52 protein-coding genes (2 of these 52 cut by a window edge) are annotated in these 56,136 nt (G+C 74.0%); 30 read left to right on the top strand and 22 right to left on the bottom strand.

The genetic code is table 11. The features are described 5' to 3' along the window. Positions 1-665, top strand: the 3' portion of a protein-coding gene (locus tag E4U92_RS33005) for a class I SAM-dependent methyltransferase (protein WP_137304112.1). 169 nt of this gene lie to the left of the window's left edge; only the last 665 of its 834 coding nucleotides appear in the window; its start codon lies beyond the left edge, outside the window; its stop codon occupies positions 663-665. Positions 666-739: 74 nt separating this feature from the next. Here E4U92_RS33005 and E4U92_RS33010 read toward each other — a convergent pair whose 3' ends face one another. After that, positions 740-2,791: a discoidin domain-containing protein gene (locus E4U92_RS33010; RefSeq protein WP_137304113.1), complete on the bottom strand. Its 2,052-nt coding sequence runs from the start codon at positions 2,789-2,791 to the stop codon at positions 740-742. Positions 2,792-2,928: 137 nt separating this feature from the next. After that, the gene (locus E4U92_RS33015) at positions 2,929-4,155 is read right to left on the bottom strand and encodes an aminotransferase class V-fold PLP-dependent enzyme (RefSeq protein WP_137304114.1); all 1,227 of its coding nucleotides are present in this window, start codon (positions 4,153-4,155) and stop codon (positions 2,929-2,931) included. 389 nt (positions 4,156-4,544) lie between these two features. Between E4U92_RS33015 and E4U92_RS33020 the strand changes: the two genes are divergently transcribed. From E4U92_RS33020 to E4U92_RS33035, 4 genes are all read left to right on the top strand, one after another. Further along, entirely contained in the window at positions 4,545-5,264 is a 720-nt protein-coding gene (locus tag E4U92_RS33020; RefSeq protein WP_137304115.1) for an FAD binding domain-containing protein, read from the top strand. A gap of 67 nt (positions 5,265-5,331) precedes the next feature. Then, positions 5,332-6,483 carry a YihY/virulence factor BrkB family protein gene (locus E4U92_RS33025; RefSeq protein ID WP_137304116.1) on the top strand — a complete coding sequence of 384 codons (1,152 nt, stop codon included), beginning with the start codon at positions 5,332-5,334 and terminating at the stop codon, positions 6,481-6,483. 184 nt (positions 6,484-6,667) lie between these two features. Continuing rightward, positions 6,668-8,095: a rifampin monooxygenase gene (gene rox / locus E4U92_RS33030; RefSeq protein ID WP_137304178.1), complete on the top strand. Its 1,428-nt coding sequence runs from the start codon at positions 6,668-6,670 to the stop codon at positions 8,093-8,095. A gap of 86 nt (positions 8,096-8,181) precedes the next feature. Further along, positions 8,182-9,117 carry a GNAT family N-acetyltransferase gene (locus E4U92_RS33035; protein ID WP_137304117.1) on the top strand — a complete coding sequence of 312 codons (936 nt, stop codon included), beginning with the start codon at positions 8,182-8,184 and terminating at the stop codon, positions 9,115-9,117. A gap of 178 nt (positions 9,118-9,295) precedes the next feature. Here E4U92_RS33035 and E4U92_RS33040 read toward each other — a convergent pair whose 3' ends face one another. Genes E4U92_RS33040 through E4U92_RS33065 form a run of 6 tightly spaced genes read right to left on the bottom strand, consistent with a single transcriptional unit; the run spans position 9,296 to position 15,064 of the window. Further along, the gene (locus E4U92_RS33040) at positions 9,296-9,721 is read right to left on the bottom strand and encodes a hypothetical protein (RefSeq protein WP_137304118.1); all 426 of its coding nucleotides are present in this window, start codon (positions 9,719-9,721) and stop codon (positions 9,296-9,298) included. Further along, positions 9,718-10,611: an STM4011 family radical SAM protein gene (locus tag E4U92_RS33045; RefSeq protein ID WP_137304119.1), complete on the bottom strand. Its 894-nt coding sequence runs from the start codon at positions 10,609-10,611 to the stop codon at positions 9,718-9,720. The genes E4U92_RS33040 and E4U92_RS33045 overlap by 4 nt, the downstream gene beginning before the upstream one ends. Before the next feature lie 8 nt (positions 10,612-10,619). Next, positions 10,620-12,014: an STM4012 family radical SAM protein gene (locus tag E4U92_RS33050; RefSeq protein WP_137304120.1), complete on the bottom strand. Its 1,395-nt coding sequence runs from the start codon at positions 12,012-12,014 to the stop codon at positions 10,620-10,622. Then, a complete protein-coding gene (locus tag E4U92_RS33055) occupies positions 12,011-12,826 on the bottom strand; it encodes an STM4013/SEN3800 family hydrolase (protein WP_137304179.1) in 816 nt (271 codons plus the stop codon). The genes E4U92_RS33050 and E4U92_RS33055 overlap by 4 nt, the downstream gene beginning before the upstream one ends. 55 nt (positions 12,827-12,881) lie before the next feature. Beyond that, positions 12,882-14,111 (bottom strand): STM4014 family protein, encoded by a 1,230-nt coding sequence (locus E4U92_RS33060; protein ID WP_137304121.1) that lies wholly within the window; start codon positions 14,109-14,111, stop codon positions 12,882-12,884. Beyond that, a complete protein-coding gene (locus E4U92_RS33065; RefSeq protein WP_137304122.1) occupies positions 14,108-15,064 on the bottom strand; it encodes an STM4015 family protein in 957 nt (318 codons plus the stop codon). The genes E4U92_RS33060 and E4U92_RS33065 overlap by 4 nt, the downstream gene beginning before the upstream one ends. A 167-nt stretch (positions 15,065-15,231) precedes the next feature. On the opposite strand from E4U92_RS33065, the gene E4U92_RS33070 reads away from it, so the two are divergent. The 3 genes from E4U92_RS33070 to E4U92_RS33080 all read left to right on the top strand — a co-directional run bounded on the left by E4U92_RS33070 (position 15,232) and on the right by E4U92_RS33080 (position 19,556). Continuing rightward, positions 15,232-15,558, top strand: a complete 327-nt coding sequence (locus tag E4U92_RS33070) for a hypothetical protein (RefSeq protein ID WP_137304123.1) — start codon at positions 15,232-15,234, stop codon at positions 15,556-15,558. Positions 15,559-15,584: 26 nt separating this feature from the next. Next, positions 15,585-16,721 carry a DUF6745 domain-containing protein gene (locus tag E4U92_RS33075; protein ID WP_229862897.1) on the top strand — a complete coding sequence of 379 codons (1,137 nt, stop codon included), beginning with the start codon at positions 15,585-15,587 and terminating at the stop codon, positions 16,719-16,721. Positions 16,722-16,997: 276 nt separating this feature from the next. Then, a complete protein-coding gene (locus tag E4U92_RS33080) occupies positions 16,998-19,556 on the top strand; it encodes a discoidin domain-containing protein (protein WP_373311589.1) in 2,559 nt (852 codons plus the stop codon). Positions 19,557-19,637: 81 nt separating this feature from the next. Here the strand turns inward: E4U92_RS33080 and E4U92_RS33085 are convergent, their stop codons facing one another. Continuing rightward, positions 19,638-23,012: a pyruvate carboxylase gene (locus E4U92_RS33085; RefSeq protein WP_137304124.1), complete on the bottom strand. Its 3,375-nt coding sequence runs from the start codon at positions 23,010-23,012 to the stop codon at positions 19,638-19,640. A 367-nt stretch (positions 23,013-23,379) separates the two neighbouring features. Here E4U92_RS33085 and E4U92_RS33090 point away from each other — a divergent pair, with 367 nt between their 5' ends. Next, positions 23,380-24,702 carry a lipase family protein gene (locus tag E4U92_RS33090; protein WP_137304125.1) on the top strand — a complete coding sequence of 441 codons (1,323 nt, stop codon included), beginning with the start codon at positions 23,380-23,382 and terminating at the stop codon, positions 24,700-24,702. Between the two features lie 73 nt (positions 24,703-24,775). On the opposite strand, the gene E4U92_RS33095 is transcribed toward E4U92_RS33090, so the two are convergent. Both E4U92_RS33095 and E4U92_RS33100 read right to left on the bottom strand, forming a co-directional pair. Continuing rightward, complete coding sequence (locus tag E4U92_RS33095; protein ID WP_137304182.1) at positions 24,776-25,552, bottom strand: chitosanase; 777 nt, start codon at positions 25,550-25,552, stop codon at positions 24,776-24,778. Positions 25,553-25,827: 275 nt separating this feature from the next. Continuing rightward, on the bottom strand, positions 25,828-26,100 hold the full coding sequence (locus E4U92_RS33100; protein WP_137304126.1) for a hypothetical protein: 273 nt from the start codon (positions 26,098-26,100) through the stop codon (positions 25,828-25,830). 208 nt (positions 26,101-26,308) lie between these two features. Here E4U92_RS33100 and E4U92_RS33105 point away from each other — a divergent pair, with 208 nt between their 5' ends. Together E4U92_RS33105 and E4U92_RS33110 are read left to right on the top strand one after the other, a co-directional pair. Continuing rightward, entirely contained in the window at positions 26,309-26,980 is a 672-nt protein-coding gene (locus E4U92_RS33105) for a hypothetical protein (RefSeq protein WP_137304127.1), read from the top strand. Between the two features lie 40 nt (positions 26,981-27,020). Next, positions 27,021-27,539, top strand: a complete 519-nt coding sequence (locus E4U92_RS33110) for a molybdenum cofactor biosysynthesis protein (protein ID WP_137304128.1) — start codon at positions 27,021-27,023, stop codon at positions 27,537-27,539. Positions 27,540-27,588: 49 nt separating this feature from the next. Here the strand turns inward: E4U92_RS33110 and E4U92_RS36110 are convergent, their stop codons facing one another. The 5 genes from E4U92_RS36110 to pgm all read right to left on the bottom strand — a co-directional run bounded on the left by E4U92_RS36110 (position 27,589) and on the right by pgm (position 31,351). Further along, on the bottom strand, positions 27,589-27,759 hold the full coding sequence (locus tag E4U92_RS36110) for a hypothetical protein (protein WP_168725248.1): 171 nt from the start codon (positions 27,757-27,759) through the stop codon (positions 27,589-27,591). Between the two features lie 108 nt (positions 27,760-27,867). Further along, positions 27,868-28,644 carry a metallophosphoesterase family protein gene (locus E4U92_RS33115; RefSeq protein WP_137304129.1) on the bottom strand — a complete coding sequence of 259 codons (777 nt, stop codon included), beginning with the start codon at positions 28,642-28,644 and terminating at the stop codon, positions 27,868-27,870. After that, the gene (locus E4U92_RS33120; RefSeq protein ID WP_137304130.1) at positions 28,641-28,907 is read right to left on the bottom strand and encodes a hypothetical protein; all 267 of its coding nucleotides are present in this window, start codon (positions 28,905-28,907) and stop codon (positions 28,641-28,643) included. The genes E4U92_RS33115 and E4U92_RS33120 overlap by 4 nt, the downstream gene beginning before the upstream one ends. Next, positions 28,904-29,596, bottom strand: coding sequence for a nucleotidyltransferase family protein (locus E4U92_RS33125; RefSeq protein WP_137304131.1), 693 nt, complete (start codon positions 29,594-29,596; stop codon positions 28,904-28,906). Before E4U92_RS33125 ends, E4U92_RS33120 begins: the two co-directional genes overlap by 4 nt. A gap of 114 nt (positions 29,597-29,710) precedes the next feature. Next, complete coding sequence (gene pgm, locus E4U92_RS33130; RefSeq protein ID WP_137304132.1) at positions 29,711-31,351, bottom strand: phosphoglucomutase (alpha-D-glucose-1,6-bisphosphate-dependent); 1,641 nt, start codon at positions 31,349-31,351, stop codon at positions 29,711-29,713. Positions 31,352-31,666: 315 nt separating this feature from the next. Here pgm and E4U92_RS33135 point away from each other — a divergent pair, with 315 nt between their 5' ends. The 3 genes from E4U92_RS33135 to E4U92_RS33145 all read left to right on the top strand — a co-directional run bounded on the left by E4U92_RS33135 (position 31,667) and on the right by E4U92_RS33145 (position 33,737). Further along, positions 31,667-31,867 carry a hypothetical protein gene (locus E4U92_RS33135; protein WP_137304133.1) on the top strand — a complete coding sequence of 67 codons (201 nt, stop codon included), beginning with the start codon at positions 31,667-31,669 and terminating at the stop codon, positions 31,865-31,867. A 154-nt stretch (positions 31,868-32,021) separates the two neighbouring features. Next, complete coding sequence (locus E4U92_RS33140) at positions 32,022-33,116, top strand: FUSC family protein (RefSeq protein WP_229862891.1); 1,095 nt, start codon at positions 32,022-32,024, stop codon at positions 33,114-33,116. A 147-nt stretch (positions 33,117-33,263) separates the two neighbouring features. Further along, positions 33,264-33,737 (top strand): hypothetical protein, encoded by a 474-nt coding sequence (locus E4U92_RS33145; protein WP_137304135.1) that lies wholly within the window; start codon positions 33,264-33,266, stop codon positions 33,735-33,737. A gap of 48 nt (positions 33,738-33,785) precedes the next feature. Here E4U92_RS33145 and E4U92_RS33150 read toward each other — a convergent pair whose 3' ends face one another. Then, a complete protein-coding gene (locus E4U92_RS33150; RefSeq protein WP_137304136.1) occupies positions 33,786-34,238 on the bottom strand; it encodes a flavodoxin family protein in 453 nt (150 codons plus the stop codon). Between the two features lie 407 nt (positions 34,239-34,645). On the opposite strand from E4U92_RS33150, the gene E4U92_RS33155 reads away from it, so the two are divergent. Further along, positions 34,646-35,140, top strand: a complete 495-nt coding sequence (locus E4U92_RS33155) for a hypothetical protein (protein ID WP_137304137.1) — start codon at positions 34,646-34,648, stop codon at positions 35,138-35,140. A 71-nt stretch (positions 35,141-35,211) separates the two neighbouring features. Here E4U92_RS33155 and E4U92_RS33160 read toward each other — a convergent pair whose 3' ends face one another. After that, positions 35,212-35,553 (bottom strand): SCO0607 family lipoprotein, encoded by a 342-nt coding sequence (locus E4U92_RS33160; RefSeq protein WP_168725249.1) that lies wholly within the window; start codon positions 35,551-35,553, stop codon positions 35,212-35,214. 483 nt (positions 35,554-36,036) lie between these two features. On the opposite strand from E4U92_RS33160, the gene E4U92_RS33165 reads away from it, so the two are divergent. The 11 genes from E4U92_RS33165 to E4U92_RS33215 all read left to right on the top strand — a co-directional run bounded on the left by E4U92_RS33165 (position 36,037) and on the right by E4U92_RS33215 (position 46,639). Continuing rightward, positions 36,037-37,605 carry an ATP-binding protein gene (locus E4U92_RS33165; RefSeq protein WP_229862888.1) on the top strand — a complete coding sequence of 523 codons (1,569 nt, stop codon included), beginning with the start codon at positions 36,037-36,039 and terminating at the stop codon, positions 37,603-37,605. Next, positions 37,602-38,024: a roadblock/LC7 domain-containing protein gene (locus tag E4U92_RS33170; RefSeq protein WP_137304138.1), complete on the top strand. Its 423-nt coding sequence runs from the start codon at positions 37,602-37,604 to the stop codon at positions 38,022-38,024. Before E4U92_RS33165 ends, E4U92_RS33170 begins: the two co-directional genes overlap by 4 nt. Then, positions 38,021-38,380 (top strand): DUF742 domain-containing protein, encoded by a 360-nt coding sequence (locus tag E4U92_RS33175; RefSeq protein ID WP_137304139.1) that lies wholly within the window; start codon positions 38,021-38,023, stop codon positions 38,378-38,380. Before E4U92_RS33170 ends, E4U92_RS33175 begins: the two co-directional genes overlap by 4 nt. Continuing rightward, a complete protein-coding gene (locus E4U92_RS33180; RefSeq protein WP_137304140.1) occupies positions 38,355-38,975 on the top strand; it encodes a GTP-binding protein in 621 nt (206 codons plus the stop codon). The genes E4U92_RS33175 and E4U92_RS33180 overlap by 26 nt, the downstream gene beginning before the upstream one ends. Further along, positions 38,972-40,210: a cytochrome P450 family protein gene (locus E4U92_RS33185; protein WP_137304141.1), complete on the top strand. Its 1,239-nt coding sequence runs from the start codon at positions 38,972-38,974 to the stop codon at positions 40,208-40,210. The genes E4U92_RS33180 and E4U92_RS33185 overlap by 4 nt, the downstream gene beginning before the upstream one ends. Then, the gene (locus E4U92_RS33190) at positions 40,207-41,424 is read left to right on the top strand and encodes a cytochrome P450 family protein (RefSeq protein ID WP_137304142.1); all 1,218 of its coding nucleotides are present in this window, start codon (positions 40,207-40,209) and stop codon (positions 41,422-41,424) included. Before E4U92_RS33185 ends, E4U92_RS33190 begins: the two co-directional genes overlap by 4 nt. A gap of 152 nt (positions 41,425-41,576) precedes the next feature. After that, complete coding sequence (locus E4U92_RS33195) at positions 41,577-42,314, top strand: esterase/lipase family protein (RefSeq protein WP_137304143.1); 738 nt, start codon at positions 41,577-41,579, stop codon at positions 42,312-42,314. Between the two features lie 175 nt (positions 42,315-42,489). After that, on the top strand, positions 42,490-43,683 hold the full coding sequence (locus E4U92_RS33200; RefSeq protein ID WP_229862887.1) for a carboxylate-amine ligase: 1,194 nt from the start codon (positions 42,490-42,492) through the stop codon (positions 43,681-43,683). A 92-nt stretch (positions 43,684-43,775) separates the two neighbouring features. After that, the gene (locus tag E4U92_RS33205; protein WP_168725250.1) at positions 43,776-44,396 is read left to right on the top strand and encodes an L-threonylcarbamoyladenylate synthase; all 621 of its coding nucleotides are present in this window, start codon (positions 43,776-43,778) and stop codon (positions 44,394-44,396) included. Positions 44,397-44,510: 114 nt separating this feature from the next. After that, positions 44,511-45,266, top strand: a complete 756-nt coding sequence (locus E4U92_RS33210) for a dienelactone hydrolase family protein (RefSeq protein WP_137304144.1) — start codon at positions 44,511-44,513, stop codon at positions 45,264-45,266. Positions 45,267-45,478: 212 nt separating this feature from the next. Then, positions 45,479-46,639, top strand: a complete 1,161-nt coding sequence (locus E4U92_RS33215) for a glycoside hydrolase family 64 protein (protein ID WP_229862883.1) — start codon at positions 45,479-45,481, stop codon at positions 46,637-46,639. A 75-nt stretch (positions 46,640-46,714) separates the two neighbouring features. Here E4U92_RS33215 and E4U92_RS33220 read toward each other — a convergent pair whose 3' ends face one another. Continuing rightward, complete coding sequence (locus E4U92_RS33220; RefSeq protein ID WP_137304146.1) at positions 46,715-49,117, bottom strand: M4 family metallopeptidase; 2,403 nt, start codon at positions 49,115-49,117, stop codon at positions 46,715-46,717. A 352-nt stretch (positions 49,118-49,469) separates the two neighbouring features. Between E4U92_RS33220 and E4U92_RS33225 the strand changes: the two genes are divergently transcribed. The 3 genes from E4U92_RS33225 to E4U92_RS33235 all read left to right on the top strand — a co-directional run bounded on the left by E4U92_RS33225 (position 49,470) and on the right by E4U92_RS33235 (position 53,051). Continuing rightward, entirely contained in the window at positions 49,470-50,975 is a 1,506-nt protein-coding gene (locus tag E4U92_RS33225) for a metallophosphoesterase family protein (protein WP_137304147.1), read from the top strand. Positions 50,976-51,128: 153 nt separating this feature from the next. Beyond that, positions 51,129-52,160 (top strand): LLM class flavin-dependent oxidoreductase, encoded by a 1,032-nt coding sequence (locus tag E4U92_RS33230; RefSeq protein ID WP_137304148.1) that lies wholly within the window; start codon positions 51,129-51,131, stop codon positions 52,158-52,160. 246 nt (positions 52,161-52,406) lie between these two features. Further along, positions 52,407-53,051, top strand: coding sequence for a GAP family protein (locus E4U92_RS33235; RefSeq protein ID WP_137304149.1), 645 nt, complete (start codon positions 52,407-52,409; stop codon positions 53,049-53,051). On the opposite strand, the gene E4U92_RS33240 is transcribed toward E4U92_RS33235, so the two are convergent. Continuing rightward, positions 53,044-54,381: a DUF1254 domain-containing protein gene (locus tag E4U92_RS33240; protein WP_137304150.1), complete on the bottom strand. Its 1,338-nt coding sequence runs from the start codon at positions 54,379-54,381 to the stop codon at positions 53,044-53,046. The genes E4U92_RS33235 and E4U92_RS33240 overlap by 8 nt on opposite strands. A gap of 260 nt (positions 54,382-54,641) precedes the next feature. On the opposite strand from E4U92_RS33240, the gene E4U92_RS33245 reads away from it, so the two are divergent. Beyond that, a complete protein-coding gene (locus tag E4U92_RS33245) occupies positions 54,642-55,472 on the top strand; it encodes an aldo/keto reductase (protein ID WP_137304151.1) in 831 nt (276 codons plus the stop codon). 33 nt (positions 55,473-55,505) lie between these two features. Here E4U92_RS33245 and E4U92_RS33250 read toward each other — a convergent pair whose 3' ends face one another. Further along, positions 55,506-55,973 carry a peroxiredoxin gene (locus E4U92_RS33250; RefSeq protein WP_137304152.1) on the bottom strand — a complete coding sequence of 156 codons (468 nt, stop codon included), beginning with the start codon at positions 55,971-55,973 and terminating at the stop codon, positions 55,506-55,508. After that, positions 55,970-56,136 carry the final stretch of a DoxX family protein gene (locus tag E4U92_RS33255; protein ID WP_137304153.1) on the bottom strand. Its footprint extends 214 nt past the window's final position, so 167 of the gene's 381 nt are visible here — the last part of the coding sequence; its start codon lies beyond the right edge, outside the window; the stop codon is at positions 55,970-55,972. Before E4U92_RS33255 ends, E4U92_RS33250 begins: the two co-directional genes overlap by 4 nt.

Genomic DNA, 56,136 nt, shown 5'->3' on the forward strand with positions numbered 1-56,136 from the left:
GTATCGGCACCCAGGCGATCGGCCTGGCGCTGTGCGGGCACCGGGTCACGGGCACCGACCTGAGCGTCCGCGCCGCGGCCCGGGCGGGCCGCGAGGCGGCGCGGCGTGGCCTGGCCCTGCCGACGGCCGCGGCCGACATGCGCCGCCTGCCGTTCCCCGACGGCAGCTTCGACGTGGTGGTCTGCGCCGACAACTCCTTGCCGCACCTGCTGACGGAACGGGACGTGCTGGCCGCCCTCGCGGAGATGCGCCGCGTGCTGCGCCCGTCGGGCCGACTGCTGGTCAGCACCCGCCCGTACGACGACCTCCTGCGGGCCCGTCCCGAGGCGACTCCCCCGCAGGTGCGCCCCTCCCCCGGTGCCGACGGGCGCACGGTCACCTTCCAGCTCTGGCACTGGCACGAGGACGGCGAGCACTACGACCTGGAGCACTTCCAGCTCCGTCCGGCGGACGGGGACTGGCGCGTCACCGTCCGCCGGGCCCCGTACTGGGCTCTCGCTGCGGACCGACTCGCCGCTCTGGCCGGCGAGGCCGGATTCGTACGGCTCCGGTGGCGGGCGCCGGAGGAGACCGGGTTCTTCCAACCGGTGCTGACGGCCGACGCCGGGCCGGACGGGGAGCGCGCCGGGCCGGGCCGGGAGACGGCCGGGCCGGGCGGCGGCTGAGGCCGTGGCGTCGGCCGCCGCCCGTGCCACCGGGTCGAACACCGCGTGCGTCGCCCGGTGGCCGGACGGGCCGTTCAGTCGCTGTGGACCGTCATCTCGTACAGCGAGTAACCCCAGTTCGTGCCGCGCTGCACCCCGTGGACGCGTACCCAGCGTGCCGGGGTGCCGGCGAAGGTGGCCGTGTCCAGGCCGCCGTCGCCGGTGGTGGTGGACCAGGCGGTCCGCCAGGTGGTGCCGTCCGTGGACAGCTCGATGCGGTACGACCTGGCGTACGCCCGCTCCCAGTCGAGGGTGACCCGGCCCACCCGGTGGGTGGTGCCGAGGTCGGCGGTCAGCCACTGGTCGTCGCTCCAGCCGGAGGCCCAGCGGGTGTCCCGGTCGCCGTCGACGGCCCGGCCCGGCGCGTAGCCGGTGAACGGGTTCCACTCGGTCGAACTCGCGGTCGCCGTCGCGCCGTCGGCGAGGTTCACGGCCGCCTGGTGCTGCTCCGTGGCCCCCCAGGTGCCCAGGTAGGACTCGGCGCCACGGAAGAGGTCGCCGACCACGTCCTGGCCGCCGACCTGGCGGATGTCCTCGATCCAGTCGGGGATGAGGCCGGCGTGGGCGCCGCCGTCGGTGTTGATGTCCCAGGTGCGTTCACCGGTGACCTGCCGGTCGAGGACCGAGCCTCCGTCGACGCTGCGGAAGGGGTACGTCACCGGGTGCGGGGCGTCCGCGCCGCGCGGCGCGGGGTGGGAGCCGACGCCGTTGAAGTCGGTGCCGTAGCCGTAGCCGACGCCGTACCGGTCGCGCAGCGCCTTGGTGCGGGCGGCCTCGGCGACGAAGCCCTCCGAGCCGTGCATGTACTGGGCGACGAAGCCGCCGAGCCGGTACACCCGCTCGGTCCAGTCCAGGTCCATCCAGCTGTGCGAGGAGAGCACGCCGGGGTAGCGCGCGGACTCGAAGATGTCGAGCGCGCGGCCGACGGCCTTGACGCTCATGTGGTCGATCTCCAGCATCATCTTGCGCTGCATCATGCCGCGCACCGCGTACTCGCCGAGGGCGGTGAGCCCGCGGGTGTTGCACTGCGCGTCACTGTCGTACCGCGGGACCGCGGTACCCGCCGGCAGGTCGGCCTCCGCGGCGGACGGCTGGGTGCCGATGGGGTTGTCGTGCTGCGGGCCGGTGCACTTCTCCGTCTTCCAGAAGGTGCCGGTCGACAGGAACTGCCCGACGTTGATGGCCGTTCCGAGGCCGCCCTCGTCGAAGCGGACGCCGCACAGCGCGTTGTCGAACTTGTGGCACAGGAACATGCTGCGCACGCCCAGCGCGTACAGCTCGTCCAGGCCCTTGTCGATGTCCGCCCTGCTGCACTGCGGAACGTCCAGCACCTGCTTGCAGCCGAACGGTTCGGACGTCTCCACGCCCAGGATCACCGCGAGTTTGCCCTGTTCGATCACCTGGCGGGCCTGCGCGGCGTCGGTGACGACGCGGAACCAGCCCTTGCCGGTGCCGCCGTACATCCGGTCGACGTACGCCTGCAGGTCGTACGTCAGCTTCGCCTGGAGCCGGATCGAGGTCATCTCGTCGCAGCTGCGGTCCTTGAAGAAGTAGACCGAGCAGATCACGCCGTTGGTCACGAGGTCGTTGACGAGGACGCGCTGGCCGCCGCGCCAGGCCCGCTCGACCCACGCGTAGTAGTTGGCCTGGTGGGTCATCGAGTCGTAGGCCGGCCAGTCCTTGAACGTCGGCCAGCCGACCGGGTCGTGCCGGCCGTCGCCGCCGTGGGTGATGTAGTCGAACACCGCGAGCGTGCCGTCGGGGTAGTGCTCCGGGCAGTCCTTCAGGGCGTCGGCGACGCCCGCCTCGGAGAACACCTTGCCGCAGATCAGCCGCCCGCCGAACGCCTCGTTGGAGAACAGGTGGTCGTGCGCGTCGACGAATCCCCGCACCCGGCCGTCCGGCGTGGTGCCCCGGAAGGGCTCACCGGTGACGCCGATCTGCGAGTCCGGGGCGGGGCGTGCGGTGGGCAGCCACCAGGCGTCGTCGGCTCCGGCGGCGGTGGCCGGTGCCGGGCCGAAGGTGACGGCGAGGACGAGGAGCAGCAGTGCGAAGACCACGGTGTGCGGGCGTCGGGCGTCTGTCACGGTCCACGTCCCTCGGTCGGCGGGTCGGCGCGGTCGACCCCCAGGATTGTCATGACCAGCGCAACGTTGCTGACGCAGGATCACCACTGGCCCGCTCCCCCGTCAAGAGCCGCGCCGCAGTTGGGTGTTACGAGGGGTTACAGCCCGGTCGGCGCCTCACGCGCCCAGCGCCGGACCACCGGCACGCACCGCTCGGCGAACCGCTCGTAGTCGTCCGGGGTGTTGTAGACGTGCGCGGACAGCCGCAGGTAGCCGACGCCCGCGAAGCTGGTGAACGCGGCCTCCGCGCCCAGCTCGGCGGTCGCCCGGTCGCGCAGCGCGTCGGCCTCGACGCGGGTGGCGGCCAGTCCCTCCGGGAGCCGGACGAGCCGCATGCCGGGCACGGGCATCCCGACGTCGACGGCCTCGGCGCCGGTTCCCTCGAAGGCCGCCGCCACCACCCGCGCGCCGTACTCGGCCAGTTCGTCCAAGTAGCGCCGGGCGGTGTCCCATCTCCAGGTGCGCTCCACGAAGTCCAGGGCCGCCGGCGCGGCGAGGCAGCCGGTGGCGTCCAGGGTGCCCTGGTGGTCGAAGCGGTCCGGGTAGGGCTCGGCCGCGCCCCAGGAGTCGATCAGCGGGTACAGCTCCTCGCGCAGCGGGCCGCGCGCGACGAGGGCCGCCGTGCCGCGCGGCGCGCAGCCCCACTTGTGCAGGTTGCCCACCCAGGCGTCGCAGACCAGCCCGTCCAACGGCGCGGCGAGCAGTCCGGGCGCGTGGGCCCCGTCGACCAGGAACGGCACGCCGAGCCGAGCCGCCTCCGCGCCCACCGCCTCGACCGGCAGGCGGCGCGCGGTCGCCGAGGTGATCTGGTCGAGCACGACGAGCGCGACCCCTTCGTCCACCTCTGCCAGCACCGCCTCCGCCGCCTGGCGGGCATCGGCGTCCAGAGGTACGTGGGCCGTGCGCACCCGGCCGCCCCACCGCCGGGCCAGCCGCTCCGCGCCCATCGTGACGGCGCCGTAGCCGTGGTCGGTGACCACCACGTCGCCGCCGGGGCGCGCGGCCAGGGCGGCGTGGACGACGCTCGCCCCGGCGCTGGCGTTGGGCACCAGGGCCAGGTCCCCGGCGTCGGTCCGCAGGAAGTCGGCGATCCGGGCCCGCGTGGCGGCGATCCGGCCGGGCAGGGCCGGGAACCACGCGACCGGGGCGCGCTCCATCTCGGCCCGCAGTTCGTTCTGGCGCTCCTGCGCCACCCGGGGCACGGCACCGAAGGAGCCGTGGTTCAGGTGCAGCATCCCGGGGTCGAGGGTCCACGCCCGGGCGGCCGGGGTGCCGTCGTCCAGCGACAACGGACGGGGGGCGGCGACGACGTCGGCCTGGCTCACGTCACTCCTCACGCGCCCGAGGGGAAACTGGCGGGCACCGGTGGAAGGGGGTCGCGGTCACGATACCCACGGTGGGTGGGGGTCGGGAGGCGCGGGGCGGGGGCGACAGCCGGTGCGGGTTCCGACGCGCGCGTGGAGCGACATGACCGGCAGCGGCGGAGCCGGGGGCTCACGTGACACGTGACCGGCGGCGGGGCCGGGGACGGCTCACTGCGCGGACGGGCGAGGGGTTCGGCGTGGGCCGCGCGACCCTGGGGGGGCGCACGGCGCCGGGGCGTGAACCCTGGATGCGCCCCGGTCCCGACCGGGACAATGCCGGTCACCGGTGATCACGGGGTCGCGGGGGCGCGCCGTGCCGCCGTAGGCCCCGGGAAGGCAGGTCTGCCGCTGTGTTGTTGCGTCTGCCCACGTCCCTGTCCGAAGCGCGGGAGTGCGTCGCCGAGGGAGCCGTCCCGATCGGCGGGGCCACCCTCGTGTGGGCCACCTTCCAGCGCGACGGCTTCCCCGAGCAGGCCGTGTCGCTGCGGCACCTGCCGGAGGCCACGGCGATCGAGCCCGACGCGCTGGGGTCGGCCGTACGACTGCACCAGATCGACGACCGGGTGCCCGAGGTGCTGCGCGCCGCGGCGGCCACCGTGGGCACGGGGGCCGTACGCCGGACGGCGACCGTCGGCGGGAACCTCGTCGGCAGCACCCTGCGCTGCCTGCTGCCCGCGGCCCTCGTCCTGGACGCCCGTGCCACCCTGCTGGAGCAGGCGGGCGTCTACGAGACCGACCTGGCCGAGGTGGTGGAGAAGCGTCAGCTCCTGCTGAGCATCCGCTGGCGCGTGCCCCTCGTCAGCGGGTACCACAAGGCGCCCGCAGCGGCGGGCGGGCCACCGCCCCTGGTGGTCGCGAGCGCGGTGCACGCCGAGGGCGGCGGACCGCACCTGCGCGTCGCCGTCCGCGACGGCTACGACGTGCTGCGCGCGACCGTGCCCTGCGGCACCGGCGCGGACGCGGTCCTCGACGCGCTGGAACACTCCGACCTCGCCGCCCTGCCCGCCGGCGCCCGGGACGCGGTCCGTGCCCACGTCAGCGACGTCCTGGCCCGCGTCGGCGACCGCTGAGGGGCAACGGACGCACCGTGGGCGGCCGGTGGGGAGTGGACCGCCGGACGCGGGTTACCCGCAGGGCATGGCTCGCTTCCCCAGGCTTGGACACAGAGACACGCACGAGACGCCCGATCCCACGGCCGGGCCCCGAGCTGCCGCGGAACGGGAGTCCCCGCAGCGCTCCCGGAACGAGGAGCAGCGCGACGGCGCCACCGACGACGAGCGCTACGGGCCCGACGAGGAGGTGGAGCAGGCCGCGCCGGACAGCCCCGCCGCCCTGCCCCGCCACTCCTGGGGCCGAGTCCTCAAGGGCACGCTGCGGGAGTTCAAGGACGACGAACTGACCGACCGCGCCGCCTCGTTGACCTACTACGGCGTGCTGTCGCTGTTCCCGGCGCTGCTGGTGCTCGTGTCGGTGCTCGGCATCACGGGCAAGTCGGCCACCGACAAGGTGCTGGACAACCTCCGCCAGCTCACGCCGGGTTCCGCCCGGGACATCGTCACCCGTGCCGTGGAGCAGTTGCAGGGCAACGCGGGGACCGGCTCCGTCATGGCGATCGTCGGCCTGGTGCTGGCGGTGTGGTCGGCGTCCGGCTACGTCGCCGCGTTCATCCGCTGCGCCAACGCCGTCTACGACATGCCCGAGGGACGGCCGGTGTGGAAGATCCTGCCGATCCGGGTGGCCCTGACGGTGGTCCTGATGGTGCTGGCGGTGGTCAGTGCGCTGATCGTGGTGTTCACGGGCGGCATCGCCCACCAGGCCGGCACCGCGCTCGGCATCGGCGACACGGCGCTCACCGTGTGGTCGATCGCCAAGTGGCCCGTGCTGGTCGTCCTGGTCACCGCCATGATCGCGATCCTGTACTGGGCGAGCCCGAACGCCAAGGTCAAGGGCTTCAAGTGGATCACCCCGGGCAGCTTCCTGGCGTTGCTGGTGTGGTTGATCGCCTCGGCCGGGTTCGCGTTCTACGTCGCCAACTTCGCCTCGTACAACAAGACCTACGGCACGATGGCCGGCGTCATCGTCTTCCTGGTCTGGCTGTGGATCAGCAATCTGGCGATCCTGCTGGGCCTGGAGTTCGACGCCGAGACCGCCCGTCAGCGGGCCGTCGCCGGGGGGTTCCCGCCCGACGCGGAGCCGTACACCGAGCCGCGGGACACGCGGACCTGGGACGAGCAGGACCGGCGGCGCCTGGACGAGACGCTCCCCGAGCAGCTGCGCCCGGCGGAGTGATCCGCGCACCGCACCCGGCGGTGCCGTCCGGCGGTCTGATCCGGCGGAAATGACAAAGGCAAGGAGTTCACGGACTCCTTGCCACTCTCAAGTTATAGCGCACAGGGGGGCTTGCGGCAAGGGCCCCGTCATGCCGCAGAATCACCGGCCTGAACCGGGAACTGCGGACATGGCGGGGTTTGTGATGATCGATGTGATGGTGGCCGGTGCCGGACCGACGGGACTGATGCTGGCCGCGGAGCTGCGCCTGCACGGTGTGCGGGTGCTGGTGCTGGAGAAGGAGGCGGAGCCGACCCCGGTGGTCCGCGCGCTGGGGCTGCACGTGCGCAGCATCGAGGTGATGGACCAGCGCGGGCTGCTCGACCGGTTCCTCGCGCACGGCAAGCAGTACCGGGTCGGCGGGTTCGTCGCCGGCATCGACAAGCCCTGGCCGGAGCGGCTGGACACCGCGCACGGGTACGTCCTGGGGATCCCGCAGACCGTCACCGACCGCCTGCTGGCCGAGCACGCCGTCGAGCTGGGCGCGGAGGTCCGGCGCGGGTGCGCGCTGGTCGGGCTGGAGCAGGACGACGAGGGCGTGACCGCCGAGCTGGCGGACGGCTCTCGGCTGCGGGCGCGGTACCTGGTCGGCTGCGACGGCGGGCGCAGCACGGTGCGCAAGCTGATCGGCGTGGACTTCCCCGGGGAGCCCACCCGGGTCGAGACGCTGCTGGGCGAGATGCAGGTGGGGGTGGACCAGGAGACGCTCACCCGCGTGATGACCGAGGTGCGCAAGACCCAGAAGCGCTTCGGCCTCGGGCACCTCGGGGACGGCTTCTACCGGGTCGTGGTGCCCGCCGCGGGGGTGGCCGAGGACCGTACGGTCCCGCCGACCCTGGAGGATTTCCAGCAGCAGTTGCGCGCGGTCGCCGGCACGGACTTCGGGGTGCACTCCCCACGCTGGCTGTCCCGCTTCGGGGACGCCACCCGGCAGGCCGAGCGCTACCGCGTGGGCCGGGTGCTGCTGGCCGGCGACGCCGCCCACATCCACCCGCCGACCGGCGGGCAGGGCCTCAATCTCGGCATCCAGGACGCGTTCAACCTCGGCTGGAAGCTGGCCGCCGAGGTGGCCGGGTGGGCGCCGGAGGGCCTGCTGGACACCTACCAGGACGAACGCCACCCGGTGGCCACCGCGGTGCTGGACCACAGCCGGGCGCAACTGCACCTGATGTCCACCGAGCCGGGTCCCCAGGCCGTGCGCCGGCTGGTGTCCGAGCTGATGGACTTCGAGGAGGTCAACCGCTACCTGATCGCGAAGATCGCGGCCCTCACCATCCGCTACGACTTCGGCGAGGGCCCCGACCTGCTCGGCCGGCGGCTGCGGGACGTCCAGCTCAAGCGGGGCCGCCTGTACGCGCAGATGCACAGCGGGCGCGGCCTGCTCCTCGACCAGACCGGCCGCCTGTCGGTGGACGGCTGGGCCGACCGCGTCGACCAGGTGACCGACGTCAGCGAGGAGTTGGACACCCCGGCGGTGCTCCTCCGCCCGGACGGCTACGTGGCGTGGCTGGGCGAGGACAAGGAGGGCCTGCGGGAGTCCCTGACGCGGTGGTTCGGCGCGCCGACCGGCTGAGCCCGGGCCCCCGGTCGGAGCCGAGCGGGCCCGGACACGGGGGAAATTGCGTTGCGGGCGAGGGGCGTGCGGCCGACCCTGGCCGCATGTCCTACGCCCTGCGCCCCGCCGTCCTCGACGACGCCCCGGCCGTGACCGAGCTGTTGAACGCCGTCGACGTGCTCGAGATCGGGCGGCCGGAGACGGACCTGCACACGGTCGAGGCCGACCTGAAGCATCCCGAGGTCGACCTGGCGCGGGACTCGTGGCTCGCCTTCGACAGGGAACGGCTCGTGGCCTACGGGCTGTTGTGGGACGAGTCGGGTGGCGAGCGCATCGACGTGGACCACTACGTGCTGCCCGGCCACCAGCGGGCCGGGGAACTCGTGCTGGACGCGCTCCACACGCGGGCCCGGGAGAGGGCGCGGGAGAACGGTGCGGGGCGGGCGGTGGTGCACCTGCACCTCAACGTCCGGCCCACGCTCGACGTCCGGCTGCTCCGGGAGCGGGGCTGGGACGTCGTACGGCGGTACCACGTGCTGCGGCGGTCGCTGGACCCCGCCGGGGACCGACCGGTGCCGCTGCCCCCGGGCGTGCGGGTACGGGCCTGCACCGCGCCGGACGACCGGGCGCGCGTGCACGCGCTGTACCAGGCCGCGTTCGCCGAGCACTTCGACTTCCAGCCGCGCGAACTGGCCTCCTGGCTGCACGACATCGACGCGGGCGGGCTCGACTGGTCCCTCGTGTGGATCGTCGCCACCGACGACCTGGGTGACGCGGGCTTCCTGATCGCCCGTGACGACCGTGCCGCGATGGGCTGGATCCGCAGCGTCGGCGTGCTGCGCGAGGCACGGGGGCGCGGCCTCGGAGGGCTGCTGCTGCGCCAGGCGTTCGCCGCGTTCGCCGCGCGGGGGCGGGACACCGTGGGGCTGGGCGTGGACACCGCCAATACCACCGGGGCACCGGCGCTCTACGCCCGCCACGGGATGTCCGTGCACTACGCGGTCGACACGTGGGAGGTCACCCTGCCCTGCCGATCGTGAGGAGGGCGAACAACGATCGGCCGAAGTCGACAAATGTTGACGAACCGTCAGCCGCCTGTCGGCTCCGCCGCGCCCTCCCCCGCCTCGGGGGCACCCCCGTGGGGGAAGGACGCGTCGGCGGGCCGGACGGGCGCGGGCGTCGGTGCGCTGCCCGCGCGCCAGGGTCGCTGACGGAACGTCAGATCCGGCCGTTGGTGAGGCGCGTGAGCGGCCCCTGCGGCTGGTGGCCGGAGCGGCGGCCCAGCGCGTACGACGCGGCGCTCAGCGCGGTGATGCCGGCGCCGACGCCCGCGGCGACCAGCTTGCGGTGGGCGATCACCGTCCAGGCCGTCTTGGCGGTCGCCGCCACGTGCCCGGAGGCGGTGACGACGGCCTTGCGGCCGGTGGCCACGGCGTCGGCGGCCGAGTGGGCGACACCGCTCGTGGCGTCCGCGGCACGCGTCGCGCCGCCCTTGGCCGTTGACGCCGCGTCACCGGCGGCGTCGGTGGTCTTCTTCGCCGTCTGGGCGGCCGGGGCGGTCGCCTTGCCCGCCGTGCGGCGGGCCTTGGACGCCGTCTGCCGGGTGGCGGACTGCTTGCTCGTGTCGTTGTTGGTTTCACTCATGGTAGTCGCATACCCCCGCGAGGCGCGGCAAACGTGGGTCCGTGGGCCGTCCGCGCGGGGATGCGTTCGAGGACGCCGCCCGCGAACTCGTCGTACAGCGGCAGGGTTTCGAGATGGACGTAGCCGATGTGGCAGTCGCACACGGCCAGGGGGCAGGGGCGCGGGCGCAGGGCCGCGCGGTAGGAGCCGTCGTAGAGGTTGCCCAGCTCGTCGCGCACGAAGTGGCAGCGGCGGACCGTGCCCTCGCCGTCCACGGAGACGACCGACTCGCCGGTGCGGCAGGGCAGTCCGGCGCTGGCGTGCGGGTGGCGGCTGTAGGGGAAGAGCGGGTCGAGGGCCGTCCACCGGTCGGCCTCGGCGTCGTCGTAGGTGTGGCCTTCGGCCGCGTTCACCCAGAGGTAGACGTGCGCGGGCAGGTCGGCGCGCAGGCGGCGGGCCGCGTCGAGGTGCTCGGGCAGGCCGACGATGCCCACGCTGTGGCGGATGCCCCGGTCCGCGAGGTCACGGCACTTGGCGACGAAGCGGTCGTAGGGGGTCTGGCCCGGGTGGTAGGTGCACCAGAGGGCCACGGTGTCGGGGTCGGCTTCCGCGAGCCAGTCGGTACGGCAGCTCAGGTTGGTCTGGATGGCGACGCGCCGCACGTGCGGCAGCCGTGACAGGTCGACCAGGGCGCGCCGGTACCAGGAGCGCACCAGGCCCTCGCCCCACGGGGTGAACAGGATCGACAGGCGGTCGCCGGTCTGAGCGGCCGCCCAATCGGTGAAGCGGTCCAGGCAGGCCCGGTCCGCGCGCAACTGCTCGGTGCTGTCGCGCCGCTTGGCGAACGGGCAGTACGGGCAGTCGTAGTCGCACGAGGCCAGCGGCCCGCGGTACAGGAGCGTCAGGTCCATGGGTGGCGCTACTTCCGTTCGTACGCGGCCATCGCGGCCCGTACCGCCGGTGAGAACAGCTCCGGGCCGATCGCGTCGGAGTGGGCGAGTCCCTCGGGGGTGAGCCGCAGCCGCGTGGGGCGCGGGCCACCGTCCGCCAGCCAGCCGCGCTCGGCGAACCGGTCCAGCTCGGGGCCGAAGTGGTCGGCGGGGTCGGCGCCGAAGCGGGCGCGGTAGTCGCCGGTGTCCAGGCCCTCGGCCTGCAGCAGGGACTGCAGCAGGTGGCGGCGGCGCGCCTCGTCCGGGGTCATCCGCCGGCCGTGCTCGGCGCGGGTGAAGTCGGCAGCCGGGCGGGACACGTAGTCGTCGATGATGCCGCGGATCTCGTGCATGCCGACGGCGTAGTCGAACGAGTAGTGCAGCCCGGCCGTGTACGAGCGGGCGCCACAGCCCAGGCCGATCATGCCGTCGGTCTGGCAGGCGTAGTCGTCCGCGCCCTGGGGCGGTGCGTCGGCGCGGCGGAACATGCGCATGGACTGCTGGGTGTAGCCGTGCGCGAGGAGGTGGTCGCGGCCGAGGCGGTACAGGTGCAGCCGCTGCGCGTCCCAGGCCGGGTCGGGTCCGCCGCGGCGGCGGTCGAGGCCGGTGAGGGGACGGACGTAGAGGGGGTAGAGGTACAGCTCCTCCGGGCGCCAGGCCAGGGCCGCGTCCAGTGAGTGCAGCCAGGTGGCGTCCGTCTGGCCGTCGATGCCGTAGATGAGGTCGATGTTCAGTACCGGTATGCGGGCCTCGCGGACGCGGGCGAGGGCCGCCTCGACGTCCGCCCGACGCTGGGGCCGTACGGCGGCGCGTGCCTCGGAGTCGACGAAGCTCTGCACGCCGAGGCTGAGCCGGGTGGCGCCGCGCTCGGCCAGGACGGCGAGGCGGTCGGCGGTGGCCGTGGCGGGCGAGGCCTCCACGGACAGCGGCACGGCCCGCAGGTCGGCGCCCATGCGGTGCTCGGCGATGTCGCACAGCCGGGTCAGCTCCGCGGCGGTCAGGAAGGTGGGCGTGCCCCCGCCGAAGGCGGCCGTCGCGAAGCGGACCCCTCGGCCGCCCGCGCCGTCCTGACCCTGCGCGCCGTCCTCCAGGGCGTCGCGGACGGCGCCCGCCTGGCGGTCCAGCGCGTCCAGGTAGGCGGTGGTCAGGCCGTCCGGGGCGCCGATCCGGGTGAAGAGGTTGCAGAAGCCGCAGCGGACCTCGCAGAACGGGACGTGCAGGTAGAGCGAGAGCGCGTCCTTGGGCTCGTCCGCCCACAGGGTGCGCAGCGCCGGGCGGTCGGACAGCGGGCGGTAGGCGGTCTTGTGCGGGTAGGCGTAGACGTAACTCTGGTAGGGGGACGCCGTGGTGGTCGTCGCCGGGGTCGGGGTCACCGTCGCGGTCATGGGGTGGTCGCCTCCCCGTCGAGGAAGAAGTGGGCGTACGGCACGGTCCAGACCGACGGATGGCCGAGGCGGTGGCCGGTGTAGCCGTCGTCGCCGTAGGCGGTGCCGTGGTCGGAGCAGACGATGGCGAAACAGCGGCGCCTGCTGCTCGCCGCGGCGAACAGGCGGCCGATGTGCCGGTCGACGTACTCCAGCGCGGCGGCGTGCGTGGCGCGGGTGTCGCCGGCCTCGCGGGTGGCGCCGGGCAGGTGGAACCAGTTGGGCTGGTGCAGCGCCGAGACGTTCACGAAGAGGAACAGGCGCCGGTCGGCGGGCAGTCGGCGCACGACGCGCTCGGCACAGGCCACCTGGGCCTCGAAGGAGGTGGGTGAGGCGACGCCGAACTCCGGTTCCCAGTGGGCCTCCTGGAACAGGCCCGGGAGCACCGAGCCGAGCGGGCCCTGCCGGTTGAAGAAGCCCACTCCCCCGACGCAGACCGTGTGGTAGCCGGCCTGGGCGAGACCGCGCACCAGGTCGGGGGTGTCGTACACGTACGTGCCGTGCGCCGTGGTCTCGCTGCCGGCGAAGCGGGCCGCGAACAGGCGCGGGTGCGGGCCGGGGGCCGCCGGGGTGGGCAGGAAGCCGGCGAAGATCGCCTGGTGGGAGGCGTAGGTGAAGCTGCCCGGGGCGTGCCGCTCCTCCCAGCGGCCGCCGGGGAGGTGACGGGCGAGGTTCGGCAGGCGGCCCGCGGCGGCCAGTTCGGCGGCGACGTCGTGGCGCAGGGTGTCGAGGGTGACGAGCAGCAGGTCGTGGCTGCCGACGATCCGGTTCATGTCCGGGTGCGGCGGCGGGGGCGGGACGCTCGGCGGGTGGTGCGGGGACGTCGGGTCAGGCGATCGCATGAGCGGATCCCGTTCTGGTGTCGTGCGGGTGCGGGTGGAGCGGGTGGTGCTTGCCGTGCGGGTCGCCCGGGTCGTCGACGTCCTGCGGGTCCGGCGAGCCGGGTGTACTCCTGGGGCCGTGACGGCGCAGGGCCGCGGCGACCTGGGCCGCGTACGTGTCCCGGCCCTCGGCGCCGCTGCCGGGGAGGCCTGTGAGGCGGGGCAGCAGGTCGCCGAAGGCGTTGACCTCGCCGACGGCGACGCGGCGCCAGCCGACGGCCGGCAGGAGGTCGACGCCGACGCACAGCGTGCGCGGGAAGCAGGCCGCGGCCCGCTCGCACACGGCGAGGACGTCCGTCCAGCGGGCGCCCGCCGACTCCACGGCGGCGCGGGCCTCGTCGAGGTCCCCGCGGCGCCCGCCGAGGTGGAGGTTGGTCAGCGGTGAGGCGCTGGTGCGCACCACCGCGTGCGTCGCCCGGCCGTCGACCACGACGACCCGCAGGTCCGCGGCGCGGCCCCGCTGGGACGCCTTGGGCAGCCAGCGCTCCAGGTGGAGGCCGTCCGGGGCCAGGGCGTCCACGACGGCCGCGATCTGCCGCTCGTCGGTGTAGCGGCGTATCCGCAGCGAGTTGAACAGCCGCCCGTCCGGGGCGAGTTCGACGGAGGTGGTGGCCCGGATGCGGCCGCCGCCCGCCGACTCCACGGCGAGCACCCCGGAGGCGGACGACCCGTGGGCGAGCTTCACGAACAGCCGTGCCATGCGGTGTTCGCGCATCAGCGCCCGTGCGTCGTCCCAGCCGCGCACCGGCGGGGCGCCGGGACCGGAGGTGGGCGAGGCGGGGACGGGCACCCCGGCGGCGGCCAGCACGGCGTGGCAGCGGCGCTTGTCGAAGAGGACCGCGAGGTCGTCCGGGTCGTCCAGGCGCAGGCCGCCGCGCAGCCCGCGCACGGCGGACGTGAAGGCGGTGTACCAGCGGGCCGAGCCCTCGACGCGGGTCGGGTCGTCGGTGCCGCGCAGCAGCCGGTCGACGTGGGCGTCCTCCCCCGGCGAGTCGAGGCGGACGATCTCGTCGGGCGCGAAGTCCGCGCCGCCGTCGCGCAGGACGTCCGCCCACGGGACGAGGCGGGGACCGGGCAGGCCGGCCGCGCGCACCGCGTCGGCGAAGAGCGTGACCCGGCGGTTGTCGGGGTTGCCCACCACCGCGAAGCGTGCCGCGGCCGGCCTGCCGGGGGTCATTCGCCCACGGCGACGTAGCGCCAGACCGTGCCGTCGCCGTCCTGGTCCTCCTCGGCGTCGCCGCGGTCCACGTACAGGTGGACCCCCGCCGGTTCGAGGGTCTGGCTCAGCCGCTCCAGCAGGGGCTCGCCGATGTAGTGGTGGTGCAGGTCGAGCGTCTTCAGGTGGGTGAGGGGCTGGCCGCCGAGCAGCGCGGCGGCACCCTCGTCGGTCAGGACGCCCATGGACAGGTCCAGCGTCTCCAGCCGGGCGACGACGGGCGCGGAGGCCACGGCGGCGGCGACGGCGTCCTGCATCTCGCTGTTGCGCAGGGCCAGGTGGCGCAGGCGGGGCAGGCGGGCGCCGGACAGGATCGGCTCCAGGTCGGACGCCTCGCTGTCGCCGCCGTAGTCCGGGGTGCCGAGCCACAGGTCGAGGTGTTCGAGGGCGGGCAGGTCGCTGGCGCCGACGCCCCGCACGACGTCGGCGGGCAGGCCGCCGGTCTGCATCGTCAGCCTGCGCAGCGCCTCGTGGCGGACCGCCGGGAAGCGCAGTTGCGTGCCGCCGCGCACGCCGAGTTCCTCCAGCGCGGGGAAGGCGGCCAGCAGCGGGGTGACGTCGGTCTGGTGGATCCAGGAGATCTCGCACTCCTCCCCCACCATGTCGCCGACGAACAGCGCGCGCAGGGCGGGCAGCCGGTCCCGCGCCGCGACCAGGGCCTCGACGACGCCGGAGGGTTCGGTGTCGTACGCCTCCTGCCAGGCACCGACGATCAGCGCGCGGACCGCGGTGGTGTCGACCGCGTCGAGGAAGCGGGCGAAGGCGCTCTCCCACTCCTCGTCCGCGTCGTACACGTCGCTGGTGACGCGCCAGGCGACCGAGTCGGGGGCGGGCAGGTCCGCCTTCGCCTCGGGGCCGGGGAAGGTGAACGCGGGCAGCCCGTGGAAGGCGTGCAGGTGGTCACCGATGGTCATGCGGCTGCTCCCGGGAACGGACGGATGCGGTCTGTGTGGTCGCAGTTCTACCAACAGGCACTGACAGCACCCGGGCCGGGGCGGGCTTCGGGGGCGTTGTCAGTGGGGGCCCCTACTGTCGCGGTCGTGAGGGGCGGCGCACGGGGCGCCGCCGGAGGGGAGCACGCATGTACCGGCAGGGAGACGTCCTGCTCGTGTCCGTGGCCGAGGAGGCGGTTCCGCCCCATGCGGTGGGCGCGCCGCGGGAGCCGAGGGACGGCCGGGGCCGGCTGGTGCTGGCGCTGGGCGAGGTGACGGGCCACGCCCACGCGGTGGTCGGCCCGGGCGAACTGGTGCGGGAGCCGGGGCCGTTCGGGCCGATGCTGCTGCACCTGCCCAAGGGCGGTCGGGTGGTGCACGAGGAGCACGCGGCGATCGCCCTGCCGAAGGGCTGGTACCGGGTGATCCGGCAGCGGGAGTACGTGCCGGGGTCCGTGCGGATCGTGGCGGACTGAGGCGGGAGCGGCGGACGGTGACGCGGGTGTCGGTGAACGGCGGGGAGACGGAGGCCGGGGAGACGGTGGCGGCGATGACGGGTGGGCGGACGGCGGCGGGGGCGGAGACGGCGGAGGCGGTGGCGGGCGTGAGCGGTGTCGACGCGGCGCCGGGCAGCGGCCCGGCGGTGGACCTGGACGCGGTCGCGGACTGGCGTGCGTGGGCGGCCTCGACGGCGCCGGCCGATCGGGCCCGGGCCGAGGCCGGGGTCCGGCTGGCGTACCGGCGCGCCGGTCTCGCCGAGCCGGAGCGGGTGGTGTGGGCGGCGTCCCCGCGTGAGGCGGTGACGCTGGTGCGAGCGTTGCGCGACCCGGGCCCGAGTGTGCGTGAGGCGGTGCGCAGCGCCCCGTGGGCACGGGAACGGGCGCGGCTCCACGGCGAGTTGGGTCCGCAGGGCTGGGCAGCGCACTGGTCGGCGACCGGCGGCCGGCTGTGGGACTTCACGCAGGCCCTGGTCGACCGGATCCGCGCGGGCGTGCTGGACGAGCTCGGCGACGGCGCCGAGACCCGCCTGGTGCTGCTGGACGCGGTGCTGGGGCAGCACGACGCGCCGTGGCTCGCGGCGTTCGCCACGCGGGAGGGTCCGCTCGACGGACTGGCCGAGGTGTGCCGCGCGGCGGGATGGTGGTGGCCGTATGCCGAGGTGGCCGTCCTGTGCGAGCGCCCCGTGGCCCTGCACCGGGACGAGGCCGGGCGGCTGGACCGCGGCGACGGGCCGGCGCTGGCCTATCCCGACGGCTTCGCGTTGCACGCCTGGCGCGGCATGCCGGTCCCGGCGGCGTTCCTCGAGGAGCTGCGGACGCTGACGCCGCAGCGCATCCGCGCCGAGGAGAACGCCGAACTGCGCCGGGTGATGCTGGAGTTCTACGGCTACGAGCGCTACCTGGCCGATTCCGGGGCCCGCCCGCTGCACACGGACGAGACGGGCACGCTGTGGCGGATCGACCTGGCCGGGGACGAGCCGGTGGTGATGGTGGAGGTGCTCAACTCCACTCCGGAGCCGGACGGTTCGCGGCGCACGTACTGGCTGCGGGTGCCGCCGGCGACCCGGACCGCCCGGGAGGGCGTGGCCTGGACGTTCGGCCTGGACGCGTCGGTGTACGCGCCGCTGACCCAGACCTGAGCGGGGGCCGGGCCGCCGACGCCCGTGCGGGGGTCGCGCGTTGGGCCGACACCTCCACGTGTTGAACACGGGTGCCGCCGCCGCGCGGGACCCGTGGTCAACGTTTCAAAGATTCCTGCTGCCGACGTCTTGCCGTAACACTCGGGTCATCAGTTAAATCAAGCCGTGAACTAAGCCGTGGGGCCGCCCGATCCGGCTGGTGATCCCCGTTCGTCACGTTTGTCTCACCCCAGTTCGCCGCACTTGTCGCATTCGTCGCATCCGCAGGGACACCGTATGAGACTGAAAAAGAGATCCCTGGTCGTCGCGCTGGCCGCCACGGCAGCGCTGATCTCCCTCCCGACCAGCCACCCCTCGGCCGTGGCCGCCGACGCCCTGCTCTCGCAGGGCCGTACCGCCACGGCCTCCTCCACCGAGAACGCCGGCACGCCCGCCGCCTACGCCGTGGACGGCTCGACCACGACCCGCTGGTCGTCGGCCGCGACCGACAACCAGTGGCTGCAGGTGGACCTGGGCGCGAGCGCCTCGGTCAGCCGGGTCGACCTGAACTGGGAGGCCGCCTACGGCAAGGACTACATCCTCCAGATCTCGGCCGACGGCCAGAACTGGTCCGACCTGAAGTCCGTCACCGGCGGCGACGGCGGCACCGACTCCGTGACCGTCTCCGGGCAGGGCCGCTACGTCCGTATGCAGGGCGTGCACCGCGCCACCCCGTACGGCTACTCCCTCTGGGAGTTCCAGGTGTACGGAGCGTCGGGAGGCGGCTCCACGACGTCCTGCGGCACGGCCAACGCGGCCCAGGGCAAGCCCGCCACCGCGTCCTCGACGGAGAACGCCGGCACCCCCGCCTCCGCCGCCTTCGACGGCAACACCGCTACCCGCTGGTCCAGCCAGCCCACCGACCCGCAGTGGGTGCAGGTGGACCTGGGCTCGGTGCAGGACGTGTGCAAGGTCGACCTGAACTGGGAGGCCGCGTACGCCAAGGACTTCCAGATCCAGGCGTCCGCCGACGGCCAGAGCTGGACCACCCTCAAGAGCGTGACGGGCGCGACCGGCGGCCAGGCTTCCTACGACGTCAGCGGCTCGGGCCGGTACGTGCGGATCAACGGCACCGCGCGGGGCACCGGGTACGGCTACTCCCTGTGGGAGGTCGGCGTGCACACCGGCTCCTCGGGCAACGGCGGCGGCCCGATCCAGGGCGGCGGCGACCTCGGCCCCAACGTCATCGTCGTCGACCCCTCGACGCCCAACCTCCAGCAGAAGTTCGACCAGGTCTTCGCCCAGCAGGAGTCGGCCCAGTTCGGCAGCGGCCGCTACCAGTTCCTGCTGAAGCCGGGCACCTACAACGGCATCAACGCCCAGCTCGGGTTCTACACCTCCATCTCGGGCCTCGGCCTGAACCCGGACGACACGCAGATCAACGGTGACATCACCGTCGACGCCGGTTGGTTCAACGGCAACGCCACCCAGAACTTCTGGCGTTCGGCGGAGAACCTCGCCCTGCGGCCCGTGAGCGGCACCGACCGCTGGGCGGTCGCCCAGGCCGCGCCGTTCCGCCGCATCCACGTCCAGGGCGGCCTCAACCTCGCCCCGAACGGCTACGGCTGGGCCTCCGGCGGCTACATCGCCGACTCCAAGATCGACGGCACCGTCGGACCGTACTCGCAGCAGCAGTGGTACACCCGCGACAGCTCGGTCGGCGGCTGGACCAACGGCGTGTGGAACATGACCTTCACCGGTGTGCAGGGCGCCCCGGCGACGAACTTCGACAGCGGCCCGTACACCACGCTGGACACCACCCCCGTCTCGCGCGAGAAGCCGTTCCTGTACCTGGACGGCAGCGAGTACAAGGTGTTCGTGCCCGCCAAGCGCACCAACGCGCGCGGTGTGTCCTGGCCCGCCAACAGCGGCGGCACGTCGCTGCCGCTCAGCCAGTTCTACGTCGTCAAGCCCGGCGCGACGGCGAGCACCATCAACGCGGCACTCGCCCAGGGCCTGAACCTGCTGTTCACCCCCGGCGTGTACCACCTGGACCGGGCCATCGAGGTCACCCGCGCCAACACCGTGGTCCTGGGCCTCGGCCTGGCCACGCTGGTGCCGGACGGCGGCGTGGACGCGATGCACGTGGCGGACGTGGACGGCGTGCGCCTGGCCGGCTTCCTGATCGACGCGGGCACGGTCAACTCCGACACCCTGCTGCGGATCGGCCCGGCCGACGCGAGCGCCGACCACGCGGCCAACCCGACCACCATGCAGGACGTGTTCGTGCGCGTCGGCGGCGCGGGCGCCGGCAAGGCCACCAACTCGGTCGTGGTCAACAGCGACGACGTGATCATCGACCACACCTGGCTGTGGCGCGCGGACCACGGCGACGGCGTCGGCTGGGACACCAACCGAGCCGACTACGGCCTGCGGGTCAACGGCGACGACGTGCTCGCGACCGGCCTGTTCGTCGAGCACTTCAACAAGTACGACGTGTACTGGGCCGGTGAGCGCGGCCGGACGATCTTCTTCCAGAACGAGAAGGCGTACGACGCGCCCAACGCCGCCGCCATCACCCACGACGGCATCGTCGGCTACGCCGCCTACAAGGTGGCCGACACCGTCAACACGCACGAGGCGTGGGGGCTCGGCAGCTACTGCAACTACACGAGCGATCCGTCGATCGTCCAGCACCACGGCTTCCAGGTGCCGGTGAAGTCCGGCATCAAGATGCACGACCTGCTGGTGATCTCGCTCGGCGGCAAGGGCCAGTACGCGCACGTGATCAACGACACGGGCGCACCCACCTCGGGCACGGACACCGTGCCGTCGAAGGTGACGTCCTTCCCGTAGGCCCCGGTCCCCGACCGGGTGGGGGCGCGGGCTTCGGCCCGCGCCCCCTTCGCCTGTCCGGCCGCCGAACGGCCGCTTCGGTCAGGCCAGTTCGACGAGCAGGTCGCCGCCCTCCACCTGCTGGATGCGGGTGATGGCCAGGCGGCCGACCCGGCCCGCCCTCGGGGCGGTGATGGCGGCCTCCATCTTCATCGCCTCGATGGTGGCGATGGTCGCGCCGGCCTCCACCTCGTCGCCCTCGGCGACCGAGAGGGTCACCACGCCGGCGAACGGCGCCGCCACGTGGCCGGGGTCGGCGCGGTCGGCCTTCTCGGTGGCGGGCACGTCGGAGGCGGCGGCCCGGTCGCGCACCTGGATGGGCCGCAACTGCCCGTTGAGGGTGGCCATCACGGTGCGCATGCCGCGTTCGTCGGCCTCGCCCACGGCCTGCAGCTCGATCAGCAGCCGCACGCCGGGCTCCAGGTCGACGGCGTACTCCTTGGCGGGGCGCAGGCCGTAGAAGAAAGCCTTGCTGTCCAGCACGCCGGTGTCGCCGTAGGTGTGGCGGTGCGTCTCGAACTCCCGTGTCGGGGCGGGGAACAGCAGCCGGTTGAGGGTGGCCCGGCGGTCCTTCTCCAAGCCCTGGCGGTCCTGTGCGCCCAGCTCCTGGACGGGCTTGGCCGCGGGGCGGCCCTGCAGCGCGCGGGTGCGGAACGGCTCGGGCCAGCCGCCGGGCGGGGTGCCGAGTTCGCCGCGCAGGAAGCCGATGACCGAGTCAGGGATGTCGAACCGCTCGGGGGTCGCCTCGAAGTCCTCGGGGCTGACGCCCGCGCCCACCAGGTGCAGGGCCAGGTCGCCGACGACCTTCGAGGACGGGGTGACCTTCACCAGCCGGCCGAGGATGCGGTCGGCGGCGGCGTACATGGTCTCGATGTCCTCGAAGCGGTCGCCGAGGCCGAGCGCGACCGCCTGGGTGCGCAGGTTGGAGAGCTGACCGCCGGGGATCTCGTGGTGGTAGACGCGGCCGGTGGGCGAGGCGAGGCCCGCCTCGAAGGGGGCGTAGATCTTGCGGACGCTCTCCCAGTACGGCTCCAGGTCGCCGACGGCGCGCAGGTCCAGGCCGGTGGGGCGGGGCGAGTGGTCGGTTGCGGCGACGATCGCCGACAGCGACGGCTGGGAGGTGGTGCCGGCCATGGAGGCCACCGCGCCGTCCACGGCGTCGGCGCCTGCCTCGATGGCGGCCAGGTAGGTGGCGAGCTGGCCGCCCGCGGTGTCGTGGGTGTGCAGGTGCACCGGCAGGTCGAACTCGCGGCGCAGCGCGGAGACGAGGGTCGCGGCGGCCGGGGCGCGCAGCAGGCCCGCCATGTCCTTGACGGCCAGGACGTGGGCGCCGGCCTCGACGATCCGCTCGGCGAGGCGCAGGTAGTAGTCGAGGGTGTAGAGCCGCTCCCCCGGGTCGGACAGGTCGGCGGTGTAGCACAGGGCGACCTCGGCGACGGCGGTGCCGGTGGCGCGGACGGCGTCGATGGCGGGGCGCATCTGGTCGACGTCGTTGAGGGCGTCGAAGATGCGGAAGATGTCGATGCCGGTGGCGGCGGCCTCCTGCACGAAGGCGTCGGTCACCTCGGTCGGGTACGGGGTGTAGCCGACGGTGTTGCGGCCGCGCAGCAGCATCTGCAGGCAGAGGTTGGGCACCGCCTCGCGCAGGGCGGCCAGGCGCTCCCAGGGGTCCTCGGCGAGGAACCGCAGGGCGACGTCGTAGGTGGCGCCGCCCCAGCACTCCAGGGACAGCAGTCCGGGCAGCGTGCGGGCGACGACGGGGGCCACCGCGAGGAGGTCCTTGGTGCGCACGCGGGTGGCGAGCAGGGACTGGTGGGCGTCGCGGAAGGTGGTGTCGGTGACGCCGATGGTGGGCGACTCGCGCAGCCGGCGGGCGAAGCCCTCGGGGCCGAGGTCGACCAGGCGCTGCCGGGACCCGGCGGGCGGCTCGCCCTCGGGCAGCGCGGGCAGCTTGACCAGCGGGTCGAGCAGGTCGGGGCGTTCGCCGTGCGGCTTGTTGACGGTGACGTCGGCCAGGTAGGTGAGCAGCTTGGTGCCGCGGTCGGCGGAGGAGCGGGCGGTGAGCAGGTGCGGGCGCTGCTCGATGAAGGAGGTCGTGACCCGTCCAGCCCGGAAGTCGGGGTCGTCCAGGACCGCCTGGAGGAACGGGATGTTGGTGGCGACGCCGCGGATGCGGAACTCGGCCACGGCGCGCCGGGCGCGGCCGATCGCGGCCTGGAAGTCGCGGCCCCGGCAGGTGAGTTTGACCAGCATCGAGTCGAAGTGGGCGCTGATCTCCGTGCCGGCGTGGGTGGTTCCGCCGTCGAGGCGGATGCCCGAGCCGCCCGGGGAGCGGTAGGCGCTGATGCGGCCGGTGTCGGGGCGGAAGCCGTTGGCGGGGTCCTCGGTGGTGATGCGGCACTGCAGGGCCGCGCCGCGCAGGGTGACGGTGTCCTGGGACAGGCCGAGGTCGGCGAGGGTCTCACCGGAGGCGATGCGGAGCTGGGCCTGGACCAGGTCGACGTCGGTGACCTCCTCGGTGACCGTGTGCTCGACCTGGATGCGGGGGTTCATCTCGATGAAGACGTGGTTGCCGTCGCGGTCGAGGAGGAACTCCACGGTGCCGGCGTTGCGGTAGCCGATCTCGCGGGCGAAGCGCACGGCGTCGGCGCAGATCCGGTCGCGCAGCGCCGGGTCCAGGTCGGGGGCGGGCGCCAGTTCGATGACCTTCTGGTGGCGGCGCTGGAGGGAGCAGTCGCGTTCGTAGAGGTGGATGACGTTCCCCTCGCCGTCGGCGAGGATCTGGACCTCGATGTGGCGGGGTTCGACGACGGCCTTCTCCAGGAAGACGGTGGGGTCGCCGAAGGCGGAGGCCGCCTCGCGGGCCGCGGCCTCGATGGACTCGCGCAGCTGCTCGGGCCGGTCGACGCGGCGCATGCCGCGCCCGCCGCCGCCCGCGACCGCCTTGACGAAGACGGGGAAGCCGACGTCGTCCGCGGCCCGCACCAGTTCCTCGACGTCGGTGGAGGGCTGCGAGGAGCCGAGCACGGGCACGCCGGCCGCGCGGGCGGCGGCCACGGCGCGGGCCTTGTTGCCGGTGAGTTCCAGGGTGTCGGCGTCGGGGCCGACGAAGGTGATGCCCGCCTCGGCGCAGGCGCGGGCCAGTTCCGGGTTCTCGGACAGGAACCCGTAGCCCGGGTAGACGGCGTCCGCGCCCGCGCGGCGCGCGGCTCCGACGATCTCCTCGACGGAGAGGTAGGCGCGCACCGGGTGTCCGGGCTCGCCGATCTCGTAGGCCTCGTCGGCCTTGAGCCGGTGCAGCGAGTTGCGGTCCTCGTGGGGGAAGACCGCGACGGTGCGCGCTCCCAGCTCGTAGCCGGCGCGGAACGCCCGGATCGCGATCTCGCCTCGGTTGGCGACCAGCACCTTGCGGAACATGCGGATCCCTTCAGCCTGCCGGTGACGGGACCATCGTGTCGGTGTCGCCCGGTCGGTGCCATGTGAGCCGGGCCACTCACCGCGCCGGGTCCCTCGTCCGCGGGTACGGCCGTGCGCGGCGCGGTGTTCACGCACGGTTACATTACCGAACCGTAACCTACCGACCAGTACCGCCGGTAACCCCGGTCCCGTTACCGTCCTGACACTCCGTCCAAGAACGGTGCGCGGCACGGGCCGGGACGCCCGCTGCCGCGCGCCGTCGCCGGCCCCGCCCCACGGGACCGGCGAACGACCCCGCCCCACCGGGTCGTTGTGTCACCGAGCCGCAGACGCTGGCTCGGCCTCCCCACGTTCCGGAGGTCCCGCCATGCCCACCCCTGCCCGCATCCTGGCCGCGGCCGTCACCACCGCCGCCTGCCTGGGCGCCACCGCCCTCCCCGCCGCCGCGGGCCAGAACGGCGCCGTCGTCTCACGCGGTGTCACCATCCCGGCCTTCTACACCCCGCCGGACACCCTGCCCTCGGCCGACGGCGCGCTGGTGCGCAGCGAGCCCCTGCACCTGGCGCTGAGCCTGCCGGGCCTGGACGGCCCCCTCCCGGGCACGGCGACCCGGCTGATGTACAAGTCCACCGACTCCAACGGCGCGCCCGTCGCCGTCACCGGCGCCTACGTGGAGCCGTCCGCCGCCTGGCGCGGCGGAGGCCCGCGCCCGCTCGTCGTGCTCGCCCCCGGGACCATGGGCCAGGGCGACCAGTGCGCCGCCTCCCTGGGCCTGGAACACCCGCTGGTCATCGGCGCGGGAACTCTCTCCGTCGGCTACGAGGACCTGGCCGCCTACCGCCTCCTCGCGCGCGGCATCGCGGTCGTCGTCACCGACTACGCGGGCCTCGGCACCACGGACCGGCTGCACACCTACGTCAACCGGGTCGACGAGGCGCACGCCGTCCTCGACGCCGCCCGCGCGGCCCGCGCCCTGCCGGGAAGCTCCGTCAGCGCCGCCTCCCGGGTGGCCCTGTACGGCTACAGCCAGGGCGGCGGGGCCACCGCGGCCGCCGCCGAGCTCCAGCCGTCCTACGCCCCCGACGTGCGCCTGGCCGGCACCTACGCCGGCGCTCCCCCGGCCGACCTGGTGGAGGTCACCAAGGCCATCGACGGCAGCGACCTGGCCGGCGCCCTGGGCTGGTCGGTCAACGGCTTCCTGCAGTCCGACCCGGAGCTCAGGCCCATCGCCGAGTCCCACCTCAACGCGACCGGGAAGGCGGCGCTGAAGGACCTGTCCACCCTGTGCGTGGGCGACGCCCTGCTCGCCTACAACTCCGCGCGCAGCACCGCCTGGACCACCGACGGGCGGTCCCTGAGCGAGATCATCGCCGCCGAGCCGAGGCTGAAGGCGTTCCTCGCCGACCAGCGCATCGGCGCCCTCAAGCCGGCCTCACCCGTGCGGGTGGCCACCGGCACCGCCGACGACCTGGTCCCGCACCGGCAGGCCCGCGACCTGGCCGTCGCCTGGTGCGCCAAGGGCGCCGACGTGACGTACAAGCCGGTGGTGCTGCCGGACCTGGGCCGGTCGATCATCAACCACGTCACGCCGCTGCTCACCGACCAGGGGGCCGCCATCTCCTGGCTCACCGACCGCCTCGAGGGCGAGCGGGCCGGCTCGAACTGCGCGTCGCTGCCGCTGCGGCCCTGAGGGACGCATGCCGTGACGTGCGGCGGGGCCGCCGGGTGAGGTGTCCCGGCGGCCCCGCCCCCGCGTCGGAGGGTCAGCCGATGTGGTAGCTGTCGCCGTAGACCTTCCAGTCCAGCGGCGGGTTCAGGTCCAGGTTGCCGTTGCGCAGGAAGACCCGCTGCGCCGTGTCGACGCGGCTGGTGTCGCTGTGCGCCTCCTCCTGCTTCATCGCCCACACCCGGGCGTCGAGGAAGGCGTTGAGGTACGTCGTCTCGTTGCCGCCCTGCGCCGGCGGCTTGGCGCTGCGCAGCGCCCGCTTGCGGATGTTGCGGAAGCTGGTCGGGTCGTCGCCGTCGCCGTGCATGACGATCGCGTCGTAGTAGGCGAACTGGCCGAGCGCGCGCAGCCCGTCGGTCTTGCCCTGGCGGACGGCCGGGTTGAAGTAGACGCGGTCGCGCTCGTCGTTCTGCGCCTGCTGGAACGCGGTGTCCTGGGCGGCCCTGCGCCAGTCGCGCGGGAAGTTCGGGTCCAGACCGGAGTGGGAGTCGGTGCCGTTGACCCGGCGCAGCGCGGGCAGGTAGCCCGCGAGGACGTTGCCGGGCTTGCGGTCGGTGTAGAGCTGCACCAGGTCGAGCATGTCGCCGGTGCCGGAACAGAAGCCGATGATCCCGGCGGTGTAGCCGCGGCCGTCGCCGATGTCCTCGATGTACTGGTACTGCGCCTTCCAGTCGAGCGAGGAGTTCTCCGCACTCGACACGAGCTTCATGGCGATCTCCTTCTTCGCCGGGTCGTCGAGGCCGACCGCGGCGAGCGGCCGGGTCGCCGCCTCGCCCGGTGAGGCGAGCAGCGGGGTCGCGGCCAGGGCGCCCATGAGGGCGATGACCGTGCGACGGGAGGTGCCGGCGGGTCCTGCTGTGTCGTCGGGTGTGCGCACCACGGGTTCTCCAGGGGTGGTGGGGGGTTGGAGGGGGTGGAGCCACGTCAGCGCCGGACGGCGCCGCACCGGAGGACCGGCGGCGGAACCGCGCCGAACTGACAGGAAGGTTTCCTATCAGACTGACGTGTACACGCGGCACCCCCTCACGCACAGGTTCGTACGATCGGACAAGCCGGGGAGCGGTCGAGCCGGGCGGCCGTGCGGACCCGTCAGGGCGCGCCCGGCGTGTCCTCCACCCAGTCGAAGCGGTGGGCGTCGGCCGGGCGCCGCCGGTACACGGCACGTCCGCCCGGTCCGTAGCGGCCTATCTCCGTCGTCAGCGCGACCTCGCGGGGCGCGTCGTCGGGGCGGCCGGTGACGTCGAGCAGCAGGCCGTCCAGCGGGCCGCCGACGAGTTCGGCGTAGACGCGGCCGGGGCGGGGGCTCGCGTCGTCGTGGTCGGCGCCGTACACACGGCCGCGCATGAACTCCGTCTCGTCCATGACCAGCAGCCTCGCACGCGCCACTGACAACGGCCCGGCCGGCGACCCCGGCGGACGGCCCAGGCGGACGGCCCCGACGTGGGCCCGCCGTGGGCCGGCTCACTTCGGCCAACCCTTGGCCTGATTGCGCCGGCCCGGGGCGCCGCGTCGTGCCGGTGGGTATCTCGTCCTCACACGAGGGCGTGTCCGGGGGCGGGGGGCGACGCCGATGGCGGGGTGCGACGGACGGGGACCGGAGGGCGGACCGACGCGTGCGGCGGGGCGGGACGGGCCCCGGCTGCGGCAGGTGCTGCCCGCGCTGACCGGCCTGGTGGCCGCCGTGTGCGCCGGGACGGCGGGTCTCGCGCTGGTCTGGCGCGCGGTCGGCCCGCCCGCGGCGGTGTCCGTCCTCGCCGCGGTCACGGTGACGGCCGTCGTGGCGGGCCGCCGTTTCCGCACGCGCGTGCGGCGCAGCGCGGGCTACTACACCGCGCGCGAGCTGGCCGAACTGGACGTGCCCGCGCTGGTCGTGGCGGTGGCCCGGATGCTGCGCCCGGACGGCTGGCGGGTGCTGCCGCCGTCGGAGCACACCGTGCCGCACCTCGCCGCCCGCGACCGGCGCGGCCGGCTGCTCGACGTGGTGTTCCGCCCGGTCGCCGAGCCCCTGCCCGACGAGGAGACGTCCTGCGCCTGCCGCGCGCGGCTCTCGGCCCGGCGGCGGACCGGGCCGTGGCTGCGGCTCGTCGTCCACCGCGGCACGTTCTCCCACCGGGACGTCGTGTGGGCCTCGCGGCAGGGCCACACCTACCTCGTCGACGGGGCCCGATTACGGCTGTGGGCGGGCGGGACGCCCCTGACGCAGGTGACGGGACCGGAGCGCACCCCCGCGGGCGAGGGCTGAGCCCCCGCTCCCCCGTCCGGACACCCCCTAGGCTGGGCTCGTGATTCGGGTCGAAGTCGTGGAGCTGCTGGTCTCGCCGGCGCACCGGTACGCCGGGCGTCCGGCCGACGGGCCCTCGGCCGGGCCGGACGACGAGCGCGTGCGGTCGGTGGAGGTGCGGCGCCGGCTCGGGCTGGTCGGCGACCGCTACTACGCGCGGCCCGCGCACCGCGACGCGTCGGTGACCCTCATGGCCGAGGAGAACCTGCCGCGCCACATCGCCCCCACGGCGGACCTGCGGCACACCCGCCGCAACGTCCTGCTGCGGAGCGTGGACATCGACGCGCTGGTCGGCGCCACCGTCGAACTCGACTGCGGCCGGGGCCCGGTGCGGTTCGCCGTGAACCGCCCGGCCCGCCCCTGCGCCTGGATGGACACCACGATCGGACCCGGCGCCCAGCGCGCCCTGCGCGGCAAGGGCGGAGTGCGCTGCACCCCGCTGTCGGACGGCATCCTCACGGTGGGCGAGGCGACCTTCCGCGTCGTACCCGCCGACGACGACGGCCCGGCCGGCGACTGACCGCGGGGTCAGCCGTCCGCCGGGCCGTGGCCGCGTGCGGGGCGCGGGGTCAGCGCTCCTCGAAGTCCTCGGGCTCGACCCCCGCCTCCTGGAGCGCCTCACGCATCGTGCGGCCCGAGGCGCCCTCGGCCGGCGAGCCCTGCTCCTCGGTCTCCTCGGCCGACGTCAGCACCTCGTCGGTCGACTCGGTCTTGGGCCGGTTCTCCTCGGGGACGGTCATCTCGGCACTCCTTCGGGACGTGGTGGGACGTGGTGTCCCGTGCGCCCCGCGAGTACCGCGTGAGCCGCTGGTCACACGTGTTGATCCGCGGCCCGCCGACGGCCCGGCTCAGCCCGCCGGGAACGACGCCGACGCCGCCCCGGCCGCCGAGCCGGCCCCCTCCTGCGGACGCAGGTGGTACACGTGGAAGGCCCGCCCGATCACCGGCTGGGCCACGTTGCGCACCTTCACCCCGCCGGTGGTCATGCCGTGTTCGGTGCCCGCGTGGGCGTGGCCGTGCACGGCGAGGTCGGCGCCGGCCGTGTCGATCGCCTCCGCCAGCAGGTAGCTGCCGAGGAAGGGGTAGATCTCCAGCGGTTCACCGGCGAGGGTGTCCGGCACGGGCGAGAAGTGGGTGAGCGCCACGCGGACGTCGCAGTCCTGCCCGGCCAGCTCCTGCAGCGCTTCCCGCAGGCCGTCGGCGCGGCGCCGGGAGTAGGCCACGAACTCCTTCATCACCGGCTCGCCGAACTCACCGGCGCAGCGGCCCACGAAGCCCCCGCCGAAGCCCTTGGTCCCGGCCACCCCGACCTTGGTGTCCCCGCAGGTCAGCACCACGCTCTCGCCCTCCAGGACGTGGGCGCCCGCCTCCCGCAGGATCGCGGTGACCTCGTCGGGGTGGTCGTCGTGGTGGTCGTGGTTGCCGAGCACGGCGACGACCGGGACACCCAGGTCCTTGATCTCCGCGGCGACCACCTCGGCCTCCTCCGGCGTACCGTGCCGGGTCAGGTCACCGGCCAGCAGCAGCAGGTCGGCGCAGTCGGGCAGCGTCTCGAACGACGGCCGCAGCGTGCCCCTGCTGTCGGGGCCCAGGTGGATGTCACCGACGGCAGCGACGCGGATCACGAGACCTCCTCGGCGTGGTCGGGGGCGGAGGCGTCAGCGACGAGGATGTCGCAGTGCACCGGTACGTCCGCGAGTTCGCCGCGGACCAGGCCGCACACGTCGTCGCGGCAGCGCGCGGAGGGCACCGTGCCCTCGACGAGGACGGCTCCGCCGCGTACCTCGAGCCGCACGCCCAGCTCGCCGAGCGGGCCGCCGGCGAGGGTCTCGCCGAGCCGCGCGACCCGGTAGTCGAGCGGTTCGGCGGGTGCGTCGTGGGCGCTCATCGGGACTCCCTCCGCGCGTCGATGATGTCGAGCCGTTCGAGCAGGAACAGGAACGCGTCCGCCATCGGCTCCTGCCCGCACCGCTCCCGTACGTCGTCCCAGTCGACCTTCTCGCGCAGCACCCGGGCGACCGGGAGCACCGCGCCGAAGTCGCAGTGGTGCTCGCCGAACGCGGCGAGCAGGCTCCACATCAGGTCGGTCGGCGCCAGCACCGGCATCCGCACCGAGTCCACCGGGAGCTCGTGCGCCCGGGCGAGCAGGTCGGGGGTGACCGGGCGGTGCGCCAGCTCGAAGATGATGTCGACGTCCTGGCCGAAGCAGGTGGTCTTCACCAGCCAGTCCTCCGGGGGTTCGCGCACCACCAGGCCCGCCTCGCGCAGCGTCTGCGCGACCGCGTCGGCGTCCTCGCGCAGGACGCAGAAGTCGGCGTCGTGCTGGAGCCTGCGCTGGCCGCCCAGGGCGTGCACGGCCACGCTGCCGGCCAGGGCGAACCGGTGTCCGCCGCGCTTGAGGAGGCTGCCGATCTGCTTGGCCGCCTCCAGGATGGCCTGGGTGCGGTCGGGCGGCAGCTCCTGCGGCGTGGGTCCGGGGCCGGTGGGCGGCACCGGTTCCGGATCGTCCGTGGCCAGGCGCAGTCCCGGTGCCGTAGATCCCCGGGGCAGTTCCGCCCCCTCAGCGCGCTGCGCCATGACCCCTCCGCTTTCTGCCGGTTAGGCCGGGCGGTCGCACCGGCCTGGACAGGGACCCGGGTACCCGGCGGTCGGGCCGTGACACCGCGCCGAGGGGGCGGACGGAGGCGTCGGTCAGCCGCTCAGCGCCGCCAGGACCACGCCCTTGGCCTCCTCCTGCACCCGCGCCAGGTGGTCGGGGCCGAGGAAGGACTCGGCGTAGATCTTGTACACGTCCTCCGTGCCGGAGGGACGGGCCGCGAACCAGGCGTTGGCGGTCGAGACCTTGATGCCGCCGATGGAGGCGCCGTTGCCGGGGGCCTCGGTGAGCACCGAGGTGACCTCGTCGCCGGCCAGCGAGGTGGCCGTGACCTGCGCGGGCGAGAGCTTGGCGAGCAGGGCCTTCTCCTCGCGGGTGGCCGGGGCGTCGATGCGGGCGTACGCCGGCTCCCCGAAGCGGGAGGTGAGCTCGGCGTAGTGCTCGGAGGGCGTGCGGCCGGTGACCGCGGTGATCTCCGAGGCGAGCAGGGCGAGCAGGATGCCGTCCTTGTCGGTGGTCCACACCGAACCGTCGCGGCGCAGGAAGGACGCGCCGGCCGACTCCTCGCCGCCGAACCCGATCGTGCCCGAGACGAGCCCGTCCACGAACCACTTGAACCCGACGGGCACCTCGACGAGGGGCCGGCCCAGGTCGGCGGCCACCCGGTCGATCATCGCGGAGGAGACCAGCGTCTTGCCGACACCGGTGCCGGCCGGCCACTGGTCGCGGTGGTGGTACAGGTACTGGATCGCGACAGCGAGGTAGTGGTTGGGGTTCATCAGCCCCGCGTCCGGGGTGACGATGCCGTGCCGGTCGGCGTCGGCGTCGTTGCCGGTGGAGATCTGGAAGCGGTCGCGCTGCTCGATGAGCGAGGCCATGGCGTACGGCGAGGAGCAGTCCATGCGGATCTTGCCGTCCCAGTCCAGCGTCATGAACCGCCAGGTCGGGTCGGTGTACGGGTTCACCACGGTGAGGTCGAGGCCGTGCTGCTCGGCGATGCGGCCCCAGTAGGCGACCGACGCCCCGCCCAGCGGGTCGGCGCCGATGCGCACGCCGGCGGCGCGCACCGCGTCCAGGTCGAGCACCGCGGGCAGGTCGGCGACGTAGGTGCCGAGGAAGTCGTAGCGGGCGGTGGTGGGGGCGGCGAGCGCCCGGGCGTAGGGCAGGCGCCGTACGTCCTTCAGGCCGCCCTCGATGATCTGGTTGGCGCGGTCCTGGATCCAGGAGGTGGCGTCCGAGGCGGCGGGGCCGCCGCTGGGCGGGTTGTACTTGAAGCCGCCGTCGGCGGGCGGGTTGTGCGACGGCGTGACGACGACGCCGTCGGCGAGGCCCGAGGCCCGCCCGCGGTTGTGGGTCAGGATGGCGTGCGACACGGCCGGGGTGGGGGTGTAGCCGTCGGCGTCGTCGATGAGGACGGTCACGCCGTTGGCGGCGAACACCTCCAGCGCGGTGACCCGGGCCGGCTCCGACAGGGCGTGGGTGTCGGCGCCGAGGAAGAGGGGGCCGTCGGTGCCCTGCTGCGCCCGGTACTCGCAGATGGCCTGGCTGGTGGCGGCGATGTGGTCCTCGTTGAACGCGCCCGCCAGGGACGAGCCCCGGTGTCCCGACGTGCCGAAGGCGACCCGCTGACCGGGGTCGGCGGGGTCGGGGTGCAGCGCGTAGTACGCGGTGACCAGCCGGGAGACGTCGACGAGGTCCCCGGGGCCGGCCGGGCTGCCCGCTCGCTCGTGCTGCATGGGTGCGTCCTCCGCTTCGGTGGTGCCGTGGTGGTGCCTGCTCTGCCCCTCATCTTCCCCGGCGGGGCCCCGGCGTGCGAGGGTGCGCGCGTGGCGGTGATCACGCCGTCGGCACGCCCGACCGGGAAAGCCGTTCACGCGCGCGGACCCGGAGATCGGTCGAGCTCCCGGCTACTCATTGCAGTGGAGTTGTGCGTCGATCCGCTGGGCGGTCATGGGACGACCAGCGCGCCTCTGGAACCTGCAGACCCCGGGGTATTGTCCCTGCCGCCCGGAGAATACGACCCGTCAGGATCAAAGGAGCGTCCGCCTCGGATGATAGGGACCTTCGCCCATTTCTGGCATTGGCTGGTGATCGGCGTGAAGCTCGTCGACCACCCCAGCCGGGTATCCGCCTATGAAGCGTTCCGGCTGCTCGTCTTCGCTCTCTTCACCATCACCCTGATGTGGAGGATCTGGAAGAAGGCGAAACTGTGGGTAGCCGCGCGGGGTGCGAGCGCCTCCCGCGCGGAATGAGGAGCGCTGGGATTCGTTCTCCTCCACGTGCCTGGCTCAGTCCCCAGCACAGCGAGACCGACCGCACAGGAATCCGCCGGCCGTCCTGTGGCACTTGGTCGGGATGGGCTGGATGACGAAAGCGCGGAAGGCGGCGCACGGGACGGTACGGCGTGTGGAAGTGGGCCTCGGGCCGCTGCGGCGGGCCTGGGCGGGGCCCGGGCGCGAGCGGGACCTGGTGGTGCAGTCGCTCAAGGCGGCGCTGGCCGCGTGGGTGGCCTGGGCGGTCGCGGGCTGGTGGCTGCAGGCGCCGGTGGCGTTCGTGGCGCCGTGGGTGGCGGTCGTGCTGGTCGAGTCGACGGTGTACCGCTCGATCGCGCACGGGCTCCAGCAGCTCGGCGCGATCGCCGTGGGCACCGTCGCGGCCACCCTGGTGGGCCTGGTGCTGCCGCCGACGGTCGCGCTGGCGCTCGTCCTGCCGGTCGCCGTGCTGCTGGGGAGCTGGCGGCGCCTGGGGAGCCAGGGCATCTACGCGGCGACGGGCGCGCTGTTCGTGCTGACCGGCGGCCCGGTGGGCGTGACCACCTCGGCGGCCCGGATCGGCGAGGCGGCGTTCGGGGCGCTGGTGGGGATCGCGGTGAACGCGCTGGTGCGTCCCCCGCTGTACCTGCGGGACGCGCACGCCTCGCTGCGGGACGCGACCGACGAGGCGCACGACATCCTCGCCGCGGTCGCCGACGGCATGGAGCGCGGCGAGTGGAGCGCCGACGACGCCCACGAGTGGCACGACCGGGCGCTGCGGCTGGGGCGTCTGGTCGAGCAGGCCCGCGCCGCGATCGGCCACGGCCGGGAGAGCGCCCGGGTCAACCCGCGGCGCCGCACGGTCGCCGCGCAGGGCGACGGGTACGACGACGCGCTGGTGGTCCTCGACTACGCCGCCGTGCACACCGCCGGGGTCACCCGGACCGTCCTGGAGGCGACCGAGCGCGAGCACCGCGAGGAGTGGCCCCGGCGGGCGGTCGCCGGACACTACGCCGCGTTCCTGCGGCGCACCGCCGAGGCGCTGCGGCTGTACAGCGCGACCCGGTTCGGGCAGGGCGACGAGGAGCGGCTGGAGCAGGTCGTGGAGGAGCTGCGCCGGACGCTGGAGGAGCTGCGGGTGCGGTTGCCGGGGGCGCTGACCGACGACCCCGAGGACGTCGCGTCCTACGGTTCGCTGCTGGCGCAGGCGCGTCGCCTCGCGGACCAGCTCGTGCCCTTGGGCGGCTGAGGACGGCGGCGGGGCGCCGCTGGTCCGGGCGGGCGCCCGAGCACCGGTGGGGGGCGTTGGGCCGTGCGAGTGGTGCGCGCCGGGTGGCGGTCGTAGCGTCGGAGGGGGAGCCACGCGAGGACGCGTTCGCGGAAACCGGGAGCTGACATGGCTGGACACAGGACGAGGACGACCCTGGCGGCCTGCGCCGCACTCTCGCTGGCGGCTCTCGCGGGCGCCGCCACCGCCCCGCCGGGCAACGCCGCGGCCGGGGAGCGGACGGTCGCCGTGGCGCGCAAGGCGCCGCTGCCCGTCCTCGTCGACTGCTTCGAGAAGGCCCGGGTGCGTCCGGCGGACTTCGTCCTGGCCTGCGGCGACGGCAACAGCCGCCTGGTCTCGCTGCACTGGTCGCAGTGGAACGCGCGCAAGGCGGTGGGCCAGGGCGTGAACGTCGTCAACGACTGCAAGCCGTACTGCGCGGCGGGCACCTTCCGCTCGCACGCGGTGAAGGTGCGCCTGGACCGCGCCGCCTCCTGGACGAAGCACCCCGGGGTGCCGCACTACACGCGGCTGACCCTGGTCTACCCCGACGGGCGGCCCGCGGGGTACCGGACGGTGATGACGTACACGCTCTGGAACTGACCCGGCACGAGGAAGCGGCCGGGAGGGGAGCGGCCGGCACGGGGACCGTCAGTCCATCAGGCCCGCGGCCAGGGTCGCGCCCAGCTCCCAGCACGCCTCGGTGTCGCCTCTGCCCGGCTCTCCCGTGACGGTGACCGGTTCGGCGGCGCGCCGCCAGGCCAGGCCGGTGGTGATCGTCTCGATGCCGCGCACGGCGCCGGTGACGTCGTTGCCGCCGTGCACCCAGTAGCCGAAGGGGCGGCCCCGGGTGGCGTCCAGGCACGGGTAGTAGACCTGGTCGAAGAAGTGCTTGAGCGCGCCGGCCATGTAGCCGAGGTTCGCCGGGGTGCCGAGCAGGTACCCGTCGGCGGCCAGGACGTCGGACGCGGTGGCCGCGAGGGCCGCGCGCCGCTCGACGCGCACGCCGTCGATCTCCGGTGCGGTCGCGCCGGAGACCACCGCCTCGAACAGTGCCTGGCAGTTCGGCGACGGCGTGTGATGGACGATCAGCAAGGTGGCCACGCCACGGAACCCTGCCCGCCGGGCGCGCCCGACGCAACCGGCATGGAGTGTGGGGGCACAGCGTGCGCGGAGTGCGGGGGCATGATCGGCAGGGAGTGCCGGGCACCATCGGCACGCCGCGCGCCGGACGCGATCGGCACGGAGCGCCGGACGCGATCGGCACCGGGCGCGCGGGAAGACCCCGGCCGGCGCGCCGAGCGTCCCCCCGCACGGGTGACGGCCTTCGAACGGGGGCGCGGGAACCGAACGGAACAGGGCGAAACGCCAGGCCGCGCCACCCCTTCCGCCACGTAGAGATATCCACCAGCATGCATATGCCGGGTCGCCGGGCGGCCGGACTCCCGTACCCGGCGCTCGTTCCACGGCCGCGCACGGCCGCGCCGCACGGACCCCACACGGAGCCGGACATGAGCGATGCAGGGTGGATGCGCGGCGTGGAGTGGCTGGCGGCCGCGGCGACGGACCCCCGGGCCTGCAAGCGCGACTGGGACCAGGGGACCGGGGTCGCCCTGCTGCAGGCGGGCCGCTATTGGGACGTTCTGAGCGTGCCCGGCCGGCTGGGGCTGCTCGCCCTGGACCTGCTGTGGCAGCCCTCGCTGCCGGTGCCGGGCCCCACGCTCGTCGACACCGCCGCGCACCGGGTGGGGTTCTTCCTGCCGCCCGACCCGGGCAGCCGGTGGATCGGGGCGGGGGTACGGCACGCGCGCCGGGGTGCCTGGGTCGCCGTGCCGCCGCCGTACCGTCCGGCCCGCTCCCTGGAGTGGCTCGTGCCGCCGGACGGGAGCGGGGCGCTGCACCGGCCCGCGACGCTGGAACTGGCGCTCCGCCAGGCCAACGGCACCCTCGCGGTGTGGACGCCCTCCTCCCGGCCCGAGGCGGAGCTCCCGCAGCCCGGGACGTGACGGGGACGGGGTGACGCCACGGGCGGGTCGTGCGGGTCCGGCGGGTCGTGCGGGTCGCCGGGTCGTGCGGGTCAGTTCGCGGGGGCGTCGACGACTCGGCCGTTCTCGTCGAGGGTGTGGGTGCGCCAGTACTTGTCCCACTTGTCGTCGACCTCCTGCGGCACCTTGCCCCGCGGGTACTTCACGTACCCCGCCGGGGGCGCCTCCTCCTCGGGGACGCAGGTGGAACCGGTCGTGCCCACGTTCAGGGCGGGGTACTCACCGTCGGAGCAGATGTGCTCCCGGTACTCGAACCCGGCGCAGCCGGTCAGCGCCACCAGGGCCGCCGCGCTCGCGAGGACGGCGGCGACGGCACGGACCGTGCCGGTACGAGGAGCGGCGGCGGTGCCGGGCGCGCGGCGGGACGTACGCATGGTCTTCTCCAGTCGTTCGTTCGTTCGGTGTGGCTCCACGATCGCCTCCCGGAGGCCCCTGATCCCTGAGTACGCGTACTCAGAATCCACCGGCCCGAGCACCCAATCCCGCCGAGTATCAGGAGAGTTGGAGCAGCGTCAGCGGGCGGGCGACCGCCTGATGCGCCGGCTGCTGGCGCTGCTGGACAGCGAGCCCGCCCAAGGTCGACGGCCGCGCGGTGATCCTGCCGAACGGCTGACAGCCGGGGGGCGGCGCAATCCGGACACCTCAACTCGCCTGCGCTGTACGGCAATTCCGACAGTCGACGCAGAAGCGAACAGAAGACGGGCGGTTTCGGAGCGAAGTGCCGGGCGACCGTGCGAGACCGGTCGATGACGGTGTGTACTGTGCTCCGGAGCGCCCGCCCGGCGGGCCCCGGATCTCCGCCTGCCCGCTTCCCGACCGGAACGCCGACCGCCCCGATCCCCCCTGGAACCGCATCGATGACCGCACTACCGGATCTGGCCGCCGGCGGCCTCGCCCTCGGCACCCTGTCCGCGTTCGCCCTCGGGGGCGGGCTGCTGCGACTGCGGCGCCGGGACGCCCGCCGACGCGCCGAGATCGCGGCACTGCGTACTCAACTCGACGGCTCCGTGCGGGCGTTCACCTCCGAGGTCGAGCACCTGGCCGCCCGCCGGGTGCCGGCCGCGGCCCGGCAGGTGACCCACCCCCATCTCGACGTGCCGGGCCCGCTGCAGCCGTTGACGGCCGGCACCCCGCTGGGACGGGCGCTCGACGACGTCCTGGTGGCCGTGCAGGGCGAGGTCGCCGCCCAGCGCACCCGGGTCGACGCCGCCGCCCAGGCGGGCATGCGCGGGGCCACCCGGGAGATCCAGGCGGCGCTGTACCGGCTCCAGGACGCCCTGCGCCAACTGCAACAGCGCTACGACGACCCCGAGTTGGCGCAGACCCTGTTCGCCCTCGACCACGAGAACGAGCAGTCCCTGCGTCGCGCGCAGGTCGCCGCCGTGGTGTGCGGGGCCTGGGTAGGCCTCGCCCGTGAGGAGTCCCACCTGGTCGACGCGGTCACCGGCGGCCAGGCCCGGCTCGCGGGCTACCACCGGGTCGCCGTGCACAACCACCTCGAACCCGGCACGGCCCTCGTCTCGCACGCCGTGGAACCGGTCGCGATCATCGTCGCCGAGCTGCTGGACAACGCGCTGCGGCACTCCGCCCCGGACACCGACGTGGTGGTCAGCCTGGAGCACGTCCACCACGGCGTGTGCGTGACCATCGACGACGCGGGTCTCGGCATGACCGAGGACGAACGCCGGCGCGCCCAGCGCCTGGTGGCCGGCGACGACCCGATCCTGCTCACCGACCTGGGCGACCCGCCGCGCATGGGGCTGGCCGCGATCGGCCGGCTGACCCGGCAGTTCGACCTGCGGGTCGACGTCTCCTCCGCCTCCCCGTACGGCGGCGTCCGGGCGGTGCTGCGGGTCGACAGCCACCTCCTCAGCCACCTCGACCCGGACGAGAAGCCGCCCGCGGCGAGCGCCCCGCGCACCACCCGACGTCCCGCCCCGGCGCGCCCGCCCGCACCGGCCTCGGCTCAGGCGACAGCCGCGGCTCCAGCGACAGCTCCGGCTCCGGCTCCGGCTCCGGCCCACGGCTACGGCGCCGAGCGCACCGAGTCGGAGGCCGCCGGACACCAGGCGCCCGCCGCGGAGGACGGCCTGCCCCGGCGCCGTCGCCGTACCGCGGCGGCCGCGCCCCGGCCCGCTCCCGCCGCGGACCGTCCGGCGCGCCGCCCGGAGGAGGCCGCGGCCGCGCTCGGCGCGCTCCAGGCGGGCACCGCGGCCGCCCGGTCCGCCGCGCCCCACACCGGCGGGCAGCACGACGACGGGACGACCGACGGCGGGAGGACCGACGGCGGGACGACCGACGGGAACGGCAGGGGCGCCGGACCCACCAGGCCCGCCGCACCCGCCGCACCCGCCGGCCACGAGCACCGCACCGACCGCAGCGCACCGCACGAACCGACCGACCACGAAGGGGGAGCGGCTCGATGACCAGCCGCAACACGGGTGACACGGCCTGGGTCCTGGAGCCGATCCTCCAGGTGCCGCACGTCCTGGCCGCCGTCATGCTGACCCGCGACGGGCTCGTGACCGGCCACACCGACGCGCTGTCGCGGGCGTCGGCCGAGCGGGTGGCCGCGATCACCAGCACCGTGCAGGGCGCGTGCCGCACCGCAGCGGCCGCGTTCGCCGACGCCGAGCGGGCCGAGGTGCGGCAGGTGGTCGTCGAGTCCGACCACGGCTATGTGCTGATCGTGCCCACCGACCACGGCACCTGCGTGGCCGCGTACGGCGACGGCGAGGTCCGCCTCGACCTGCTCGCGCACCGGGTGCACTCGCAGGTGGCGCGGCTCGGCGAGAAGGCCATGGCGGCCGCGGTCCGGGGAGCCGACGACGACGCGACGGCATGACCGGCCGCCCGGCCGGACGCCCCCTGGTCCCCGCGTACCTGTCGACCGGCGGGGTCGCCCGGCCGAGCCGCCCCCAGCTGGAGCGGCTGTCGGTGCTCACCCGCGGTGACGCGCCGGTGCCCGCCGGGCTGCCCGCCGCCGCACTCGCCCTGCTGGACGTCCTGGCGGGCGGCGCGCTGGCCCTCGTGGAGGCGGCGGCCCTGCTGCGGCTGCCGGTGTCCGCGGTCCGGGTCCTCGCCGCCGACCTCGCCGACCGGGACCTGGTCCTCGCCCGGGCGCCGATCCCGCCCGCCGACCGCTTCGAACCCGACCTGCTGAAGAGAGTGGCCGATGGCCTCCGCGCCCTCAAGCACTAGCGCCTCCCCCGCCGACGGCATCCACCTGCCCGACACGGCCCGCGACCTGGTGAAGATCCTGGTCGCGGGGCCGTTCGGGGTGGGCAAGACGACCCTGATCGACTCGGTGTCGGAGATCCGGCCGCTGCACACCGAGGAGCACCTCAGCGAGGCGTCCGCGGGCGTGGACGACCTGGCCGGGGTGCGGGACAAGACGACCACGACGGTCGCGATCGACTTCGGCCGGGTGAGCCTGGCGGGCGGCGTGGTGCTGTACCTGTTCGGCACGCCGGGCCAGGAGCGGTTCCGGTCGCTGTGGGACGACATCGCCTACGGCGCGCTCGGCGCGCTGGTGCTGGTCGACAGCCGCCGGATCGACGCGTCGTTCGACGTGCTGGGACTGGTCGAGGAGAGCGGACTGCCGTACGCGGTGGCGTTCAACGCCTTCCCCGACGCGCCCCGCCACTACGGCGAGGCGCAGCTCCGCCGGGCGCTGGACCTGGAGCCGGGCACCCCGATGGTGACGTGCGACGCGCGGGACACGAACTCCTCCGTCGACGCGCTGCTCGCCCTGGTGGACCATCTGATCGCCACGCAGGAGGCGGTGTCCCCGTGACCGCGTACCCCCCGGACCGGCACGACTTCTCCCGCTCGGCCCCCGTACGGCTGTGGGAGGACGGGTTCGCCGCGGACCCGCACCGCTACTACGCGGCCCTGCGCGCCCAGGGCCCGATCGGCTGGGCGGAACTGGCGCCCGGCGTCCCGGCGTACGTCGTGACCGAGCGGCGGGCCGCGCTGGAGGTCCTGCGCGACACCGAGCGGTTCTCGCACGACCCGCGCGCCTGGGAGGAGACGGTGCCGGCCGACTCGCCGGTGCTGGGCATGATGCGGTGGCGGCCCAACGCCCTGTTCGCCGACGGCGGCGCGCACGTGCGCTACCGCACCGCGCTCCTCGACGTGTTCGACCTGCTCGAGCCGCACGACCTGCGGGCGCGGGTGCACCGGGCGGTGCGGCTGCTGGTGGACCGGATCGGGCCGCGCGGCGAGGCGGACCTGGTCGCGGACTTCTCCCGGCCGCTGATGGCGCTGGTCTTCAACGACCTGTTCGGGATGCCGGTGAGCGCGGGCGACCGGCTCGACGCGAGTCTCGGCCGGATGATGGAGGGCGGCGCGGGGGCCGCCGAGGGCGAGGCGGAGTACGCCCGGTACGTGCTGGACCTGATCGCCGCCAAGGCCGAGCGGCGCGGCGACGACCTGCCCAGCCGCCTCCTCGACCACCCGGCCGGGCTGACCCCCGAGGAGGTCACCTGGCAGGTGTTCCTCACCCTCGGCGCGGGCTACGAGCCGACGGCCAACCTGGTGTCCAACACGCTGTCGCGCATCCTCGGCAACCCGGTCTACTACTCGACCCTGACCAGCGGGGCCCGGCCGGTCACGGACGCGGTGGTGGAGGTGCTGCACCACGAGACGCCGCTGACCAACTACGGCATCTACTACGCCCGCGAGCCCGTGGCCTGCCACGGGGTGTGGCTGCGCGACGCGGTGCCGGTGGTGGTGTCGTTCGGCGCGCTCACCTCCTTCGCCGAGCAGGAGGACACCGGCGGGCGGCACCCGGGCGACGTCTCCCACCTGTCGTGGGGCGCGGGCCCGCACGCCTGTCCCGTCAGGCAGCACACGCTGCTCATCGTCACCGAGGCGATCGAGCAGCTCACCCAGTGGCTGCCCGACCTGGACCCGGTGCTGCCGCGCGAGCGCCTGGGCTGGCGGCCCGGTCCGTTCCACCGGTCGCTGACCGCCCTGCCTGTCCGCTTCACCGCCCGCTCCCCCGACCACCCTGGAGTTGAGTCGTGACCGTCACCGACCGCATCGCCCTCGACCCGTTCGGGGCCGACATCCCCGCCGAGAGCGCCCGGTTACGGGCGCTCGGCCCGATCGTCCCCGTGGAGCTGCCCGGCGGCATCCCGGCGTGGGCACCGACCGGCCACGCCGTCCTCAAGGAGCTGATCCTCGACCCGCGGGTCAGCAAGGACCCGCGCCGGCACTGGCGGCTGTGGCCCGAGATCGGCGACCACCCGTCCTGGGCCTGGATCCTCGGCTGGGTGGGCGTGGTGAACATGCTCTCCACGTACGGCACCGACCACGCGCGGCTGCGCAAGCTGGTCGCGCCGAGCTTCACGCACCGGCGCACCGAGGCGCTGCGCGAGCGGGTCGAGGTGATCACCGCGGAGCTGCTGGACGGGCTCGCGGCGGGCGGGGACGAGGCCGACCTGAAGGCCGCCTTCGCGCACCCGCTGCCGATGCGGATCATCTGCGAACTGTTCGGGGTGCCCGAGGGGATGCGGGACGCCACCGCGCGGCTCATCGCCGCCATCATGGACACCTCCGACCCGGGTCCGGAGCACGCGGCGTTCGTGCAGGAGCAGATCGGCACGGTGCTGGGCGGCCTGGTCGCGCACAAGCAGGCTCGTCCCGGCGACGACATGACGACCGAGCTGATCCGGGTGCGCGACGAGGACGGCGACCGGCTGAGCGCCGAGGAACTGGTCCACACGCTGCTGCTGGTCATCGGCGCCGGGTTCGAGACGACCGTCAACCTCATCGGCAACGCCGTGGTGGCGCTGCTGCGCCGGCCCGAGCAGCTCGCGGCGGTCCGCAGCGGCGCGATCGGCTGGGACGCGGTCGTGGACGAGACGCTGCGGGCGCACCCGTCGATCGCCTCGCTGCCGCTGCGGTTCGCCGTCACCGACCTGACGGTGGGCGACGTGACGGTCCCCGCCGGCGACGCGATCATCACCACGTACGCCGCTGCGGGCCTGGACCCGGCCCACTACGGCCCGGACGCGGACGTCTTCGACGCGGCGCGGGGCGCCGACGACCACCTGGCGTTCGGGATCGGCGTGCACCGCTGCATCGGCGCGCCGCTGGCCCGGATGGAGGCGCTCACCGCGCTGCCCGCCCTGTTCGAGCGGTTCCCCGACCTGGACCTCGCCACCGGGGAGCTGACGCAGGTGCCGTCGTTCATCGCGTTCGGCTGGCAGGAGATCCCGGTCCGGCTGCGCGGCTGAACCGGTCGGGCGACGGGGGGCCGACCGGTCCCCCGATCCGCTGCTCCCGCTGCCCCCGCGGACACTGGTGATTCTGCCGATGGCGACCGCGCTCCCCGCCACGACGCTGGGCGAGACAGGCACCCCACGCCTCTCTCCCCTCAGGAGCACCCATGCGTCGTCGTCCCCCGCGCCGGCTTCTCGGCCTTCTCGCCGCCTCCACCGTCGCGCTCACCCTCTTCTCCTCGGCGCCGGTCGCCGCCGCCGATCCCGCCCCCGCTCCGGCCGCCCGGACCGCCGGCGCGACCGCCCGGACGCTCGCCACGAGCACACCGGTCGTCTTCGTCCACGGCTACACCGGCAACGCCTCCAACTGGGTCACCGCCATGAGCGTGTTCCGGGCCGGCGGCTGGTCCAGCTCCAACCTGTTCGCCTACGAGTACGACTCCTACGGCAACAACGTCACCAACGCCCAGGGCCTGGCCGCCTTCGTCAACAACGTCAAGGCGCGGACCGGCGCGAACAAGGTGGCCATCGTCAACCACTCCATGGGCGGCCTGGTCAGCCAGTACTACCTGAAGGTGCTGGGCGGCAACGCCAGCGTCAGCCACCTGGCCTCCATCGCCGGCGCCAACCACGGCACCACCTACGCCGGCGCCTGCCTGATCTACACGACCTGCCAGCAGATGTACCCGGGCTCGTCCTTCATCGCCCAGATCACGGCGGGCGACGAGACACCCGGCGACACCAGGTACGCCACCTGGTACTCGGCGTGCGACGGCATCATCCTGCCGTACACCAGCACCCGTCTCGAGGGCGCCGTGAACAACAACGTGCCGTGCCAGACCCACATCGGCTACCTGACGGACACGGTCGTGCTGGGCGCGATCGCCCGCTTCGTCGCCTCCTGATCCCGGGGCGAAGGCGCGAAGGCCCGAAGGCCCGAAGGCGCGAAGGCCGGGCGGAGCCGATCCATCGCTCACGCCCGGCCCCACCGCCGTGCCCGCCCTGACGACCTGCCGGGAACCGGACGTGTTACGTGTTCTGCCGTCCCCGTGGCAGTCCCTTCTGTCAGAGTCGGGCAGCGTGACCAGTCAGCCGAAGCAGCAGTTACCCCCCGACGATGCCCCGGCCACCCGTCCCGGTCCTCCCGGCGGGGCGCCGACCCCGTTGTCGGTGGGGGTCGAGGAGGAGTTCCTCCTCGTCGACCCCGTCAGCAGATCCGTGCGGCCCGAGGGTCCACAGGTGGCCGCGGCGGCCGCCGGTGAGCTCGGCCGGCACGTCGACACCGAACTGACCCGCTATCAGATCGAGAGCCGCACCGATCCCCACACGCAGCTGGGCGAGACGTTCACGCAACTGCGCTCCATGCGCGCGGCGTTGGCGCGGGCCGCGGCCGGGCGGGGGCTGCGCATCGCCGCCAGCGGTTCCCCGGTCACCGGCCTGGTCGCGCCCGTGCCCCTCACGCCGGGCCCGCGGTACGCCGAGAGCCTGTCCCTCTTCCGCGCGCTGGACGACGAGCAGAGCGCCTGCGCGTGCCACGTGCACGTCGGCGTGGCCGACCCGCGGGAAGCGGTCGAGGTGAGCAACCACCTGCGGCCCTGGCTGCCGACGCTGACCGCGCTGACCGCGAACTCCCCGTACTGGGACGGCCGCGACACCGGCTACGCGAGCTGGCGCACCATCGCCTGGGGGCGGTGGCCGGTGGCCGGCCCGCCGCCCTACTTCCACTCCCCCGCCCACTTCGAGGAACTCGTCGAGGAACTCGTCCTCACCCGGACCGTCCTGGACCGCGGCGGCGTGTACTGGGACGTCCGCCCCTCCCACCACCTGCCCACCGTCGAAGTGCGCGTCGCGGACGCGGCACTCACCCCCGAGGACACCGTCCTGCTCGCCGCCGTCGTCCGTGCGCTGGTCGGCACCGCCCTGGAGGCGATCCGCGCCGGCGGACCGGCCCCCCGCCCGGGTCCCGAGATCCTGCGCGCGGCCTCCTGGCGGGCGGCACGCGACGGACTCGCCGGACACGCCCTCGACCCGCTCACCCGGCGTCTGGTCCCCGCGGTCGCGCAGGTCGAGCGCATGCTGCGTGCCCTGTCCCCCGCCCTGCGTCGCAGCGGTGACCTCGATCTCGTGCGCGGCCACTGGGAACGCCTGCGCACCCGGGGCAGCGGAGCCGACCGGCAGCGTGCCGCCTACCGCCACCGCGCCAGCCTCCACGACGTCGTCGATCACGTCATCGCCGCCACCTGCCCCTCACAGGCACCCCCAGCCACCTCGTGACCGGCCGGCGAGGTCGCCCCGGGGCGGGGCGCGGGCGCCGGTGCCGGGGTGCCCGCGCGCCTCGGGCGAGGGTGACGGCATAAGCTCGGCGGATGGCGAAGTACTACGACGTGCACCCCGACAACCCCCAGCCGCGCACCATCTCCCAGGTCGCGGCCGCCATCCGGGACGGCGCGCTCATCGCGTACCCGACGGACTCCTGCTACGCACTGGGCTGCCGGCTGGGCAGCCGGGACGGGATCGAGCGGATCCGGACCATCCGCCACCTCGACGACCGGCACCACTTCACGCTGGTCTGCCAGGACTTCGCGCAGCTAGGTCAGTTCGTGCGGATCGACAACGACGTGTTCCGGGCCGTCAAGGCGTCCACGCCCGGCAGTTACACCTTCATCCTCCCGGCGACGAAGGAGGTGCCGCGGATGCTCCAGCACCCGAAGAAGAAGACCGTGGGCGTGCGCATCCCGGACCACGTCGTCACCCAGGCCCTGCTGGCGGAGCTGGGCGAGCCGCTGCTGTCCAGCACGCTGCTGCTGCCCGGCGAGGAGGAGCCGATGACCCAGGGCTGGGAGATCAAGGACCGGCTCGACCACGTGGTCGACGGCGTGCTGGACTCCGGCGAGTGCGGCACCGAGCCGACGACCGTCGTCGACTTCTCCAGCGGGGAGGCCGAGATCGTGCGCCGCGGGGCGGGGGACCCCTCGCGGTTCGAGTGAGCTCCAGCGGGGGCCGCGCGGGCCGATGGGTGGTGCGTGCAACCATGTCGGGGCGGCCCCGTCCGTGCCGGGCGGGTGCCCGGCTCACCGTGAACACCGCAGAGAGGCGCCCCCATGACCTCCATCCAGGGAACCGATGTCGACGTCCGCACCGAGGACGGCGTCGCCGACGCGTACTTCGTGCACCCCGACGGGCCGGGTCCGTACCCGGGCGTGCTGCTGTACCAGGACGCGTTCGGGCTGCGCCCGCACCTGAGGTCGATGGCCGACCGGCTCGCCGGTGAGGGCTACGCCGTGCTGGTGCCGAACGTGTTCTACCGGCACGGGCGCACCCCCGTCTTCGACCTGCCCGCGTTCATCGACCCGGAGGCCCGTCCGGAGATCTGGCAGGCGATCGGTCCGGTCATGCAGGCGCTGACGCCGGAGCTCGCCGTGCGGGACGCGGACGCCTACCTGCGCCGGCTGGAGGAGGACCCGCTGGTCACCGACGGTCCGGTGGCCGTGACGGGGTACTGCATGGGCGCCCGGCTGGCCCTGTACACGGCGGGCGCCCACCCCGGCCGGGTCGCGGCGATGGCCGGGTTCCACGGCGGGCGGCTCGCGACGGACGCGCCGGACAGCCCGCACCTGGTCGCCGACCGGGTCACCGCAGAGGTGTACTTCGGCCACGCGGACGCCGACGCCTCCATGCCGCCCGAGCAGCAGCGGCGACTGGAGGAGGCGCTGACCGCGGCCGGCGTCCGCCACCGGTGCGAGGTGTATCCCGGGGCGCACCACGGCTACACCCAGGCCGACACCTCGGCGTACGACAAGGACGGCGACGACCGGCACTGGACGGCCCTGCTGGACCTGCTCGCCCGCACCTTCTGAGGGAACCCGCCCCACGAGCGCTCGCGGCACACGTGCCGCGAGCGCTTCTTCACGTCTTCAACATTGACATGACCACAACTGGGCGGGAATCTGAGAGCGCTCTCAGAACAGGTACGGACCAGCCCCCAGCGGTCCGCCCTTCGGACCAACCCCACAGGTCTCCCGCACGGAGGTGGAGAGTGCTCAGAGGTCTCAGGCACCGACTCGCGGCGGTGGCCGGAGCAACGGCTCTGGTCGGCGCACTGCTCTCGCTGGGACACCCGGCCCAGGCCGCGGTCCCGGACACCATTCCCTTGAAGATCACCAACAACTCGGGCCGCGGCGACGCCGTGTACGTCTACACCCTCGGCACCCTGCTCAGCACGGGCCAGCAGGGCTGGGCGGACGCCAACGGCACGTTCCACCCGTGGCCGGCGGGCAGCGTACCGCCCGTGCCGGCGCCGGACGCGTCCATCCCCGGACCGGCCGCGGGCCAGTCCAAGACGATCCGCATCCCCAAGTTCTCCGGCCGGATCTACTTCTCCTACGGGCAGAAACTGGTGTTCCAGCTCGCCACGGGCGGGCTGGTGCAGCCGGCCGTGCAGAACCCCAGCGACCCCAACCGCAACATCCTGTTCAACTGGTCGGAGTACACGCTCAACAACGACGGGCTGTGGATCAACAGCACCCAGGTCGACATGTTCTCGGTGCCCTACGCGGTCGGCGTGCAGCGCTCCGACGGCAGCACCGTGAACACCGGCCACCTCAAGCCGGGCGGGTACAACGGCTTCTACAGCGCGCTGCGCGGCCAGCCCGGCGGCTGGGCCAACCTGATCCAGACCCGCTCCGACGGCACCGTGCTGCGGGCCCTCTCCCCCGGCCACGGTCTGGAGACCGGTGCGCTGCCGGCGTCCGTGATGGACGACTACATCAACCGCGTCTGGCAGAAGTACGCGACCTCCACGCTGACGGTGACCCCGTTCGGCGACCAGCCGGGCACCAAGTACTACGGCCGGGTCTCGGGCGGGGTCATGAACTTCACCAACGCCTCGGGCGCGGTCGTCACGAGCTTCCAGAAGCCCGACGCGGACAGCGTGTTCGGCTGTCACAAGCTGCTGGACGCCCCCAACGACCAGGTGCGCGGCCCGATCTCCCGCACCCTGTGCGCGGGCTTCAACCGCTCCACACTGCTGGTCAACCCCAACCAGCCCGACACCACGACCGCGAACTTCTACCAGGACGCGGTGACCAACCACTACGCGCGCAAGATCCACGCGCAGATGGCCGACGGCAAGGCGTACGCCTTCGCCTTCGACGACGTGGGCAACCAGGAGTCGCTGGTCCACGACGGGGCGCCGCAACAGGCGTACCTGACACTGGACCCGCTCAACTGACGTCCGCGGCGGCGGACATGACGGAGCCCCACCCCGCAGCCGCGCGGGGTGGGGCTCCGTGCCGTGCGGGACCGGTCAGCTCGTGGTGACGGCGGTGTCGTCCACGACGAAGCTGGTCTGCAGCGAGGAGTCCTCGGCACCCGTGAACTTCAGGGTGACCGTGGAGCCCGCGAAGGAGGACAGGTCCAGGGTCCTCAGGGTGTAACCGGTGGCCTTGTTGAGGTTGGAGTAGGTCGCCAGGGTGGTCGAACCGGCGGTCACCGTCAGCTTGTCGTACGCGGTGCTGGTGGTGGTCTCCGCGCTGTCGATGTGCAGGTAGAAGGTCAGCGTCGCCTTGCAGCCGGCCGGGACAGCGACCGACTGGGACAGCGTGTCGGTGTGCGTCGAGCCGTAGCCGTCGAGCCACGCCTTGTACGAACCGCCGTGCGCCGCCTCACCCGTGTCGTTGGTGATGACCCCGCTGCTGGCCGTCCAGGTGGTGTTGCCCGACTCGAAGCCGGGGTTGCCGAGGAGCTGGGCGGAGGTGCAGGTGCCGCCGCCCCCGCCGGTGCCGACCGTCCAGGTGAAGGACGCGGTGCCGCTGGCGCCGGTGGAGTCGGTCACCGTGACGGTGGTGCTGTAGGTGCCGGCCGTGGTCGGGGTGCCGGAGACGACACCCGTGGAGCTGTTGATCGACAGGCCCGCGGGCAGGCCGCTCGCGGCGTAGGTGAGCGAGCCGCCGTTGGTGCTGCTGGCCGTGATCTTCAGGCTGACCGCGGTGCCGACGGTCGAGGACTGGTTGCCCGGGTTGGTCACCGTGACGCCGCTGCTGGGCGGGGTGATGTGGCCGCCCACGTTGATGCCGGCGAAGGCGTTGCCGACCCCGGCGTACTGGGTGGAGCCCGTGCCGTACAGCGCGGCGGCCGCGTTGAGCGCGGCGGTGCGGGCGCCCGCGTAGTTGGTGCTCGACGTCATGTACGTGGTCAGCGCCTTGTACCAGATCTGCAGGGCCGCGGCCCGGCCGATGCCGGTGACGGCGACGCCGTCGGAGGTGGGGCTGTTGTACGTGACGCCGTTGATGGTCTTGGTGCCGCTGCCCTCGGACAGCAGGTAGAACATGTGGTTCGCCGGGCCCGAGGAGTAGTGCACGTCGAGGTTGCCGACGCCCGAGTACCAGCTGTCGGCGGAGCCGCCGTCCTTGCTGGGCTTGTCCATGTAGCGCAGCGGCGAGCCGTCGCCGTTGATGTTGATCTTCTCGCCGATGAGGTAGTCGCCGACGTCGGAGGAGTTGTTGGCGTAGAACTCCACGCCGGTGCCGAAGATGTCCGAGGTGGCCTCGTTCAGGCCGCCCGACTCACCGCTGTAGTCGAGGCCCGCGGTGTTGGACGTGACACCGTGGCTCATCTCGTGGCCGGCCACGTCCAGCGAGGTCAGGGCGTGGGTGTTGCCCGAGCCGTCGCCGTAGGTCATGCAGAAGCAGCTGTCGTCCCAGAACGCGTTGACGTAGCCGCTGCTGTAGTGGACGCGCGAGTACGCGGCGACGCCGTCGTTGCGGATGCCGCTGCGCCCGAAGGTGTTCTTGTAGAAGTCCCAGGTCTCCTGGGCCCCGTAGGCCGCGTCCGCGCCCGCGGTCTGGGTGTTGGAGCCGGACCCGTTGCCCCAGACGTCGTCGGCGTCGGTCATCAGCGTGCCGGTGCCGGACGTGCCGCCGTTGAGCGAGTAGGTCTTGTGGCCGCCGCGCGTGGTGTCGTAGAGCTGGTACGTCGAACCCGACAGGGTCGTGTTCAGGGTGACGGAGCCGCTGTACTGGGTGTTGCCGGTGCCGGTCTTGACGTCCTGGAAGCGGAACAGTTCCGCGCCGGTGGTCGCGTCGGTCACGACGTGCAGGCGGCTCGGCGTGCCGTCGTCCTGGACGCCGGTGACGACCGTCTCCCAGGCGAGCCGGGGGGTGCCGTCGCCGGCCCAGATCACCTTGCGGGCGCTGTCGGCGGCGGGCTGCTTCGCGTCGAGCGAGCGCGCGGTCGTGAGGGCCTTCGCCTCGGCCGCGGACTTGGAGTACGTGGCCGTGGTGGAGGCGACCTTGACCGTGCGGCGGTTGTTGTTGAAGGTCGTGGTGACCGTGCCGGTGGCCTGGGAGGCCGGGGGCGTGTGCACGACGAGGTCGCCGCCGAGGACCGGCAGCCCTGCATAGGTGCGCTCGTAGCGGGTGTGGACGGTGCCGTCGTTGTCCTTGACGACGTCCTTGACGACGAGCTTCTCCTGAGCGCCGAGGCCGAGGCTCCGTGCGGTGCTCGCCGTGTCCGCCTGGGCGCTCCTGACGAGCGCCGTGTGCTGGGCGGGGGTGAGGTCGGCGGGCAGGCCGCCGGTGCGCAGGGGGCTGGGGTGGGGGGCCGCGGGCTGGGCGGACGCCGGGGCCGACTGGAGGCCCACGGCGAGGAGAGCTGCGGTGGAGAGCAGGGCTGCTCCGACCGCGGTCCGCTTGCGGGGAATGCGTCTCACTCGTACTCCTACTGCGGCGGCCGCGGGGCGCGGCCGGTGACAGACCGGGCAGCCGGGTGTGCTGTCCGGGACGAGCTGACCTGTGCGGGTCCGTCCCTGGGTGCAGGGAACGCGCCGCGCGGTGCGGCAGTTGGGAGGGAGGATGACAGTCTTGACAGTTCCATGTCAGTCCGACGCCGCCGCATCAAGGGTTATCCCTCTGCGCGGGCCCCCATACCGAGGGGATGGCTCTGCGTCCCCTCTGCGGAAGCTCTGAGTTCGCTGTGCGCACGCCTCCCGTGCCGCCGTGTCGCCGACTCCCGCTCCCCGCCCCGCCGTTCCGCGCCCCGGTGATCGTTGTTACCGTGCACCGGTGTCCGATTCCTCACGCGATACCGCGGCGGGTGCCGGCTGGGGCGACGCCGAACGGGGCGCCTACCGGCACCTGGTGCCGGAGCGGGTCGAGAAGATCTCCTGGCTGAATCCGCGGCTGCTGTGGGCCGCCCGCAACGGCGTGCTGGCCTCCTGGTTCGGCGATCCCACGGGCCGCACCCGCGACCGGTGGGTGGCGCAGCGCGCCGCGGCCGGGGCGCCCGCCGACAAGGTGATCCTGCGCGACGACCCCGACCGCTTCTCCTTCATGGTGCTCGGCGACACGGGCGAGGGCGACGAGCCCCAGTACGCCGTCGTGCCCGGCTTCCTGACGGTAGGTCAGGGAACGGCGTTCGCGGTCGTCGCCAGCGACGTGATCTACCCGGTGGGCAGCGCCGACGACTACGACACCAAGTTCTTCCGGCCGTACCGGGACTACCCCGCGCCGATCTACGCCGTCCCCGGCAACCACGACTGGTACGAGGACCTCGGCGCCTTCATGCGGGTGTTCTGCGACGACGCCCCGCCCCTGCCCGCCGAGCCCGCGCCGCGCGCCCCCGGCCGGGCGTGGCTGCGCTCCCTGCTGTGGCACCGGCCCCGCCCCGGCGACGGCCGGCACCTCGACGCGGCCCGCGCGCAGCGTTCCGCGCCCGGCCAACGGGCCGTGCAGCCGGGGCCGTACTGGGCGATCGACGCGGGCCCCGTGCGCATCGTGGGCATCGACACCGGCCTCCTCGGCACCCTCGACGCCGCGCAGGGCGCCTGGCTGCGCGAGGTGTCCCTCGGCCCGCGGCCGAAGATCCTCGTCACCGGCTCACCCCTGTACGTGGACGGCGAGCACCACCCCTGCGCGATCGAGGGCGGCGGCACCGTCGACGAGATCGTCCGCGACCCGGCGCACCGCTACGTGCTCGCCATCGGCGGCGACATCCACAACTACCAGCGCTACCCCGTGCGGTTGGCCGACGGCCGCACGCTCCAGTACGTCGTCGCGGGCGGCGGCGGCGCGTTCACCCACGCCACGCACACCATTCCCCGGGTCGACGTCGGCGGGGTCGGCGAGGACGACTTCCGCTGCTATCCGCTGCGCGGCGACTCCCTGGCGTTCTACAGCCGCCTCTACGGCCGCCGGCTGCGCCTGCGCGGCTTCTTCACGCTCACCGAGGACGAGGCCGCCGCGGTGATCGCGCGGCGGCTGGGCGTCGAACCCGCCCGCGCCCCGGCTCCCGGGACCCGGGTCACCCGGCGGACCCGGCTGGTGGCGAGCCTGCTGGGCGCGGGCCGGCGCCCCGACCGCGGGGCCCGGTTCCGGCTGCCGGTGCGCAAGATCTACACGCAGGTCTTCTCCCCCGGCTCGGCCACGTTCAGCCCGCCGTTCTTCAAGTGCTTCCTGCGCCTGGACGTCTCCCCCGAGGCGGTGCGGCTGCGCTGCCACGCCGCGACGGGCAACCGCGCCCAGGAGACCGAACCGCCGGTGGAGGACGAGGTGCTCATACCGCTGGCCTGACGGCCGTGTCCCGGGCGCTGCCGCCGCACGTGCGGCCCCGGGCCCGGCGGGCCCGCCCGCGCGCTTCACACCGCCGTCATGATCGGACCGTACGATCGACGGCGAACGACCTGAACGGCACGCGCGCCTGTGCCGTGGACGATGGAGGAGCCCGTGCCGTCCACCCCCCGCCCGCTGCGCAAGCTGGGCTTCCTGACCATCGGCCTGTTCGACGAGGCCGACCCGCGCCGCGGGCACGAGACCACGCTGGAGATCATCGAGCTCGGCGAGCGGCTCGGCTTCGACAGCGCCTGGCTGCGCCACCGGCACCTGCAGTACGGCATCTCCTCACCGGTGGCCGTCCTCGCGGCGGCCTCGCAGCGCACCCGGCGCATCGAGCTGGGCACCGCGGTGACGCCGCTCGGCTGGGAGAACCCGCTGCGGCTCGCGGAGGACCTGGCCACCGTCGACATCCTGTCCGGCGGCCGTCTCAACCCGGGCGTCAGCGTGGGCCCGCCGATGCACTACGACCGGGTCCGGGACGCGCTGTACCCGGAAACCGCCGACGCCGAGGACTTCTCCTACGAGCGGGTGCGGCGGCTGCTGGCGTTCGTGCGCGGCGAGCCCGCCAGCGCGTTCCGCGGGACCGAGGGCTTCGAGGTGTTCTCCGACCGGGTCCAGCCGCACGCGCCGGGCCTGGGCGGGCGGATCTGGTACGGCGGCGGCAGCCTCGGCTCCGCGCGCTGGGCGGGCGAGCACGGCATGAACCTCCTGACGAGCAGCGTCGTCAAGGCCGAGGCCCCGGACGGTCCCTGGGACTTCGCCGAGATCCAGCTCTCCCTGGTGCGCGCCTTCCGGGCCGCCCACCCCGACGGCGAGGCGGCCCGGGTGTCGCAGGGGCTGGTGGTCATCCCGACCGACTCGGCCACGCCCGCACAGCGCGCCAAGTACGAGGAGTACGCCGCCCGGCGCCTGCCGAGGACGACCGCCCCGCAGGGCCCGGGGCGGCTGCTGTTCGCACCGGACCTGGTGGGCCCCTCCGCGCAGATCGCCGAACGGCTCCACGCCCACGCGGCGTTCCGCGAGATCGACGAGGTCGCCTTCGCCCTGCCGTTCACCTTCGAGCACGAGGACTACGTGCAGATCCTCACCGACATGGCCACGGTGCTGGGCCCGGCCCTGGGCTGGAAGCCGGCGGACGGCTAGGCCGTGTCGTTCGGATCAGCCCGATACGGACCGACGGCGCCTTGCGACCCCGGGGTGATCCGAAAGACACGGCCCAGTCGCGGAGCATCCGTGTCATGGGGCGGGCGGCACGCGCGTGGCCTGCTTGACCCGCCGGGCCGCCCCTTGCACAGTCGGCACGCGGGAGCGTGACGGCCCGCCTCCCGTTGCCGCCGGCCCCCCGACCTGGGGCGTGGACGGCCCCGACCCCCAGGAGTGGCTGGTCCGATGGTCCTCGACCTGCTGGTGATCGGTACGGCCATCACCTTGGGACCCCTGCACAACAGCGCCTTCATCCTGCTGCTCTCCGCGCGGCGCGGCGTCCGGCTGGGCCTGGCGTTCCTGTTGTCGTGGCTGGCCAACCTGGTCGCCGTGGTCGCCGTCGTGGTGCTGCTGACCGGCGGTCAGCCCCCGGCCCGGCACAGCGCGCCCTCGACCGCCGGGGTCGCCGCGAAACTCGCCATCGGTCTGGCGCTGGTGCTGTACGGCGCGCACCGGCGGCGCCGCCCGCCCCGCCCGCACGGCCCACCGCGCTGGTCCGCCCGGATCGACAACGCCTCCTGGGTCTCGGCAGCCGGCCTGGCCTGGCTGCTGCAGCCCTGGGCACTGGTCGGCGCCGGCGCCGCCACGGTGCTGGAGGCGCACCTGTCCACCGCGGGCGACTGGCTCTCGCTGACCGGGTACTGCCTGCTGGCCACCCTCAGCCTCATCGTCATGGAGATGTACGCGGTCTGGGCGCCCGCGGCCGCGGGGGCCCGGCTGGACGCCCTGCGGGCCTGGCTCGCCCGGCACCAGGAGCAGCTCGTCGTCACCCTCTGCCTCCTCGCCGGCCTGTGGCTGACCGGCGCGAGCATCTTCGAGCTGGTCAGCTGACGTCGGTGCGGCGCAGCGGCGGCGGGGTCCAGTCGCCGGTGAGGGCGGCCTGCCGGGGCCAGTACAGGCGCAGGAAGACGTTGAAGCTGCCCGCGGGCGCCGGGAGCCAGTTGCTCTCGCGGTCCGGCCCCGGGTTGTCGTGCTGGACGTAGATGTCCAGGGAGCCGTCGGGGTTGGTGCGCATCCCGCTGCGGTCCCCGATCGCGTACCGGTCCAGGGGGTTGGCGGCGAAGAGCTGGCGGTCGTTCATCATGGTCAGGGACCAGAAGCCGTCGACGGGCGGGGTCGTCCCGGCGTCGAAGTGCAGGACGTAGGGGTGGGCGCCGTCCAGGGGCCGGCCGTCGGCGTCGGTGGTGGCGTGCGGGTAGAGGGCGTCGGCGTCCAGGTTGGCCCCGTACCCGAACCGGGTGATGACCGCGCGCTTGGCGTAGTCGGTGCCGTAGTCCCCGAGGCCCCGGTGCACGGTCCAGCCGCCCGCGTTGGCGGACTCCGCCCGGGCGAGCAGGTCGCGCAGGGTCTCCGGGCCGCGCCGCGCGCCCGCGTCGAGGGCGGCGAGCTCCTCGGCGGACAGGTCGTCCAGGCTCGCGCCGGGCGCGATGCCGAGTTTCGCGAGGCGGCCCAGGACGGTCGCGTCGGCGGGGTCGGGAGGGTTGTCGACCATCGACCGGTTCAGCAGCGTGAAGTAGTCGCGGCCGCCGAGGGCGTGGACCTGGTCGACCGGCGGCGTCGTGGCGTCGGCCCCGGCCGGGACGGGCACGTCGGTGGGAGGGGAGTAGGCGTCGGGGTCGCCGGTCCACTCCGACAGGGGGATCAGGCGCGTGGCGTCCTGGAGCCGGTTGACGGCCGGGAAGTCCGACGGGCCGCTGGTCGCGTACCGGGCGATGATCCAGTTCACCGCGGTGGTCGACCGGAGCAGGGTCAGGCCGGGCGGGGTCGGCTGCGACCAGGACGGCCCGGCGATCAGGAACGGGCCGGCGGACGCGCCGTGGGTGCGCCGGCCCACGACGGCGCAGACGTCGGACCAGGCGTCCAGGATCGGGACCATCCAGAAGCGGTCGCCGAACTCGGGCAGGGTCAGCACCAGGGGCTGGTCGGACAGGTCGAGCCAGGCACTGGAGTACAGGGTGTCGGCGTTCGGCGAGACGACCTCGGTGAAGTCGGCGTCCGGTGTGGTGCGCATGTAGCAGAACTGGTTGACCGGGGCCTTGCGGCGCCCGTCGTCCCGGGCCGGGACCGCCGTCATGGCCGCCTTCGTCAGGGCCGCGGTGACCAGCGGGTACCCGTAGATCCAGGCCTCCGTGGCCAGTTCCTCCAGCGACTCGTCCGTCATGGGCTTCTCCCAGGTGTCCGGCGTTCCGTCCGGGCCCGACGCTACGAGCGCCACCGGGCGCCCGCGCGGCGAGTCCGCCGAATGGGTGACGCGGCCGCGGGCCGGCAGCCCGGGCAGGGGGGACGGAGGACGGTCTGCTCGGTCCGCCGGGGAGGCGGCGGAGCCCCGGGCGTCACCGCCCGGGTCCGGTGCCCGGTTGATCGGTCCCGCCCGCGTCACGGAGGCTGGGGGCGTACGACACCGTCAAGGGAAGGCCGCTCGTGATCAGCATCCCCACGCACACGCTCGACGACGGCACGACGATCCCGGCCGTGGGCCTCGGCACCTGGCCGATGGACGACGCCGAGGCGGAACGGGCGGTCGCCGAGGCGCTCGGCCTGGGCTACCGCCTGGTGGACACGGCGACGAACTACCGCAACGAGACCGGGGTGGGACGCGGCCTCGCGCACGCGGGCGTGGACCGCGAGGAGATCGTCGTGACGACCAAGCTCCCGGGCCGCCACCACGGCTACGAGGAGACCCTCGCCTCCTTCGAGGAGTCGCGCCGTCGCCTCGGCGTCGACCACGTCGACCTGTACCTGATCCACTGGCCGCTCCCCCGGGTCGACCGGTACGTCGACTCCTGGCGGGCCATGATCAAGCTGCGCGAGGAGGGCCTGGTCCGCTCCATCGGCGTCTCCAACTTCACCCCCGGGCACATCGAGCGGCTGGAGAAGGAGACCGGTGTGCTGCCCTCGGTCAACCAGATCGAGCTGCACCCGCTCTTCCCGCAGGACGCGCTGCGCGCCTTCCACGCCGCCAAGGGCATCGTCACCGAGAGCTGGAGCCCGCTGGGCCGGGGCTCGGAACTGCTGGAGGACCCGGCGGTCGTGTCCGTCGCCGAGGCGCACGGCGTGACGCCGGCCCAGGCGGTCCTGCGCTGGCACGTCCAGCTCGGCGCCCTGCCCATCCCGAAGTCGGCCGACCCCGGGCGGCAGCGGGCCAACCTGGACGTGTTCGCCTTCGAGCTGGACGCCGACCAGATGGCGGCGATCGGCGGGCGCGCCCACCGGCGGCTGGGCGGGGACCCCGAGACCCACGAGGAGTTCTGACCGACGCCACGGGCCCCGGACCGGTCGCCGCCCTCAGGCGCGGTGGGCCCGCACCGCGGCCAGTGCGCGGTCCGCGTGGGTGTTCATGCGCAGCTCGCTGCGCACCACCTCCAGGACGGTGCGGTCCGGCCCGATCACGAAGGTGACCCGCTTGGTGGGCGCCAGGGAGAAGCCCCGCTTCACACCGAACCGCTCCCGGACCGCGCCGTCCTCGTCGGACAGCAGCGGCATGCCGAGGGCGTGGAGACCGGCGAACTCCTGCTGGCGGTCGACGCGGTCCCCGCTGATGCCGACCGGGCGCGCGCCCGCCTCGGCGAACTCGGCGGCCAGGTCACGGAAGTGGCAGGCCTCGGCGGTGCAGCCCGGGGTGAGCGCGGCCGGGTAGAAGAACAGCACCACCGGCCCGTCGGCGAGCAGCTCGGACAGCGTGCGCACGGTGCCCGTCTCGTCGGGCAGGGCGAAGTCCTCGACGCGGTCGCCCACCCGCGGCGCCCGGGTCACGACCGGCGCTCCGCGCCCGCCGCGACGCCCCGCGCCCACAGCACGAGCGGCACCTGCAGCGGCAGCCGCCCGAACGCGGCGGCCTTCTGCGGGGTGGGGCGGTCGCGCCAGTCCAGCGCCATCTTCACGTTGGCCGGGAACACCCCGGCGAAGAACGCCGCGG

It is taken from the genome of Streptomyces galbus, from assembly GCF_005280195.1.
GTDB classification, from domain to species: Bacteria; Actinomycetota; Actinomycetes; order Streptomycetales; family Streptomycetaceae; genus Streptomyces; species Streptomyces galbus.

Coding starts and splice junctions, on each gene's coding strand:
- E4U92_RS33235 (WP_137304149.1), top strand. CDS start 52,407: ATGGTCCTCGACCTGCTGGTGATCGGTACGGCCATCACCTTGGGACCC.
- E4U92_RS33050 (WP_137304120.1), bottom strand. CDS start 12,014: ATGACCGCGACGGTGACCCCGACCCCGGCGACGACCACCACGGCGTCC.
- E4U92_RS33085 (WP_137304124.1), bottom strand. CDS start 23,012: ATGTTCCGCAAGGTGCTGGTCGCCAACCGAGGCGAGATCGCGATCCGG.
- E4U92_RS33080 (WP_373311589.1), top strand. CDS start 16,998: ATGAGACTGAAAAAGAGATCCCTGGTCGTCGCGCTGGCCGCCACGGCA.
- E4U92_RS33145 (WP_137304135.1), top strand. CDS start 33,264: ATGGCTGGACACAGGACGAGGACGACCCTGGCGGCCTGCGCCGCACTC.
- E4U92_RS33210 (WP_137304144.1), top strand. CDS start 44,511: ATGACCTCCATCCAGGGAACCGATGTCGACGTCCGCACCGAGGACGGC.
- E4U92_RS36110 (WP_168725248.1), bottom strand. CDS start 27,759: ATGACCGTCCCCGAGGAGAACCGGCCCAAGACCGAGTCGACCGACGAG.
- rox (WP_137304178.1), top strand. CDS start 6,668: ATGATCGATGTGATGGTGGCCGGTGCCGGACCGACGGGACTGATGCTG.
- E4U92_RS33170 (WP_137304138.1), top strand. CDS start 37,602: ATGACCAGCCGCAACACGGGTGACACGGCCTGGGTCCTGGAGCCGATC.
- E4U92_RS33060 (WP_137304121.1), bottom strand. CDS start 14,111: ATGACCCCCGGCAGGCCGGCCGCGGCACGCTTCGCGGTGGTGGGCAAC.
- E4U92_RS33055 (WP_137304179.1), bottom strand. CDS start 12,826: ATGAACCGGATCGTCGGCAGCCACGACCTGCTGCTCGTCACCCTCGAC.
- E4U92_RS33195 (WP_137304143.1), top strand. CDS start 41,577: ATGCGTCGTCGTCCCCCGCGCCGGCTTCTCGGCCTTCTCGCCGCCTCC.
- E4U92_RS33160 (WP_168725249.1), bottom strand. CDS start 35,553: ATGCGTACGTCCCGCCGCGCGCCCGGCACCGCCGCCGCTCCTCGTACC.
- E4U92_RS33025 (WP_137304116.1), top strand. CDS start 5,332: ATGGCTCGCTTCCCCAGGCTTGGACACAGAGACACGCACGAGACGCCC.
- E4U92_RS33065 (WP_137304122.1), bottom strand. CDS start 15,064: ATGACCATCGGTGACCACCTGCACGCCTTCCACGGGCTGCCCGCGTTC.
- E4U92_RS33070 (WP_137304123.1), top strand. CDS start 15,232: ATGTACCGGCAGGGAGACGTCCTGCTCGTGTCCGTGGCCGAGGAGGCG.
- E4U92_RS33090 (WP_137304125.1), top strand. CDS start 23,380: ATGCCCACCCCTGCCCGCATCCTGGCCGCGGCCGTCACCACCGCCGCC.
- E4U92_RS33035 (WP_137304117.1), top strand. CDS start 8,182: ATGTCCTACGCCCTGCGCCCCGCCGTCCTCGACGACGCCCCGGCCGTG.
- E4U92_RS33045 (WP_137304119.1), bottom strand. CDS start 10,611: ATGGACCTGACGCTCCTGTACCGCGGGCCGCTGGCCTCGTGCGACTAC.
- E4U92_RS33135 (WP_137304133.1), top strand. CDS start 31,667: ATGATAGGGACCTTCGCCCATTTCTGGCATTGGCTGGTGATCGGCGTG.
- E4U92_RS33180 (WP_137304140.1), top strand. CDS start 38,355: ATGGCCTCCGCGCCCTCAAGCACTAGCGCCTCCCCCGCCGACGGCATC.
- E4U92_RS33125 (WP_137304131.1), bottom strand. CDS start 29,596: ATGGCGCAGCGCGCTGAGGGGGCGGAACTGCCCCGGGGATCTACGGCA.
- pgm (WP_137304132.1), bottom strand. CDS start 31,351: ATGCAGCACGAGCGAGCGGGCAGCCCGGCCGGCCCCGGGGACCTCGTC.
- E4U92_RS33105 (WP_137304127.1), top strand. CDS start 26,309: ATGGCGGGGTGCGACGGACGGGGACCGGAGGGCGGACCGACGCGTGCG.
- E4U92_RS33120 (WP_137304130.1), bottom strand. CDS start 28,907: ATGAGCGCCCACGACGCACCCGCCGAACCGCTCGACTACCGGGTCGCG.
- E4U92_RS33155 (WP_137304137.1), top strand. CDS start 34,646: ATGAGCGATGCAGGGTGGATGCGCGGCGTGGAGTGGCTGGCGGCCGCG.
- E4U92_RS33165 (WP_229862888.1), top strand. CDS start 36,037: ATGACCGCACTACCGGATCTGGCCGCCGGCGGCCTCGCCCTCGGCACC.
- E4U92_RS33095 (WP_137304182.1), bottom strand. CDS start 25,552: ATGGGCGCCCTGGCCGCGACCCCGCTGCTCGCCTCACCGGGCGAGGCG.
- E4U92_RS33205 (WP_168725250.1), top strand. CDS start 43,776: ATGGCGAAGTACTACGACGTGCACCCCGACAACCCCCAGCCGCGCACC.
- E4U92_RS33100 (WP_137304126.1), bottom strand. CDS start 26,100: ATGGACGAGACGGAGTTCATGCGCGGCCGTGTGTACGGCGCCGACCAC.
- E4U92_RS33240 (WP_137304150.1), bottom strand. CDS start 54,381: ATGACGGACGAGTCGCTGGAGGAACTGGCCACGGAGGCCTGGATCTAC.
- E4U92_RS33040 (WP_137304118.1), bottom strand. CDS start 9,721: ATGAGTGAAACCAACAACGACACGAGCAAGCAGTCCGCCACCCGGCAG.
- E4U92_RS33175 (WP_137304139.1), top strand. CDS start 38,021: ATGACCGGCCGCCCGGCCGGACGCCCCCTGGTCCCCGCGTACCTGTCG.